The organism is Kitasatospora sp. NPDC001603 (assembly GCF_040298365.1).
Classification (GTDB): domain Bacteria; phylum Actinomycetota; class Actinomycetes; order Streptomycetales; family Streptomycetaceae; genus Kitasatospora.
Genome location: NZ_JBEPAA010000019.1, coordinates 1 through 54,753 on the forward strand (window position 1 = coordinate 1; position 54,753 = coordinate 54,753).

55 protein-coding genes are annotated in these 54,753 nt (G+C 75.1%); 33 read left to right on the forward strand and 22 right to left on the reverse strand.

Annotated elements, in window-relative coordinates:
• Positions 1-166: 166 nt before the first annotated feature.
• Positions 167-421: a hypothetical protein gene (locus ABT263_RS14750; RefSeq protein ID WP_352290862.1), complete on the reverse strand. Its 255-nt coding sequence runs from the start codon at positions 419-421 to the stop codon at positions 167-169.
• Between the two features lie 122 nt (positions 422-543).
• Between ABT263_RS14750 and ABT263_RS14755 the strand changes: the two genes are divergently transcribed.
• The 4 genes from ABT263_RS14755 to ABT263_RS14770 all read left to right on the forward strand — a co-directional run bounded on the left by ABT263_RS14755 (position 544) and on the right by ABT263_RS14770 (position 2,311).
• Positions 544-1,485, forward strand: a complete 942-nt coding sequence (locus ABT263_RS14755; RefSeq protein ID WP_352290863.1) for a helix-turn-helix domain-containing protein — start codon at positions 544-546, stop codon at positions 1,483-1,485.
• Positions 1,448-1,582: a DUF397 domain-containing protein gene (locus ABT263_RS14760; protein WP_352290864.1), complete on the forward strand. Its 135-nt coding sequence runs from the start codon at positions 1,448-1,450 to the stop codon at positions 1,580-1,582. Before ABT263_RS14755 ends, ABT263_RS14760 begins: the two co-directional genes overlap by 38 nt.
• Positions 1,583-1,691: 109 nt before the next feature.
• Entirely contained in the window at positions 1,692-1,904 is a 213-nt protein-coding gene (locus ABT263_RS14765; protein WP_352290865.1) for a DUF397 domain-containing protein, read from the forward strand.
• 23 nt (positions 1,905-1,927) lie between these two features.
• Positions 1,928-2,311 (forward strand): hypothetical protein, encoded by a 384-nt coding sequence (locus tag ABT263_RS14770; protein ID WP_352290866.1) that lies wholly within the window; start codon positions 1,928-1,930, stop codon positions 2,309-2,311.
• Positions 2,312-2,330: 19 nt separating this feature from the next.
• On the opposite strand, the gene ABT263_RS14775 is transcribed toward ABT263_RS14770, so the two are convergent.
• Positions 2,331-4,031, reverse strand: a complete 1,701-nt coding sequence (locus ABT263_RS14775) for an FAD-dependent monooxygenase (protein ID WP_352290867.1) — start codon at positions 4,029-4,031, stop codon at positions 2,331-2,333.
• A gap of 322 nt (positions 4,032-4,353) precedes the next feature.
• Here ABT263_RS14775 and ABT263_RS14780 point away from each other — a divergent pair, with 322 nt between their 5' ends.
• Positions 4,354-6,003, forward strand: a complete 1,650-nt coding sequence (locus ABT263_RS14780) for a YVTN family beta-propeller repeat protein (RefSeq protein ID WP_352290868.1) — start codon at positions 4,354-4,356, stop codon at positions 6,001-6,003.
• Positions 6,004-6,069: 66 nt separating this feature from the next.
• Here the strand turns inward: ABT263_RS14780 and rox are convergent, their stop codons facing one another.
• Entirely contained in the window at positions 6,070-7,506 is a 1,437-nt protein-coding gene (gene rox, locus ABT263_RS14785; RefSeq protein ID WP_352290869.1) for a rifampin monooxygenase, read from the reverse strand.
• A 499-nt stretch (positions 7,507-8,005) separates the two neighbouring features.
• Here rox and ABT263_RS14790 point away from each other — a divergent pair, with 499 nt between their 5' ends.
• Positions 8,006-8,722 carry a helix-turn-helix transcriptional regulator gene (locus ABT263_RS14790; protein ID WP_352290870.1) on the forward strand — a complete coding sequence of 239 codons (717 nt, stop codon included), beginning with the start codon at positions 8,006-8,008 and terminating at the stop codon, positions 8,720-8,722.
• Positions 8,723-8,780: 58 nt separating this feature from the next.
• Positions 8,781-9,914 carry an aminotransferase class I/II-fold pyridoxal phosphate-dependent enzyme gene (locus ABT263_RS14795; protein ID WP_352290871.1) on the forward strand — a complete coding sequence of 378 codons (1,134 nt, stop codon included), beginning with the start codon at positions 8,781-8,783 and terminating at the stop codon, positions 9,912-9,914.
• An 18-nt stretch (positions 9,915-9,932) separates the two neighbouring features.
• Here ABT263_RS14795 and ABT263_RS14800 read toward each other — a convergent pair whose 3' ends face one another.
• The 3 genes from ABT263_RS14800 to ABT263_RS14810 form a co-directional block, all read right to left on the reverse strand.
• Entirely contained in the window at positions 9,933-11,036 is a 1,104-nt protein-coding gene (locus tag ABT263_RS14800) for a GNAT family N-acetyltransferase (RefSeq protein ID WP_352290872.1), read from the reverse strand.
• 22 nt (positions 11,037-11,058) lie between these two features.
• Positions 11,059-12,126, reverse strand: coding sequence for a polysaccharide deacetylase family protein (locus ABT263_RS14805; protein WP_352290873.1), 1,068 nt, complete (start codon positions 12,124-12,126; stop codon positions 11,059-11,061).
• Positions 12,127-12,619: 493 nt separating this feature from the next.
• Positions 12,620-13,030, reverse strand: a complete 411-nt coding sequence (locus ABT263_RS14810) for a hypothetical protein (RefSeq protein WP_352290874.1) — start codon at positions 13,028-13,030, stop codon at positions 12,620-12,622.
• 391 nt (positions 13,031-13,421) lie between these two features.
• On the opposite strand from ABT263_RS14810, the gene ABT263_RS14815 reads away from it, so the two are divergent.
• The 10 genes from ABT263_RS14815 to ABT263_RS14860 all read left to right on the forward strand — a co-directional run bounded on the left by ABT263_RS14815 (position 13,422) and on the right by ABT263_RS14860 (position 22,838).
• On the forward strand, positions 13,422-14,249 hold the full coding sequence (locus tag ABT263_RS14815) for a serine/threonine protein kinase (protein ID WP_502885805.1): 828 nt from the start codon (positions 13,422-13,424) through the stop codon (positions 14,247-14,249).
• 6 nt (positions 14,250-14,255) lie between these two features.
• The gene (locus ABT263_RS14820) at positions 14,256-15,893 is read left to right on the forward strand and encodes a serine/threonine-protein kinase (RefSeq protein WP_352290875.1); all 1,638 of its coding nucleotides are present in this window, start codon (positions 14,256-14,258) and stop codon (positions 15,891-15,893) included.
• Between the two features lie 105 nt (positions 15,894-15,998).
• Positions 15,999-17,099 carry a calcium:cation antiporter gene (locus tag ABT263_RS14825; protein WP_352290876.1) on the forward strand — a complete coding sequence of 367 codons (1,101 nt, stop codon included), beginning with the start codon at positions 15,999-16,001 and terminating at the stop codon, positions 17,097-17,099.
• 314 nt (positions 17,100-17,413) lie between these two features.
• Entirely contained in the window at positions 17,414-18,391 is a 978-nt protein-coding gene (locus ABT263_RS14830) for an ABC transporter substrate-binding protein (protein WP_352290877.1), read from the forward strand.
• A gap of 157 nt (positions 18,392-18,548) precedes the next feature.
• Positions 18,549-19,868: a geranylgeranyl reductase family protein gene (locus ABT263_RS14835; RefSeq protein WP_352290878.1), complete on the forward strand. Its 1,320-nt coding sequence runs from the start codon at positions 18,549-18,551 to the stop codon at positions 19,866-19,868.
• Between the two features lie 215 nt (positions 19,869-20,083).
• Positions 20,084-20,743 carry a TNT domain-containing protein gene (locus ABT263_RS14840; RefSeq protein ID WP_352290879.1) on the forward strand — a complete coding sequence of 220 codons (660 nt, stop codon included), beginning with the start codon at positions 20,084-20,086 and terminating at the stop codon, positions 20,741-20,743.
• A 98-nt stretch (positions 20,744-20,841) separates the two neighbouring features.
• Positions 20,842-21,447 carry a GNAT family N-acetyltransferase gene (locus ABT263_RS14845; RefSeq protein WP_352290880.1) on the forward strand — a complete coding sequence of 202 codons (606 nt, stop codon included), beginning with the start codon at positions 20,842-20,844 and terminating at the stop codon, positions 21,445-21,447.
• A 111-nt stretch (positions 21,448-21,558) separates the two neighbouring features.
• Positions 21,559-22,011, forward strand: a complete 453-nt coding sequence (locus tag ABT263_RS14850) for an HAD family hydrolase (RefSeq protein ID WP_352290881.1) — start codon at positions 21,559-21,561, stop codon at positions 22,009-22,011.
• A gap of 69 nt (positions 22,012-22,080) precedes the next feature.
• A complete protein-coding gene (locus ABT263_RS14855; protein ID WP_352290882.1) occupies positions 22,081-22,524 on the forward strand; it encodes a hypothetical protein in 444 nt (147 codons plus the stop codon).
• Between the two features lie 5 nt (positions 22,525-22,529).
• Positions 22,530-22,838, forward strand: coding sequence for a hypothetical protein (locus ABT263_RS14860; RefSeq protein WP_352290883.1), 309 nt, complete (start codon positions 22,530-22,532; stop codon positions 22,836-22,838).
• A 21-nt stretch (positions 22,839-22,859) separates the two neighbouring features.
• Here the strand turns inward: ABT263_RS14860 and ligD are convergent, their stop codons facing one another.
• From ligD to ABT263_RS14890, 6 genes are all read right to left on the reverse strand, one after another.
• Entirely contained in the window at positions 22,860-24,752 is a 1,893-nt protein-coding gene (gene ligD / locus ABT263_RS14865) for a non-homologous end-joining DNA ligase (protein ID WP_352290884.1), read from the reverse strand.
• Between the two features lie 73 nt (positions 24,753-24,825).
• Positions 24,826-25,455 (reverse strand): TetR family transcriptional regulator, encoded by a 630-nt coding sequence (locus tag ABT263_RS14870; protein ID WP_352290885.1) that lies wholly within the window; start codon positions 25,453-25,455, stop codon positions 24,826-24,828.
• Positions 25,452-26,573, reverse strand: coding sequence for a saccharopine dehydrogenase family protein (locus tag ABT263_RS14875; RefSeq protein WP_352290886.1), 1,122 nt, complete (start codon positions 26,571-26,573; stop codon positions 25,452-25,454). Before ABT263_RS14875 ends, ABT263_RS14870 begins: the two co-directional genes overlap by 4 nt.
• A 43-nt stretch (positions 26,574-26,616) precedes the next feature.
• On the reverse strand, positions 26,617-26,964 hold the full coding sequence (locus tag ABT263_RS14880; RefSeq protein WP_352290887.1) for an MmcQ/YjbR family DNA-binding protein: 348 nt from the start codon (positions 26,962-26,964) through the stop codon (positions 26,617-26,619).
• A gap of 49 nt (positions 26,965-27,013) precedes the next feature.
• Positions 27,014-27,436 (reverse strand): VOC family protein, encoded by a 423-nt coding sequence (locus tag ABT263_RS14885; protein ID WP_352290888.1) that lies wholly within the window; start codon positions 27,434-27,436, stop codon positions 27,014-27,016.
• Between the two features lie 35 nt (positions 27,437-27,471).
• Complete coding sequence (locus ABT263_RS14890; RefSeq protein ID WP_352290889.1) at positions 27,472-28,356, reverse strand: helix-turn-helix domain-containing protein; 885 nt, start codon at positions 28,354-28,356, stop codon at positions 27,472-27,474.
• 139 nt (positions 28,357-28,495) lie between these two features.
• Between ABT263_RS14890 and ABT263_RS14895 the strand changes: the two genes are divergently transcribed.
• Positions 28,496-28,930 (forward strand): CBS domain-containing protein, encoded by a 435-nt coding sequence (locus tag ABT263_RS14895; RefSeq protein WP_329491208.1) that lies wholly within the window; start codon positions 28,496-28,498, stop codon positions 28,928-28,930.
• A gap of 178 nt (positions 28,931-29,108) precedes the next feature.
• On the opposite strand, the gene ABT263_RS14900 is transcribed toward ABT263_RS14895, so the two are convergent.
• Positions 29,109-29,501 carry a transglycosylase family protein gene (locus ABT263_RS14900; RefSeq protein WP_502885806.1) on the reverse strand — a complete coding sequence of 131 codons (393 nt, stop codon included), beginning with the start codon at positions 29,499-29,501 and terminating at the stop codon, positions 29,109-29,111.
• Between the two features lie 461 nt (positions 29,502-29,962).
• Between ABT263_RS14900 and ABT263_RS14905 the strand changes: the two genes are divergently transcribed.
• The gene (locus ABT263_RS14905) at positions 29,963-30,475 is read left to right on the forward strand and encodes a universal stress protein (RefSeq protein WP_352290890.1); all 513 of its coding nucleotides are present in this window, start codon (positions 29,963-29,965) and stop codon (positions 30,473-30,475) included.
• Positions 30,476-30,576: 101 nt separating this feature from the next.
• On the opposite strand, the gene ABT263_RS14910 is transcribed toward ABT263_RS14905, so the two are convergent.
• The gene (locus ABT263_RS14910; protein ID WP_352290891.1) at positions 30,577-30,852 is read right to left on the reverse strand and encodes a chaplin family protein; all 276 of its coding nucleotides are present in this window, start codon (positions 30,850-30,852) and stop codon (positions 30,577-30,579) included.
• Between the two features lie 329 nt (positions 30,853-31,181).
• On the opposite strand from ABT263_RS14910, the gene ABT263_RS14915 reads away from it, so the two are divergent.
• From ABT263_RS14915 to yidD, 9 genes are all read left to right on the forward strand, one after another.
• Complete coding sequence (locus ABT263_RS14915; protein WP_352290892.1) at positions 31,182-31,469, forward strand: hypothetical protein; 288 nt, start codon at positions 31,182-31,184, stop codon at positions 31,467-31,469.
• A gap of 102 nt (positions 31,470-31,571) precedes the next feature.
• On the forward strand, positions 31,572-33,116 hold the full coding sequence (gene pdxR / locus ABT263_RS14920; protein ID WP_442906900.1) for a MocR-like pyridoxine biosynthesis transcription factor PdxR: 1,545 nt from the start codon (positions 31,572-31,574) through the stop codon (positions 33,114-33,116).
• Positions 33,117-33,334: 218 nt separating this feature from the next.
• Positions 33,335-33,844 carry a hypothetical protein gene (locus ABT263_RS14925; protein WP_352290893.1) on the forward strand — a complete coding sequence of 170 codons (510 nt, stop codon included), beginning with the start codon at positions 33,335-33,337 and terminating at the stop codon, positions 33,842-33,844.
• 130 nt (positions 33,845-33,974) lie between these two features.
• Positions 33,975-34,862, forward strand: coding sequence for a DUF1963 domain-containing protein (locus ABT263_RS14930; RefSeq protein WP_352290894.1), 888 nt, complete (start codon positions 33,975-33,977; stop codon positions 34,860-34,862).
• Positions 34,863-35,023: 161 nt separating this feature from the next.
• The gene (locus ABT263_RS14935) at positions 35,024-35,989 is read left to right on the forward strand and encodes a hypothetical protein (RefSeq protein ID WP_352290895.1); all 966 of its coding nucleotides are present in this window, start codon (positions 35,024-35,026) and stop codon (positions 35,987-35,989) included.
• A gap of 429 nt (positions 35,990-36,418) precedes the next feature.
• Entirely contained in the window at positions 36,419-37,828 is a 1,410-nt protein-coding gene (locus ABT263_RS14940; RefSeq protein WP_352290942.1) for a family 2B encapsulin nanocompartment shell protein, read from the forward strand.
• Positions 37,829-38,082: 254 nt separating this feature from the next.
• Positions 38,083-38,922 (forward strand): hypothetical protein, encoded by an 840-nt coding sequence (locus tag ABT263_RS14945; RefSeq protein ID WP_352290896.1) that lies wholly within the window; start codon positions 38,083-38,085, stop codon positions 38,920-38,922.
• A gap of 126 nt (positions 38,923-39,048) precedes the next feature.
• On the forward strand, positions 39,049-39,819 hold the full coding sequence (locus ABT263_RS14950; RefSeq protein WP_329491217.1) for a bestrophin-like domain: 771 nt from the start codon (positions 39,049-39,051) through the stop codon (positions 39,817-39,819).
• 86 nt (positions 39,820-39,905) lie between these two features.
• Complete coding sequence (gene yidD / locus ABT263_RS14955; RefSeq protein WP_352290897.1) at positions 39,906-40,442, forward strand: membrane protein insertion efficiency factor YidD; 537 nt, start codon at positions 39,906-39,908, stop codon at positions 40,440-40,442.
• Positions 40,443-40,517: 75 nt separating this feature from the next.
• On the opposite strand, the gene ABT263_RS14960 is transcribed toward yidD, so the two are convergent.
• Positions 40,518-42,881, reverse strand: coding sequence for a glycosyl hydrolase family 18 protein (locus ABT263_RS14960; RefSeq protein WP_352290898.1), 2,364 nt, complete (start codon positions 42,879-42,881; stop codon positions 40,518-40,520).
• Positions 42,882-43,156: 275 nt separating this feature from the next.
• Between ABT263_RS14960 and ABT263_RS14965 the strand changes: the two genes are divergently transcribed.
• From ABT263_RS14965 to ABT263_RS14975, 3 genes are all read left to right on the forward strand, one after another.
• Positions 43,157-43,807: a class I SAM-dependent methyltransferase gene (locus ABT263_RS14965; RefSeq protein ID WP_352290899.1), complete on the forward strand. Its 651-nt coding sequence runs from the start codon at positions 43,157-43,159 to the stop codon at positions 43,805-43,807.
• 230 nt (positions 43,808-44,037) lie between these two features.
• Positions 44,038-44,622 (forward strand): TerD family protein, encoded by a 585-nt coding sequence (locus ABT263_RS14970; protein WP_329491221.1) that lies wholly within the window; start codon positions 44,038-44,040, stop codon positions 44,620-44,622.
• 230 nt (positions 44,623-44,852) lie between these two features.
• Positions 44,853-45,905 carry a DUF5954 family protein gene (locus ABT263_RS14975; protein WP_352290900.1) on the forward strand — a complete coding sequence of 351 codons (1,053 nt, stop codon included), beginning with the start codon at positions 44,853-44,855 and terminating at the stop codon, positions 45,903-45,905.
• A 102-nt stretch (positions 45,906-46,007) separates the two neighbouring features.
• On the opposite strand, the gene ABT263_RS14980 is transcribed toward ABT263_RS14975, so the two are convergent.
• The 7 genes from ABT263_RS14980 to ABT263_RS15010 all read right to left on the reverse strand — a co-directional run bounded on the left by ABT263_RS14980 (position 46,008) and on the right by ABT263_RS15010 (position 53,642).
• Entirely contained in the window at positions 46,008-47,411 is a 1,404-nt protein-coding gene (locus ABT263_RS14980; RefSeq protein WP_352290901.1) for a lytic transglycosylase domain-containing protein, read from the reverse strand.
• 224 nt (positions 47,412-47,635) lie between these two features.
• Positions 47,636-48,625, reverse strand: a complete 990-nt coding sequence (gene pqqB, locus ABT263_RS14985; RefSeq protein WP_352290943.1) for a pyrroloquinoline quinone biosynthesis protein PqqB — start codon at positions 48,623-48,625, stop codon at positions 47,636-47,638.
• Entirely contained in the window at positions 48,541-49,941 is a 1,401-nt protein-coding gene (pqqE, locus tag ABT263_RS14990) for a pyrroloquinoline quinone biosynthesis protein PqqE (RefSeq protein ID WP_352290902.1), read from the reverse strand. The genes pqqB and pqqE overlap by 85 nt, the downstream gene beginning before the upstream one ends.
• The gene (locus tag ABT263_RS14995) at positions 49,938-50,687 is read right to left on the reverse strand and encodes a thiaminase II/PqqC family protein (protein ID WP_352290903.1); all 750 of its coding nucleotides are present in this window, start codon (positions 50,685-50,687) and stop codon (positions 49,938-49,940) included. The genes pqqE and ABT263_RS14995 overlap by 4 nt, the downstream gene beginning before the upstream one ends.
• Positions 50,672-50,839 (reverse strand): pyrroloquinoline quinone precursor peptide PqqA, encoded by a 168-nt coding sequence (gene pqqA, locus ABT263_RS15000; RefSeq protein ID WP_352290904.1) that lies wholly within the window; start codon positions 50,837-50,839, stop codon positions 50,672-50,674. The genes ABT263_RS14995 and pqqA overlap by 16 nt, the downstream gene beginning before the upstream one ends.
• 280 nt (positions 50,840-51,119) lie before the next feature.
• Positions 51,120-52,688: an outer membrane protein assembly factor BamB family protein gene (locus tag ABT263_RS15005; protein ID WP_352290905.1), complete on the reverse strand. Its 1,569-nt coding sequence runs from the start codon at positions 52,686-52,688 to the stop codon at positions 51,120-51,122.
• Positions 52,689-52,973: 285 nt separating this feature from the next.
• Positions 52,974-53,642, reverse strand: coding sequence for a hypothetical protein (locus tag ABT263_RS15010; protein WP_352290906.1), 669 nt, complete (start codon positions 53,640-53,642; stop codon positions 52,974-52,976).
• Positions 53,643-54,062: 420 nt separating this feature from the next.
• Here ABT263_RS15010 and ABT263_RS15015 point away from each other — a divergent pair, with 420 nt between their 5' ends.
• Together ABT263_RS15015 and ABT263_RS15020 are read left to right on the forward strand one after the other, a co-directional pair.
• Positions 54,063-54,443 (forward strand): hypothetical protein, encoded by a 381-nt coding sequence (locus ABT263_RS15015; protein ID WP_329491226.1) that lies wholly within the window; start codon positions 54,063-54,065, stop codon positions 54,441-54,443.
• Between the two features lie 20 nt (positions 54,444-54,463).
• Positions 54,464-54,727, forward strand: coding sequence for a hypothetical protein (locus ABT263_RS15020; RefSeq protein ID WP_352290907.1), 264 nt, complete (start codon positions 54,464-54,466; stop codon positions 54,725-54,727).
• Positions 54,728-54,753 lie beyond the last annotated feature (26 nt).

Consider the following 54,753-nt stretch of genomic DNA (forward strand, 5'->3'; position numbering starts at 1 on the left):
TAGGCGGTGGGGAGTCCGGCGACGACGCCGGTGGTGAGGATGAGGCCGAAGACGAGGAGTCGGGGTGTGAGCGGCCCGTCGCGGATCGGCCGGCAGGCGAGGGCGGCCGCTCCGGCGCTGAGCGCGGGGATCGTGAGGGTGACCGCGAGGAGCCTGGACGCCGGGCTCACGCCGCGCTGTTCGCGCGGGGCGGGCTCGGGTGCTGGACGGGGAGGAAGCGGGGTCGGTCGAGCCGCTGGAGGTCCTCGGGCCGGGTGGTCCACTCGCAGCCGCCGGCTTCGGGCCGGAGGTAGGCGGCGCCGCCGAGGGTGTCCATGTAGACCCCTTCGGCGGGCTGCCCGTTGGGGGAGCGGTGGGCCCGGTCGCGGACGACTTCGCCGATCCGGGGCTGGTACGCGGGCGTGCGGGGGCGGCTGGGCATGCGGGCTCCTTGGTAGCTCTGTGCGTCGAGTCCCTTACGGCTCGTGTTTATGATGACCCTCGTTGGTGCAGGATCAGCCCGAGATCTGAATTTGATGCTGATGATCCACAAGTTGGTGGGACATGGTTAACCGCAGGCAACTTGACCCGACATCAGGGCCGTGGGCGCCCTTCGGTGTGCAACTGCGCAGGTCGCGAGAGGTGAAGGGGCTTACGCAGGCCCAGCTGGCGAAGAAGGTCGGATTCGACCCGTCCTATGTCTCCTACGCTGAACTTGCAACGCGCGAGCCTCCGAGTGAGAAGTTCGCTCGTAGGGCCGACGAGGCGCTGGAGACCGGAGGAACGCTGCTGCTGATGTGGCTGCAGAACAAGCACTCGGCGCTCCTGGAGGGCTTCCCCGAGTATGCGAGCCACGAAGCTAAGGCTGCCGAGATACGGATCTTCGAATCAGGTGTCGTTCCTGGACTGTTCCAGACCGAGGCCTATGCAACTGCCCTGGCCATGGCCGATGTTCGTCGTGGAGCGATCACTCAAAGGCAAGCGGACGAGCGAGTCACCTTCCTGCTCACTCGTCAGCAGTTGCTGCGGCGGAGCAGCCCTCCCCTCGTGCATGCCGTCCTCGACGAGAGCTGCTTGCGGCGGCCGATCGGGGGGTGGGGCGTGATGGATGAGCAACTCGGTTTCTTGGAGCAGCAGTTCGACGTGAGTCACGTCATTCTTCAGGTTGCCCCGTTTGCCATGGCTGAGCACAGGCCGTTCGCCCTGCCGATGGTGCTCCTTACGCTCTCTGATCACTCGTTTCTAGGGTATTCGGAGTCGGAGGGGCGCAGTCATCTTGAGCGCAATTCTGGCGCGCTGACAGCGTGGAAGAGACAGTACGATCGACTGCAGGTGGGAGCGCTGGCCGAGACGGCGACTCTCGAATGGATTCGCGCTGCTCGGGAAGGAACACATGTCCGACATCAACTTGACTCGCGCCGCGTGGGTGAAGTCCAGCTACAGCCAGCAGGGTGGCAACTGCATCGAGGTGGCGCCCGGATTCCCTGGTGCCATGCCTGTTCGTGACTCCAAGGACTCCGACGGTCCTGCGCTCGTCTTCGCAGCTGATGCCTGGCGGTCGTTCGTCGCCGCCGTGCAGGCGGGCGAGTTCGGCGCCGTCTGATCGACTGTCGCCCGAGCCCTCCGATCGCATCCGATCGGAGGGCGCTTCGCTTGGGTGGCCTCAAGGTGATGGGTGGTGATCCCGTGCTTGAGGAAGGGCTTCGACTGCGATGCTCGTCGATCTGAGTGGTGCCCAGCGGCGGAAGAGTAGCTACAGCAATGGCGGTGGTGGCTGCGTGGAGGTGGCGGACGGCTACGGCGGGGTCGTGCCCGTCCGTGACTCCAAGGATCCCGGCGGGCCCGTGCTCGTCTTCGCGGCCGATGCCTGGTGGGCGTTCGTCGCAGGCGTTCAAGGTGGGGAGTTTCGGTTGTCGTCAGAGTGACGAATAGTCGCTACTCTGGCCCCATGCGAATCACTCTCACGCGTGCCAGTGTTGCCATGGGGGACGACGTGGACGCGCCCCACGAAGCCCACCTGGAGTCCGACGGGGCCACCACGCTCGGCGAGTTCGTGCGCCAGGTCGCCCTCTCGGGGTACTTCCCGCAGATGGCCTGCTGGGTGGTGTTCGACGGCCGGCGGAAGCCGGCGCCCGCGCCGATCGCGATGCTCTCCGCTCCCTGGGAGCAGCCGCGGTTCCTGGACGACGCGCTGCGGCACCGGTCGCTCGACTCGCTCGCGGGCAAGGACGGTGAACTCGGTGAACTCGGTGAGAACGGCGAGTTGAGCCTCTTCTTCGACTACCGGGCGACCATCGCGCCGGACGTCCTGTGGCAGCGCCTCAGCGGCTGACCGGCGCCCCGACGCCCCCTCACCCCGTGCCGAACGTCCGGCGCAGGCAGGTCGCCAGCCGGTCCGGGGTGGGCGGGTGGAAGCGTCCGGCGAGGTAGCCGTCGGGGCGGATCAGGAAGGCCTCGCCGGGGCGGGCCCCGTAGGCGCTGCGGAACTCGCCGCCGGTGTCCCGGGCGGTCGGCAGCCGCCACAGGGGCGCGGGCGCGTCCGGTGCGAGCACCGCGTAGACGTCCAGCAGCCCGTGCGCCGTGGAGAGGGCGGCGACCGCACAGGTGGTGACCGGCTCCTCGGGCGTCGCCGCGTCGAGGTGGAACAGCAGGGTGTGGCGCGGGCCGCGCAGCAGGTCGAACAGCCGGACGGGGTAGTGCGCGAGGTCGCGCGCCAATCCCCGGCTGTCCGGGGCCCGTTCGCCGGAGCCGGGCCCGTGCCCGGGCCGATGCCCGTGCCCGGGCCGATGCCCGTGCCCGGCCGGTCCGCCGTCGCCCTCCGGCTCGACCAGTGGGCTGTCCGGGTAGCCGACCAGCAGCTGGGCCTCCCGCCGCAGCACCGCGTCGAGGATGTCGGGCGAGCCGGGGTCGGCCTGGACGCCGGTCCGGGAGTGGCGCACCGTCCGGCCGACCACCTCGACGCCCACCGGGTGCCGTTCGGCGTGGTAGCTGTCGAGCAGGCCGTCGGCGCCGACGCCCCGGACGGCGAGCGCCAGCTTCCACGCGAGGTTGTAGGCGTCCTGGATGCCGGTGTTCATGCCCTGCGCGCCGGTGGGCGGGTGGATGTGGGCGGCGTCGCCGGCCAGGAAGAGCCGCCCGGCCCGGTAGCGGTCCACCAGCCGGTGGCTGATCCGGAAGGTGGAGGACCAGCGCAGCGCCGAGGCGTGCGTCGGCTGCGGCGAGAGGCGGTCGAGCACGGCCTGGATGTGCCGCAGTTCGGGGGCCGCTCCGCTCTCCAGCCCGTGCGCGACGCCGTCCTGGGCCCCGGCGCCGGCCAGTTCGTCCGGGACCAGCATCGACACCCGGTAGCGCTTGCGGCCGGGGAGCGGGATGCAGACCAGCAGGTCGTCGACCCGGCCTTCGGCGTCGTGGTGGGTGGCGCGGACGCCGTACCCGGCGGGGAGGTCCCAGTCGACCTCGACGTCGCCCAGCATGTACTGCTCGGGGAAGGCGTCGCCCTCGAACCGCAGGCCCGCCGCCTTCCGGACCAGGCTGTGCGCGCCGTCGCAGCCGATCACGTAGCGCGCCCGGACCTCCCGCGGCCCGGACGGCGTCGCGAGCACGGCGAGGACCCGGCCGTCGGGCCCGTCGGCGCCGCCGGTGCCCGCCTCGGCCTCCTGATCGAGGGCGAGCAGCTCGGTGCCGCGCTCGACCCGCGTGCCGTACCCGGCGAGGTGCTCGGTGAGCAGCCGTTCCGTCGTGTACTGGGGGAGCGCGGCGAAGCCGTAGGGGATGTCGGGCGGCATCGTGAGCTCGATCCGCGGGCCGGGGCGCCCGTCCACGAAGGGCAGCTGGCCGTGCATCGGGACGGCCTCGTTCAGCGCCGCGCCGACCAGGCCCATGGCGTCCCACACCTCCATGGTGCGCGGCTGGACGCCGACGGCCTTGGCGTAGTGCTGGGGGACGGCCAGCCGGTCGACGATCCGGCAGTCGACCCCGTGGCGGCGCAGCTCGGCCGCGGCCGTCAGCCCGACCGGGCCCGCGCCCACCACCAGTACGTCGATCTCGTCCATGACCGCTCCAGGGGACGTCCTGAACGCCTCCCTCCAGGCTGTGCCCGACCGGCACCGGTCCGCCACCGGTACCGGAGAGCCCGGCCACCGCCGCGACCCCGGCCGCCGGTGCCGGAGCGAGCCCCGGCCACCGCCGCCGCGGTGGCCTCCCGGGCCGGCGACGGAGGGCAACCAATTCCAAACACTTGGCGACAATCCCGGCCAACTCATGACGGTCCGTCAATCAGCCTTCTACGCTTCGTCCGGCCTCGGTGCGGTGGCGGAGCCGCCGCCGCACCCGGTCGCTTCCCCCGATGTACTGACGAGTCTGGAGCAGACCCCCGTGAGAATAAGCCGTTCCCCGAGCCGCACCTGGACGGCCGTGGTCGCCACCGGCGCGGCCACGGCCGCGCTGTTGGTGCAGCCCGCCACCGCCTGGGCCGCGGCGCCCGCGCCCGTCGTGACGACCACCGTCGCCGTGGCGCCCTACCCGGCGGGCGTCGCACTCGCGCCGGACGGCAGCCGGGCGTACGTGACCAGCCAGAGCAGCGGCACCGTCACCGTGCTCGACGCCGCCACCGGCGCGGTCTCCGGCACCTTCACGGCCGGCAGCGGCTCGTACGCCGCGGCCTGGTCCCCCGACGGGCGGCACGCCTACCTGACCCACCAGCTCGACGACGCGGTCAGCGTCGTCGACACCGCGAGCAACACGGTGGCGGCCACCGTCGCGGTCGGCGCCGAGCCCTTCGGGGTGGCCGTCTCCCCGGACGGCGCCCGCGCGTACGTCAGCAGCGCCGGCGCGGCGACCGTGAGCGTCATCGACACCGCGAGCAACACCGTGACCGCGACCGTCCCGGTCGGCGCCGAGCCGCACGGCGTGGCCGTCTCGCCCGACGGGGCGCACGTCTACGTCGCCGCCTCGGGCGCGCAGGCGGTGGACGTCATCGACACCGCGAGCAACACGGTGAGCGCGGACGTCCCCGTCGGCCACGGAGTCTTCGGCCTGGCGCTGAGCGCCGACGGCTCCCGCCTCTGGACGGGCAACGGCGGCGACGACACCGTCAGCGTGCTGGACACGGCGGGCCGCACCGTCGTGGGCACGGTGACGGTCGGGGCCAACCCGTTCTCGGTCGCGCTCTCGCCCGACGGCAAGTCGGCGTACGCCTCCAACTACGGTGACGGCACGCTGAGCGTGATCGCCACCGCGGACCGCAAGGTCACCTCGACGGTGCCGGTCGGCACCAGCCCGTACGCGCTCGCCGTCACCCCGGACGGGCGGCGCGGCTACCTGGCCGACTTCGCCGCGAACGCCGTGACGGTGCTCGGCTTCCCGCTGCCGGTGCCGGTCGTCACCGGGGTCAGCCCGGCGAGCGGACCGCAGGCGGGCGGGACGAAGGTCACCATCACCGGGACCGACCTGAACGGCGCCACCGCCGTGAGCTTCGGCGCGGCCGGGAACGCCACCGCCGTCTCGTGCACGGAGACCGGCTGCACCGCCACCGCTCCCGCCGCCGCCGCGGCCGGCGTCGTCGACGTCCGGGTCACCACGGCCGGCGGTACCAGTGCCGTCGTCCCGGCCGGGCGCTTCACCTACACCGCGCCCACCGCCGACCTCGCGGTCTCGCTCGCCGCCACCCCGGTGGGCGGCCTGTTCTCCGGGCGGGTCGACTACACCCTCACGGTGGCCAACCAGGGCCCGGAGACGGTGACCTCGGCGACGATCTCGGCCGACCTGCCGGCCGGCTTCACCGCCTCCTCGACCGACTGCACGATCGCGGCGGGCAAGCTGACCTGCGCGGTCGCCGGTCCGCTCGCGAAGGGGGCGAGCGTCACCCGGCACGTGACGGTCCACGTCGGCCTGCTCAACCTCGGCCGGACCTTCACCGTCACGGCCGCTCGCACCGCGAGCGCGCCCACCGACCCGGTGGCGGCGAACGACCGCGCGTCCCGCACCTGCTCGGCCACGCTCGCGCTGCTGATCAGCTGCAAGTGAGTCCGGCGCCGCCGGCGCTCCCCTTCGGGAGGGCGTCGGCGGCGCCGCCGTGCACCGCTTCGGCGCTCAGCCGACGGGTGCGCCGAACCACTCGGCGAGCCGGTCGAGCAACTCGCCCTGGTCCTCGCCGACCCACGCCACGTGGCCGTCCGGCCGCACCAGCGCCGCGGGCACGTCCAGCTGCGCGCCGGCGTCGGCGACCCGGTCGACCCGGTCCGCCCAGCCCGCCACCGAGAGCCGCCCGGTCCGGTCGAGCAGCAGGCCCCGGCCCTCGTGCATCAGCCCGTAGAGCCGGCCCTCCGCCAGCCGGACGTCCCGCAGCCGCCGGCCGACCAGGTCGTGGCCCCCGCCGAGGTCGTAGCGGACCTCGACCGCCGTGATCATCCCGGTCAACTGGCGGTTCACCTCCTCGATGTCCATCAGCCTGGACAGCAGGCTCCGCAGCGCGGTCGCGCCCGGGGAGGTCCCCAGCAGCGTGATCTGCGCCCGGGTGTTGTCCAGCACGGCGGCGCCCACCGGGTGGCGCTCGGCGTGGTAGCTGTCCAGCAGCCCCTCCGGTGCCCAGCCGTTGACCGTGGCGGCCAGCTTCCAGCCGAGGTTGAACGCGTCCTGGATACCGGTGTTCAGGCCCTGGCCGCCGGTCGGCGGATGGATGTGCGCGGCGTCGCCGGCCAGCAGCGCCCGGCCGACCCGGTAGCGCTCGGCCTGCCGGGTGGCGTCGCCGACCCGGGAGAGCCAACGCGGCGAGTGCACACCGAAGTCGGTGCCCGCGAAGGCCCGCAGCTGCTGCTTGAACTCGTCCAGGGTCGGCGGGACCGACCGGTCCTCGGCCACCCCGGCGGCGGGCACGATGATGCGGAACACGCCCTGCTGCCCGTCGACGTCGGGGGCCACGCCGAACCGCGGCTGGGTCGCGCGGACCTGCTCGACGACGGCCGCGATGGTCGCCCGGTCCTCGGCCGCCCCCATGTCGCCCAGCAGCGTATCGACGGTGGTCGGCTCGCCGGGGAAGGCGACGCCGAGCAGCTTGCGCACCGTACTGCGGCCGCCGTCGCAGCCCACGAGGTAGCGCGAGCGCAGCCGCGTTCCGTCCGCCAGCTCGACGCCGACCCCGTCCTCGTCCTGGCTCAGCCCGACCACCTCGTGGCCGCGCCGGATCTCGGCCCCGAGTTCGTGGGCGCGCTCGGCGAGCAGCAGTTCCGTCGCCGTCTGGGAGACGGCGAGTCCGTACGGGTGGGCGGTGTCCAGCGTCTCCGGCCACGCCTTGTGGACGCCGCCGAAGAAGCCGCCGATCCGGAACTTCTCGCCGGCGGCGAGGAACCGGTCCAGGAGACCGCGCTGGTCCATCATCTCGACGCTGCGCGTGTGCAGGCCGCGCCCGCGCGACCGGGCGTCCGGCTCCGTCGCCCGCTCCAGCACCACCACCCCCACTCCGGCCAGCCGCAATTCGGTCGCCAGCATCAGGCCGGTCGGTCCGCCGCCGACCACGATCACGTCAATCATCAGAACGCCCGTTCAACGAGAGTGGATTTCCGGACGGTCGGCCGCCGCCCGTCCGGTGGTGCGTACACCCCGGCCCGTGCCGGATTTCGGTGTCCGCGAGCTGCGCCGGGAGTTCCGGCCGTCGTGCGGCCCCCGCGCCGGGAACGGCGGACAGGCGCCGATCCGTCAGGGCCGCAGGTCCCGGCCCAGGTCGACCATTGTGCGGCGGCCCCGGGGTCTTGCCGCAAGGCCGGGGGTGCGCTATATCTTGGTAGCGGCGAGGAGTGGATTCACCTCCTCGCCTTCGTCATTTCCCCGCCCGCGGCTTCCTCCCGAATCGGTGCCGCCGTCCGGACGGAATTGTTCCGGGCACGGTGAACCCCCGGGCCCTTTCGAGCGCGCGCCCATTCTGCGGCCATTCCCCCGGAGTTTCGGCGCGCCGCGCCCGGCGCGCCCGTGCGGTGGCAGCCCTGCGAAGTCGCTCTGGACGGAACGTCCGGGCTGGACGTACAGTCCAGATATGACCGCGGAGACCCCCGACCCACGCGTCCGGACCTGGGCGCCCGTCTGCCAGGCGGTGGCCCTGCTGCTCGGGCCGTACGCCGAGGTGGTGCTGCACGACGCCGTTCGGGACGAGGTGCTCGCCATCTGGCACCCGATGAGCGGCCGCGCCCCCGGCGACCCCTCGCTGCTCGGCGAGCTGGACGACCTGGCCCCTGCCCTGCCCGACGTCTACGGGGCCGATGTCCTCGGGCCGTACGAGAAGCTGCTGCCCGACGGTCGGCGCCTCTCCTCGGTCAGCGCCGTCCTGCGCGACGACGACGGCCGGGCCTCGGCGGTGCTCTGCGTCAACCTCGACCGCGGGCCGCTGGAGCAGGCCGCCGCCCTGCTGGCCGGCTTCGCCGCACCCACCGCGCCGCGGCCCGAGCCGCTCTTCGAGCGCGACTGGACGGAGCGGATGAACGACGTCATCGGCGGCTACGTCCGCGCCCACGGCCGCCCGCCGGACCGGCTGGGCCGCGAGGACCGGCTCGCCGTCCTGCGTGAACTCGACCGGGCCGGGGTGCTCGCGGTGCGCCGGGCGGTGCCGGCCGTGGCGACCGCGCTCAAGGTCTCGCGCTCCACCGTCTACGCCCTTCTCGCCGAACTCCGGGCCGAGCCCGAGCCCATGGCCGAACCCGAAGGCCCGGCCGGGCCCGCACCCGGGGCCGAACCCGAACACCCGGCCGAGCCGTAGCCCGGTCCGGGACCGGACTACGGGCACCGGAGCCCACCGCACCGCAGAGGAACCAGTGATGACCACGCTCCCCGACTTCCGGCTCGAAACCTACTTCTCCCGCTGGGAGTTCACCGCCCGCCACCACCTCACCGCCTCCGACGCGCAGACCATGACGATGTCCGAACTCCTCGCCCTGGCGGACCAGGAGGAGCGGCAGGCCTGGGACACCCTGGCCCTCGGCTACACCGAGACCTTCGGTGACCCGGCCCTGCGCCGGGCGGTCGCCGGGATGTACGAGCAGGTCGGCGCCGACGACGTGATCTGCTTCGGCGGCGCCCAGGAGGCGCTCAACCTCGCCATGCAGGTGCTGCTTGGCCCCGACGACCACGCCGTCGTGCTGACCCCCAACTACCAGTCCGCCGAGACGATCCCGCTCTCCCTCTGCGAGGTCACCGGCGTCGCGCTGGACCCGGCACGCGACTGGGCACTGGACCTCGACGAGCTGGTGGCCGCGCTGCGCCCGAACACCCGGGTCGTCTCGGTGAACTTCCCCAACAACCCGACCGGCAAGGTCATCGGGGCCGACGACTTCACCCGCCTGGTCCGGCTCTGCGACGAGCGCGGCATCCGGCTCTTCAGCGACGAGGTCTACCGCGGCCTGGAGCGCGACCCGGGCCGCACCCTGCCGCAGGCCGCCGACCTCTCCGAGCGCGCCCTGTCGCTGAACGTCACCTCCAAGTCGCTCGGCCTGCCCGGCCTGCGGATCGGCTGGATCGCCTGCCGCGACCGGGAGTTGCGCTCCCGGCTGGAGCGCGCCAAGCACTACACCACCATCTGCAACTCGGCCCCCGGTGAGATCCTGGCCCGGATCGCGATCCGGAACCGGGAGCACATCCTGGCCCGCAACCGCGCGATCATCGACGCGAACCTGCCGCTCTTCGACGCCTTCTTCGCCGAGCACGCCGAACTGTTCGACTGGCGGGCCCCGGACGGCGGCTGCGTCGCGTACCCGCGCTACCTCGGACCGGACGGCGTCGAGGCGTTCTGCACCGCGCTGGTCGAGCAGGCCGGTGTCCTGCTGCTGCCGGCGAGCATCTACCGTTCCGAGCTCACCCCGACGCCGACCGACCGGTTCCGGGTCGGCATCGGCCGCCGTGACCCGGCCCCGGCCCTGGAGGCCCTCGCCGACTGGCTGAAGGGTCGGCGGTAGGGCGGCACGTTGCCGAGGTCAGCCCTGCCGGGCCTCCTTGGCCCGGTACTTGAGACCGAACAGCGCGCCGGAGAGACCGTGCGGCACCAGCCAGGACACGTCCTCGCGGTCCTCAGCTCCGAAGCGGTACTTGTAGGGCTCGGTGCCGCGCAGGAAGTCGAAGGTGGTCAGGCCCTGTCCGGCGGCCGCCCGGACGGCCTCGGCGATCACCGCCGTGCCGAGCCGCAGCGGCGCCCAGGCCTGGTCCCAACCGATCTGGTAGTAGGCGAAGGTGTCCCGCCAGCGGAACCCGTAGAGGGCGCCGACCACCTCCCCGGCGCGCTCGGCGACCAGGAAGGCCGGGCCCTCGCCGCGACCGGTGGCGGCCGAGCGCTCGATCAGGCGCACGTGCAGCGGTGCGCGGGCCTCGTCGAAGGTGGTCGGCAGGCCGAGAGCGGACCGGCGCAGCCGGTGCAGGCGGAGCACGGTGTGCAACAGGGCGATACGCTCGGCGAGTTCGCCGCTCCCCACGGCCGGCGCCACCCAGCGGAAGGTGATCCCCCCGGCGGCGAGCTTGCGGCCGTAGCGGCGCAGGTCGGCACGGAACTGGCGGGAGCCGAGCGCGTCCGCACCCGGGGTGAGGTCGACCCGCGGGCACGGGGTGCGGCCGACCTCGACCGCACCGGCGGGCAGAAACCCGCTCTGGCCGGGGTCGAGATCGGTGAGCAGCAGGGTCGCCCGCCGGGCGCGCCGGGCGAGCCAGGCGGCCACCTCGGCCCGTCGCTCGGGTGCGGCGGTGACGCCGCAGTGGTCGGCGGCGCCGGGGCCGGAGCCCAGCACCGTCAGACAGGGGACGGTCAGCGGCGCCCGCGGGTGCAGCCGCCGCCGGGTGCGCAGCAGCGGTACGACGGCGCTCACCCGGCCGTCCGGCTCGCGCCAGACGGTGACCTCGCCGCCGCCCTGCCGCGCGCCCAGCGTCTCCCACCAGGAGAGCGCCCACTCCGGCGTGGTGAACCAGGAGCCACCCGGATCGGCGGCCGCCAGCTCCCGCCAGCCGTCCAGCACCCGCGCCGGCAGCGCGGCCGTCCGGTACCGGACCGGTCCGGACGCCGCACCGGCCGCACTGTTCGCCGTGATCTCCAACGCCCCGCCCCCCAGGTGGTGTTCAGGCGCCGCCGCGCAACCGGTGCACGGCCGGGTGCAGCCCCGAGAGAATGGTGTCGAACCTGTCCCGGCTCGTGGTGGAGTTCACCCGGAGCCGGCTGATCCGCAGCGGGCGTCCGGGCAGCAGCCGGTCGTGCCGGTGGTCGAACAGGAAGCCGACCCGGTAGCCGAGCCGGCGCAGCACGGGCTCGGCGCGCTGGTCGAGGTTGCCGTTGGGGTACGCGAAGGCGGTGGGTTCCTCGCCGTCGAGCCAGCCGGTGAGCGCGTGGTGGGCGGTGGTGATCTCGTCCCGGAGGGTGTCGTCCTCGCACTGGTCGAGGCAGGGGTGGCCGACGGTGTGGTTGCCGATCGACACCCCGGAGCGGTGGAGCGTCAGCAGGTCGTGCCGGGTGAGCTGCTCCTGCCGGGGCGCGCGGGCCCGGGCGCTCTCGCGCAGTTCGGCGAGGGCGGTGCGGCGGTCGCGGTCGGGCAGGGTCTTCAACCGGCGCACCACCGCGCCGGGCGGGCAGCCGGCCAGGCTGCGCGCGGTGCCGCCGCGGGAGGCCAGGAACGCGGCCTCGGACCACCAGAACGGCCGGTCGCCGTCGATGAGTTCGGTGACCACGAAGGCGGCGGCCGGGATCCGGAGCCGGGTCAGCACGGGCAGGGCCTCGGTGAGCACCGTCCGGTCGCCGTCGTCGAAGGTGACCAGCACGCTGCGGGGCGGCAGCGGACGGCCGGAGCGGACGGCCTGCTCGACCCGGGGCAGCGAGATCGGGCGGGCGATCCGGACCAGGCGGGCCATCTGGAGCGCGAAGGTCCTGGGGTCGTCCACGCCGTGGTAGGCGAGGACGGCGAGACGGCGGGTGGCGGCGAGCCGGAACAGCGGCTGCAGCGGGGAGTTGCGCAGCGCGGCGTCGACGCTGCTCCGGCGCCCGGCGAGCCGGCCGGGCGGGGGAGCGGCGGCTCCGGCCCCGCCGGTCGGGCCGGCCGCCCCGACCGGCGGCGGCGCGGCCCCGGTCGTCGGGCCGGCGCCTCTGCTGCTCGGACCGTCACCGGCCCCGGTCGCACGCGTGGTCCCCTCGGGCATCGACACGCTCCCCCTTCTCCCCGTGAGCACTGCCGTGAGCGACTGCCATCGGCGCTGCGGCGGCGGGAGTCGGGCATGGCACACGGGCAGGGTCCGCCCGCACGGGCGCACCTCTGCCGGGTGGGCGGCCCGCCCCGCTCCCCGAATTGCCAAGATAGTGCAAAATCCCATGCTCCGAGGAGGGTTGTGCACAGCGGGCGGGTTTCGGGGGGCAGGTTGGCGCATTGTCGGCGCGCGCCTGGCCCGAGTGCGGGCCGGGAGTCTCCTGGGTGGCTACCGGTGGTGCCGGGGGAGCGGGTGGAGCCGGTCCACCGGGGTGCGGGCGCGCCGCGCGGGGTGGGCCGGCCGCCGGTTGCGGACCCGGCGGCCGGCCCCGGAGAGGGGCCCGACGGCCCCGGCTCACGGATCCCCCGTACTCCCCGTACTCCCCGCACTCCCCGGCGACCGGCGTCCCGGCGACGTGTGGCGGGGCATCGCGGGGTTCTCCGGTGGATCAGAAGGGGGCGGTGCAGGTGGTCACCTGGTGCTCGGCCTCCAGGGCCGGGCCGCCGACCGCGCAGATCATCTTGAGATCCCCGGTGACCACGCGCGGCGTCACGGCCTTGGCGTACCCCTTGGTGACGGTGGTCGCGGACGCGACGGTGACCCAGGGGCTGCCCCAGGCCCGCTGCGTCCTGACCTCGACCTGAACCACCGTCAGCTGTGTCGAGGAGGCCGGCGAGACGTGCGCCACCCCGACGACTCCTCCGCCGTCCTTCTCCAGCCATACGCAGGGCCGGTTGGCGGCGGCGATACACGCCACCTCACCGGTCCCGTTCGTCGTCGACGCCGCCGAGGCCGGGGTGGCCATCGACGCCGTGATCCCTGCCACCGCGACCATCAGGGCTGCGATCCGAGCGCGCATGATATGAACCTCCTTGGAAATCAAGGGAATCTCACTCCGTGGGATGAGTCTTGCACATTTCATGGGCATGCCATATGTGTGCTGCGTCACACTCAAGGTGACCGTTCAACTACGCACCGCAACCGGCGGATCGGCCTCCGGTCGTGAGCGACCCCCGCCGGCGGGGCGAACCGGCCCGGAGGGCGCCCCGCGCGGCGCGTCGGTGACCGGCCCGGCCGACCCCGTCGTGAGCCGGTCCGCGGGCTCGCCAAGTCGACTTCGCGACAGTCCGGTTGACGCCCCAACGGGCCCGGCCGCCCCGCGCCGCCCCGGCGTTCACTCGTACGGGTGGCGGACCGGCGCGAAGCCGTTCGGACGGCTACGATCGACGCGACCTACGGAGGTGGCCTGCGTGGACACGGTCATCGTGCAACTGCCCGAACCCCGCCCGAAAGCCCCGCCCGGCGGGCGGCCCGCACCGATCGGCGCACGGCCCGGCCCGCCCGGTGGGCGCTCCGCACCGCCCGGCAGGCCCGCGCTGCTGCACCTGGGCCCGGGCGAGGTCGCGGAGTTCGGGCGCGGCGAGCCCGGCCGCCTGCCCGCCATCCCCCTCACCGACCAGGGCGTCTCGCGCCGCGCCGGCGAGGTCACGGCCGCCGAGGACTACTGGCGGCTCTCCAACTTCAGCACCTCCGCGACGTACGTGGTGGAGAACCTCGAAGGGGCGGGCGAGCACGTCAAGGTGGCTCCCGGCCGGCTCGGCGCACCGGTGCCCTTCGAGTTCTCCCGGGTGCTCCTGCCGGGCCTCGGCGAGCCGGTCGCCTTCAAGGTGTTCGCACCCCAGCACGCCTACCTGGAGGGCGAACCGGCACCGTCCGAGGGCGAGATGACGGTCAGTCCGTTCGCCCTCGACCCGACGTCCAAGTACTTCCTCGTCCTGCTCGCCCTCTGTGAGCCGCGACTGCGCTCGCCGTCCGCCGCCGTCGTCCCCGGGGTCACCGACGTGCTGGCCCGGCTGCGTTCGCTGCCCTCCTGCCGGGGGCTCACCCGATCCGCCGTCAACTACCACATCGACTACCTGGTGGCCACCAAGCTGCGGCTGCGCGAGACGCCGGACGAGGCGCCGGACGACGCCGCCCGGGCCGGTGGCAAGCGGGAGGAGCTCGTCGCGCTGGCCCTGCGGTTCGACCTCGTCCGGGAGGAGCACCTGGCCCTGCTCCCGCCCCGGCGGGGCGGCTGATCCGCCGTGCCCGCGCCCGCCCGGCCCGGCCCGCCGCACCTCGACGTCCCGGCCGGCTACACGGTGGCCGGGTACCGCATCGCCGAGCCGCTCGGCGCCGGTGCCTGGGGCAGCGTCTACGCCGCCCACCGGCCGGGCGGCGGACCGGCCGACCTCGCGGTCAAGTTCCTCTGCCCGGCCCGGCTCAGCCCCGGCCAGCGCCGCACCATGGCGCAGCTCGCGCGCAGCGAGATGCGGTTCAGCCGACGCGCGGACCACCCGAACCTGATCCGCACGCTCGCCGTCCTCACCGTCGCCGACCCCGCGCACCCGGGGCTCGACGGCGCACTGGCGCTGGTGATGGAACGCGCCGAGCGCAGCCTCCAGGACGTCCTCGCCGCCGCACGGCCGCACACGCCCGTCCCCGACGCCGAGCGGATCCTGGCCGGGGTCTGCGCCGGGCTCACCCACATGCACACCGCGGGCTGGGTGCACGGCGACCTCAAGCCCGGCAACATCCTGCTGATGCCGGACGGCACCGCCCGGCTCGCCGACTTCGGCCTCACCGCCGAACTGGAGGGCACCCACGCCTACGCCCCGCCGCTCGGCTCGCCCGACCACGTGCCGCCCGAGTGGTGGTCCCAGCGCACCGGCGCGCGCGGTGTCGCGGTGCGGCCGAGCGCCGACGTCTGGGCCTTCGGCGTGCTCGCCCACCAGCTGCTTACCGGCGGGCTGCACCCGTTCCTCGGGGCGACCGCCCGGGCCCGCGCGCTCACCGCGCAGGCCTACGCGCGCGGCGTGGCGCCGCTGCGGCTGGACGACGCGCTGCCCGCGCGCTGGCGCCCGGCCGTCGCCGCCTGCCTGACCGCGGACCGGGCGGAGCGGGGCCGGGTGGACCTCGCCGCCCTGCGGGTCGCGCTGCTCGCGGCGGCGGCGCCCGGGCCCGCCGGTGCGCCGGGGGCGCGCGGCCCGGTACGGGCGCCGCGCCCGGAGCGCGCTCGCCGGCTGCTCGCCGGGGCCGGTCCGGCCGCGCTGGTCGCCGCCGTGCTGCTGCTCGCGGGCGGCCCGGAGCAGTCCGGCCGGGCGTCCGACCGGGCGCCGGCCGGATTGGCGCCGGGCGCACCGACCGCGCCGGCGTCCGGTGGCCCGCCCTCCGGGGGAGCGGCGCAGGCGCCACCCTCGGCGACCGCCGCCCTGGCCCCGGCCGGGGGGATCCCGGCGGGGTCCGACATCCCCGAGGCGCTGCGCGGCCCGATCCAGGACGCCGCCCGGCGCTGCCCCGAGCCCGAGATCACCCCCGCCCTGCTGGCGGCCATGCTCAAGGCCGAGAGCGGCTTCGACCCGGAGGCCGCCCGCCCGGAGACCGGCGAGTACGGCGTCGCGATGTGGACGCCCACCGTCTTCAACGCCTGGGCGCAGGACGGCGACCACGACGGCACCAAGGACTACATGGACCCGGCCGACGCGATCGTCTCGATGGGCAACTACGTCTGCTGGCTCGACCAGCAGCTCAAGCGCCGCGGCTACACCCGGGACCTCCCGGCCCTGATCACCGCCGGCTACCGGACCAGCGACAAGACCGTCGCCGACGCGGGCGGCGTCCCCGACCGGGTGAAGCCGCACGTCGCGAGGGTGCTCGGCTACCTCGCGGAGTACGGGGGCTGAGCGGCCCGGAACGGTTCCGACACGGTATGACCCCGACCACATCCGTGCCGCCCCACCGGCGGGGTTGCCCGGCTACCGGGCCCCGGCAATGCGATGCTCGGCCGCATGATCACGAAGCTCCGCGCGGCCACCACGCGGTGGACCGTCGTCGTCCCGGTGGTGTCGTTCGTCGTCCTTGTCCTCACCTGGCACCGCGACCTGCCCGGCTGGGTGGTGGGCGTGATGGCCTGCTTCCTGGCCGGCGCGGTGCTCGCCGCGGTGCACCACGCCGAGGTGGTGGCGCACCGGGTGGGGGAGCCGTTCGGCTCGCTGGTGCTGGCGGTCGCGGTCACCGTCATCGAGGTGGCGCTGATCGTGACCCTGATGGCGGACGGCGGGGACAAGGCCGCGACGCTCGCCCGGGACACCGTGTTCGCCGCCGTGATGATCACCTGCAACGGCATCCTCGGCCTCTCCATCCTGGTGGCCGCGATCAAGTACCGGGTGGCGGTGTTCAACGCCGAGGGCACCGGCGCGGCGCTGGCCACCATCGGCACCCTCGCCACGCTCAGCCTGGTGCTGCCGACCTTCACCACCAGCTCGCCGGGACCGCAGTTCGCGCCCGCCCAGCTGGCCTTCGCGGCGGCCGCCTCGCTGGTGCTGTACGGGCTGTTCGTGGCCACCCTGACCTTCCGCCACCGGGACTACTTCCTGCCGGTCACCCCCGAGGGAAAGGTGCTCGACGAGGAGGACCACGCCGATCCGCCGACCATGCGCGCGACCCGGGTCAGCCTGGCCCTGCTGGCGGTGGCGCTGATCTCGGTGGTGGGCCTGGCCAAGGGCGTCTCGCCGACCATCGAGTCCGCCGTCTACTCGGCCGGGCTGCCGTCCTCCGTGGTGGGTGTGGTGATCGCCCTGCTGGTGCTGCTGCCGGAGACCATCGCGGCGCTGCGCTCGGCCCTGCGCAACCGGGTGCAGACCAGCCTCAACCTGGCGCTCGGCTCGGCGCTGGCGAGCATCGGCCTGACCATCCCGGCCGTCGCGATCGCCTCCGCCTGGCTCCCGGGGCCGCTGGAGCTGGGCCTCGGGCCGACGCACCTGGTGCTGCTCGTGCTGACCGTCGCGGTCGGCACGCTCACCGTCATCCCGCGCCGCGCGACGCCGCTGCAGGGTGCCGTCCACCTCTCGGTGCTGGCGGCGTACGTGGTGCTCGCGATCAATCCCTGAGCGGGCGGGGACCGGGCGGGAGCGGGCCGAAGCGGGCGGAACCGGCGGTCCGGCGACGAAGGGCGTCGCCGGGCCGCCGTCTGCACGTCCGCCGGGCCGCCGTCCGCCCACCCGCCGCCCGGGCCCGCCGGGGCGGCGTGCGAGGATGGCCCGGACCGCCCCCGACGGCGGACCTCCGCCGACCGGCCACCCCCTCACCCCAGGGTGGCCCGACTGGGCACACGGCGACGAGGTCCGCGCTCCGTACCCCGGCAGCCATTCCGGCGCGGCGTCTCCCTGCCTGCTCCCCTCACCTGCGAAGAAGACGCACCGCGATGCACCGCACCCGTTTCGCCGTACCCCCGTCCGGACCGAACCCCACCTCCCCGACCACCCGCTCCCGCACCCGCTCCCGGGTACCGCTGCGCGCCGCCGCGCTCGGCGCGGGCGGGCTGCTGCTCTCCGGCTGCGGCAGCGCCCCCGTCGCCCAGCCCGGCAGCCAGCAGGACCTCCGCGCCCGCCTCCCCAAGGCCGTCAGGGACGCCGGAGTGCTCAAGATCGGCTCGTACCTGACCTACCCGCCGGTCGACTTCAAGGACCCGGCCGGCGAGCCCGCCGGGCTGGACCCGGAGCTCGCCAGGGCGATCGGCTCCCACCTCGGCCTCCGGGTCGAATTCACCGACATGCCGTTCGACAAGCTCATCCCGGCCGTCCAGGCCAAGCAGCTCGACCTGGCGATGTCGGCCGTCATCGACACCAAGCAGCGCCAGCTCGGCGCCGCCGACGACGGGCACCAGGCCGACCCCGGCGTGGACTTCGTCGACTACTTCGCCACCGGAACCTCGATGGTGGTCAAGGCCGGCAACCAGCTGAACCTCACCACGCTGGACAGCCTCTGCGGCCGGACCGTCGCCGTCCAGCGCGGCACCGTCCAGGACGAACTGGCCGGCCGGCAGACCGCGGCCTGCCTGCGGATCGGCAAGCCCCTGCAGATCCACCGCTTCGACACCGACGAGCAGGCGCTCGCCGAGGTGGCCTCCGGCGCCGCGGTCGCCGATCTGAACGACTACCCGGTGGCCCAGTACAACACCACCCAGCCGGGCCGGGCCGGGGTGTTCCAGCTGGCCAACACGCATTTCCTGCAGTCCGGCCCCTACGGCATCACCGTCGCCAAGGACGACACCGCCCTGCGGGACGCCGTCGCCAAGGCGCTGGACCAGGTGATCCGCGGCGGCGAGTACGACAAGATCCTCGACAAGTGGAACGTCCGCTTCGGCGCGGTCTCCAGCGCGGTGGTCAACGGCGGCCTCTGACGCGGTGGCGCCGACCCCGCCCCGATGGCCGCAACGACCGGCGATCGGGGCGGGGCCCGCGTGTCGGGGCGCGGCACGGTGGCCGCTGTCCCTATCGTCTGAGTCCGCTGAGTCCGCTGAGTCCGCAGCCGATCCGATGACCACGTGGGAGTGCGAGATGCCAGGCCCAGAGCAGCAGTTGTCCGCCGCCGGTGCCACCGGCCGCCCGGAGGACGGCGCCGACGTGATCGTGGTCGGCGCCGGCCCGGCGGGCTCCACCGCCGCCTACCACCTCGCGCGGACCGGGCTCGACGTGCTGCTGCTGGAGAAGTCCTCCTTCCCCCGGGAGAAGGTCTGCGGCGACGGCCTGACACCCCGTGCCACCAAGCAGCTGGTCGACCTCGGCATCGACGTCTCGGAGGAGGCCGGCTGGCTGCACAACCGGGGGCTGCGCCTGGTCTCCGGCCGGCGCACGCTGGAGCTGGACTGGCCGCAGCTGTCGGCCTTCCCCTCCTTCGGACTCGTGCGGCGGCGGGCGGACTTCGACGAGCTGCTCGCCCGCCGGGCCGCCTCGGCGGGTGCCCGGCTGGTCGAACGCGCCAATGTGGCGGGCCCGTTGGTCGACGAGAGGACCGGCCGGATCACCGGTGTGACCGCCCGGCTGGGGGAGGACCGGCGGCCCGTCGACTACCGCGCGCCGCTGGTGGTCGCCGCCGACGGGAACTCCACCAGGCTCTCCCTCGCCATGAAGCGCTACCGCCGCACCGACCGCGCGATGGGCGTCGCCTACCGGACGTACTTCACCACCCCGCGGCACCAGGACCGCTACCTGGAGGCGTGGCTCGACCTGCGCGACCCGAAGGACCCGGCGCGACGCCTGCTGCCGGGCTACGCCTGGGTGTTCGGGATGGGCGACGGCACCGCCAACGTCGGCCTCGGCGTGCTGGACACCGCCGCGGTGGCCGGCGAACTCGACTGGCGCGACCTGCTGCGGCGCTGGTGCGCCGCGCTGCCGCCCGAGTACGGCTACACCCCCGAGGGCGTCACCGAGCCCGTCCGGGGCTCCGCCCTCCCGATGGGCCTCAACCGCCAACCCCACTACGCCGACGGCCTGTTGCTGGTCGGCGACGCGGGCGGGACGGTCAGCCCGGCGACCGGCGAGGGCATCGCCTACGCGATGGAGTCCGGCCGGTACGCCGCCGAGACGGTCGTCCAGGCGCTGGCCCGGCGCACCGACCGCGGCCGCGAACTCGCCCTGCGCGGCTACCCGCAGGCACTGCGCTCCGCCTACGACGGCTACTTCGCGCTCGGCCGGCTCGTCGCCGACGTGCTCGGCCGCCCCCGGCTGCTCGGCGCCGCCGGTGCGCTCGGCCTCGGCCACCCGGCCCTGCTGAAGGTGGCCTTCCGGCTGATGGTCAACCTCACCGAGCCGAACTCCCGCGACGCCCTCGACCGGGTGGTGCACGCCCTCGGCAGGCTGGCACCCAGCAGCCGCTGACCGCCGGCCGGTCGCCCCGGGGGCGTGACCCTCCAGTCTGCGCGCCCCCAGGGCCGGGCGGGCGCCGGTTGGCCGGATCCGGTGGGACGGGTGGTGTCGCGAGCCGTTCCGGTTGACGGGGGGTCAGGTGGTCCGTTTGTCTGGGTGGCGACACGGACACGGAGGGTGACCGACCATCCTCCGGTCCGCACCGACGCCGATCCGACGGAGACACCGTGCACCTTCGCCTTCGCCTGCTCCTCGCGCCGCTCACCGCGGTAGTGGCCCTGCTCGCCCCCGCCGTTCCGGCGTCCGCCGCCGACCCGGCCGAAGCCACCCCCTCCGACGCGTGCTCGGCGGCCGACCACCACGGCGACCCCCGCCTCGGCCCCGAGGACCTGCCGCGCACCGGCCCGGTCGGCCGCGAGCTGATCGGCTACCGGCGCACTGGCGGCCTCCCCGAGGACACGTTCCTCGCCACCTACTACGGCGCCACCGCGAACAACGGCGGCCCGGGCTGGATCTACCCGCCGGCCGACGGCTACCTCACCCTCCCCGACGGCACCCCGGTCGAGGTCGAGGTCACCCTGTACCCGAACCAGAACATCGACCGCTACGGCAGCGAGTACGGCGCCTTCCTCGCCCCCGAGGGCCTGCCCTACGCCAGCCGCTCGATCCCCCCGCAGAGCCTCGACAGCACCCCGGCGCCGAGCTGCAACTACCACGACTACAAGGTGCTCAAGCCGTTCAAGGTGCACGCCGGCCCGATCGCGCCGTGGTTCGGCCAGCCCGGTCTCGGCCTCCAGTACCAGCTCGACGCCGGGCTCGTGCCGGACGGGCCGGCCCGGCTGAACGTGCTCTGGCTCGTCGACCACGGGTACCTCGCCCGGATCTGACGCCCGCCGGACCCGCCCGCCGGGCCTCCGCCGCCGGGAGGCCCGGCCGGGCGCGAAATTCGTTGGCGCGCCCACCCGGTCCGGGATAGGAAGGCCCGATGAGTACCGCTGAGACCACCCCCGACCGGCGCGGCTTTACCGCCGTGATCCTCGACCTGGGCGACATCCAGCTCCACCCCTGGGGCCGGCTGACCGACGTCCGGGGCGGGGTGGTGCCCGGGCTGCTGGCCGCCGCCGCCGATCCGGAGATCGCCCGGTGGAACCCGCTCCGCGTCACCGACCCGGCCGGGGCCGAGGCCTACCTGGACCGCTGCGACGCGGGCTGGGCCGACGGCGCCACGGCCGCCTTCGCGGTGGTCGGCGCCGCCGGCGGCACGCTGCTCGGCAACTGCGCGCTCCGCTGGGTCGACCGCGCCGACGGGCTCGCGATGATCGGCTACTGGCTCCTCCCGGCCGCCCGCGGGCGCGGCGTCGCGACCCGGGCCGTCCGGGCCGTCACCGGCTGGGGCATCGCCACGGCCGGCACCCGCCGGATCGAGATCGCCCACGCGGTCGGCAACGACACCTCCTGCCGGGTGGCCGAGCGCTGCGGCTACCCCGCCGAGGGCACCCTGCGCGCCTCCCACCACTACGGCGACGGCGGCTACCAGGACGAGCACCTGCACGCCCGCCTCGCCACCGATCCCGAGCCGCCGCTGCGCTGACCGGTCCTCCCGGTCCGGCCCCGGCGCAACCGTGCCCGGGCGCGCGGCGGGGGTACGGGCCTAGTCTGGAAGGGCGCGTCCGTGCGCGGTGCGGAACGGGGACGGTGGGCCATGACGGTCATCTCGGCGGCACTCTTCGGTACCGATTGGCGCGCCGCGTCACCCGGCTCCGAAGCGTTGCTGCACGAGTGCGCGGCGCGAGGCTGGACGGTCCTGGTGATGGGGCCCGGGCCGGCCGAGGTACCGGTCCTGGCCCTGGCGGCCCCGGGTGACGAGCCCGTCCGGGCGGCCCTCGGCCTGGTCGACGGCAGGCCCGAGCACGCGGTGGTGGTCGCCGCGAGCCTGCGCGAGGTGCTGATGGCGCGTCGCGCACGGGTCCCGTGCGTCGCCGTGGCGGGCGACGCCGGACCGCGGTCCGAGCTGCGGGCGGCCGGCGCGGTCGAGGTGCACCGCGACGCCGCCGCCCTGTTGCGCGTGTTGGACGACAGCCTGTTGGCCCGGCCCCGGGCCTTCGGCGACTGCCGCCCGACGGCTCCGGCCGCACCGGCCGGCCGGAGCGGTTGACGTACACCCCGACCGGGCATCCGCCCGGAGACGAGGACGGCGTCACCGGAAGCGTCGGAGGTGACCGAGATGGACGGACCCGCGTTGAGCGGACGGGAGCGGCGTCTCCTGGAGGAGATCGAGAGCGATCTGCGCCAGGACGCCCGCCTGAACCGGCGGTTGAGCACGATGGGGGTCAAACGGCCGGGGCGGGTCCGGGGCGGGCTGAGTCGCCTGTGGCACCGGCTGCCCGCCGGGGTGGTGATGACGGCGCTGGTGATGTCCGCGATCTGCCTGAGCATCGGCGTGCGCACCCCGACCGTGCCCGTACTGACCGCCGTGGTACTGGTCTGGACGGTCAGCGTGGCCGTCGCGGCCGTGGTGGCGCTGCTGCTGCGGCGGCGCCGCCGCGCGGCCGGGATCCCCCCGGAGGGCCTGCTGGGCGGCGACCGCCCCGACGGGCGGGAACGCCCGGACGGCCGGGACCGGCCCGAGGGCCGCGAGCGCCGGCCGTGGGACCGGCCGGAGGCGTGAGCACCATGACCACCGAACTGCGGGAGTACCGCCCGGGCTCCCACCATGCCGCCGACCAGACCCTGGTCGGCTACGAGGTCGAGGGCACCGACGGCCCGCTCGGGCGGGTCGAGCGGGACACCGGCGACCGGCTGCTGGTCGATGCCGGGGCGTGGGTGCCGGGCTTCCGGGTCCCGGTGCCGGTCGCCCTGGTGGCCCGGATCGACCATCTGGAGCTGGTGGTCCACCTGGACTGCCCCCGGGCGCACGTCCGCGCCCTCCCCCCGCCCGCCGTCGTCGAGGCGCGTGGGGGCGGCCGGCCGGGCCCGGGGTGATCCCGGCCCCGGGCACGCGGATCAGTCGCCCCGCAGCCGCACGAAGGTGGCCGCCGGCGGCCGGCCGGTGACGGTCACCTCCGCCCGCAGCGGGCCGGTCAGCGGCCGCAGGCTGCCGTGGTCCGGGTCGCGCACCGGTGCGCCCAGCAGTCCGTCCACCGCCTCCGCCACCTGCCGCGCCTGCACCGCGGTGAGCCGGGGCGTGGAGAGCAGCACCGGGCCGTCGTCCAGCTCCAGGACCAGCGCCTGCGGCCGGGCGGCCGTTCCGACGACCGCCCGGACGGTCGCGTCGACGGTGTCGCTGCGCCGGTACTTGACCCAGAGCCGGCCGGCGCCGCGCGCCCGGTAGGCCGAGCCGGCGGCCTTGCAGACCAGCCCTTCGACGCCGGTGTCGGCCAGCTGCTCCATCCAGTTCAGCGCCTCCGTCCGGTCGGTGGTGGCCAGCACCGGCTGGACCGGCGGCGGGACGCCGTCGAGCGCGGCCAGCAGCAGCCGGCGCCGGTCGGTGAGCGGCAGTCGGCGGACGTCGCGCCCGGGCAGCGCGAGCAGGTCGAAGGCGACCAGCCCGAGCGCCACCCCGTCCGACGCCCGGCCCTCCCGGGTGCGCAGCAGTTCCTCGAAGGCGAACCTGCCGTCCCGCCAGGCGACCAGCTCCGCGTCCAGCACCAGCCCGGCGGGCAGCCGGGCCACGGCGGCGGCGATCGGGGGGAACTCCGCGCCGAGGTCCCGCCCGGACCGGGACTGCAGGAACGCCGGGCGCTCGCCGCGGGCGAAGGCCACACAGCGGAAGCCGTCCAGTTTCAGCTCGTACTGCACGCCGGAGCCGCCGAGACCGTCGGACGGCGGGACGGCGGTCACAGCGGCCGGGCGCATCACCTCGACAGGCGGCTCCAGGACCACCGGGGAGCCGGTGCCGCTATCGCTGTCGGTGCCGCTACCGGTGGCGGTGCGGGTGCGCGTGCGGGTGCTGCTGCGCGGCGGGTCGCTGCGGCCGGCCGGTGGCTCGTCCGGCGACGACGGCGCCGACGCCGGCGGGGGGAGCGGGCGGGCCCGCCCGCTGTCCAGGAGCGGCGCGAGCAGGTCCCCGAACTCCGCCAGCCGGTCCGGGAGTTCGGCGAGGTCGAAGGTCAGGTCCGCCGTCGAGCCGGCCGCCTCCAGCTCCGCCCAGGAGACCGGCGTGGACACCGTGGGCCGGGGCCGGGCCCGCAGGGTGTAGGGCGCGGCGGTGGTCTTCTTGGCGTTGTTCTGCGACCAGTCCACCAGGACCCGCCCGGCCCGGCGCGCCTTGGCCATGGTGTGCACCACCAGGTCCGGATGGGCCCTCTCCAGCGCGGCCGCGAGGGCCTTGGCGTAGGCGGAGACCTTGCTGCTGGGCGTCGGCTCCAGCGGCACCAGCAGGTGCAGCCCCTTGGAACCGGAGGTCTTCACCCAGCAGTCGAGGCCGTCCGCCGCCAGCCGCTCGCGCAGCAGCCCGGCCACCGTCCGGCAGGTCAGCACCGACGCGCCCTCGCCCGGGTCGAGGTCCAGCACCAGCCGGTCCGCCAGCCCGGGCGCGGCGGCGTGCCACTGCGGCACGTGCAGCTCCAGACAGCCCAGGTTGGCCGCCCAGAGCAGCGCCGCACCGTCGTCCAGCACCACCTGACGGAGGTCCCCGGAGCTGCTCGGCACCTCCACGGTGCGGACCCAGCGAGGTGTCCCGGCGGGCGGGTTCTTGGCGATGAACGCCTCGCCCTCGACCCCCTCCGGACAGCGCAGGAAGGAGACCGGACGGTCCCGCAGATGGGGCAGCAGCACGGTGTGCACGGCCGCGTAGTAGCGCAGCACGTCCCCCTTCAGGGTGCCGGTGCGCGGGTAGTACACCTTGTCCAGGTGCGAGAGGGCGATCGAGCGCCCGTCCACCACCATCTGCGGCATGGCCGCCTCCGAGCTGCGCCGGGACCGCGCGCCCGTTCGCCGGGCCCGCGCAGCCAGTCTGCCCGCCCGCCCGCTACGGCGCGAGCAGGCTACGGGCCGTCCGGAGCAGCTCCTCGTCGGCGGCCGGCTCGCGCACCCCGGCGAGGCCGGAGCGGAACAGCGAGGCGCCCTCGACCAGCATCAGGAACACCTGGGCGCGGCCCTGGACGACGGCCTCCGGCAGGTCGGGCCGGCGGTCGGCGAGGAAGGCCGCGATCCGGGCCCGGTAGTCGGCGTAGAAGGCGCGGACGGCGTCCGCCACCGCCTCGTCCCGGGCGGCGAAGGCCCAGACCTCGGCGAACAGCCGCACCAGCCGGGCGTCCTCCTGCTCGGCCAGCAGGGCGCTGATCAGTGCCTGTGCCGTCCGGTCGGCGGCCTCGGCCGCCCCGGCGCCCGCCGGGTCCGCCGTCGCCGCCGGGCCCGTCGCCGGGTCCGCCGGGGCGAGCAGGGGCGCCAGCCGCTCGGCGGACCGGGTGAGCACCCGCCCCAGGACGGCCGCCACCAGCGCGGCATGCGTCGGGAAGTAGTACTGCAGATGCCCCAGCCGGACCCCGGCCGCCGCCGCGACCGCCCGCATCGACAGCTCGGTGCCGCCCGCGGTCACCAGCAGGTCCTCGGCCGCGTCCAGGAGTTCCGCGCGCCGCTGCTCGCCCTTGCCGCTCACGCCGCCACCGCCGCCCGCTCGCTCCGGACGTCGACCGTGACGCCCAGGGCCGCGAGGTCGGCCAGGACCCGCCCCGGGCGGGGCGTCTGCTCCGGGAACGCCACCCCGGCCGGAGCCGGCGCGCCGTCCGTCCCGAGCACCCGTCGCAGGCCCAGCAGGGCGCCGACCGCCGTCAGGTGCGCCTGCCCGGAGCGGTCCTCGACCACCGCGCCCAGCCCGGCCCCGCCGTGCCCGACGTCGATCCGCAGCCGGGCCACGCCGCCCTCGCCGGGCGAGTACAGCAGGGCGCGCCGGGCCGGCTCCCAGCGGTCGCCCCGGCCCCAGCGGAAGAGTCCGGTGTGCTTGGCGGCCAGCAGCGCCGCGGTGCTGAGCGGGGAGCTGAAGCCGATCCGGGTGGTGGCGGTGGTCGTACCGAGCGTGAGCGGGAGGGTGAACTGCTCCGGTGTGTCGATCCCGGCGACCTTGGTGGCGTCGTCACCGATCCGTACGGTGCGCGGCCCGCTGAGCGGGGCCACCGACCGGCGGCGGCCGTCCCGGACCACCTCGTAGTCCAGGCCGAGCCGGTCCATGAACTCCACCGAGTCGGCGCCGGCCCGGTCCGCGAGGTCCCAGCGGATCGCGGTCTCGACCCGCTCGGCGCCGCCGAGCCGCTCCGCCAGGGCGGCCGCGACCAGGCTGGTGACCCCGCCCATCCAGGCGGAGGAGAGCAGCACGGGGCTGCTCGGGCGCAGCAGCGCCGCCACCGTGGCGGCCCGCTGGAGCCGGGCCGTCCAGCGGGTCACGTCCACGAACGGCACGCCGGCCCGGACGGCGGCCCGCAGCACGCGGTCGTCCGGGTCGTTGACCACCCCCACCACGGCGCGGACGGCGGCGTCGAAGGGCGCCGGGTCGGCGAGGTCCCAGCGGCGGACGGTGACGGCGGGGGTGCCGGCCGGCTGCCCGAGCTCCTGGGCGAGCGCGGCCCCGCGCTGCTCGGAGCGGCCGGTGAGCAGCAGGGGCCAGTCGGGCGCCGCCAGCCGGGCCAGCTCGGCGCCGACGGTGCCGTAGCCGCCGACCAGCAGGACGGGACCCTCGGGATCGTGGGTCAGGTGGTCGTGGACGTCCGGGGAGAGGTTCATGGGAAAAGAATAGGTCAGTCGACCTAAAAGTTCTGTGAGCCCGTCAACGGAGCCCCGTCACCAGCGCGTACGCGTCCCCGACGTGGTCCTCGATCCGGGCCCAGTCGACCGGCGGTCCGTCGAGACGCACCCCGACCCAGCCGCGGTGGCCCACGTACGGAGGCCGGAAGTACCGCTCCGGCGCCTCGGCGACCAGGAACTCCTGGGCGCCCGCCGGAGCCGGGCACCAGAAGGCGAGGCGGTCGTCGTGGTGGTGGTCGGCGAGCATCACGAACACCCGGGCCCGCCGCCCGGCCCCGGCGAACCGGGTCGGCTCCCCGTGGCTGATCCGCTCGGACACCTCCGGCAGCGCCAGGCAGAGCTCCCGCAGCCGGTCGACGGGGCCCGCCACCCCCGTAGGGGGCCCCGCCGGCCCCGCGGCCGTCACCGGGGCCACCGCCTCAGCCGGCCGACGGGCGCGGCGAGCCCGGGTAGGTGCCGAAGTACCACTGGTTGCCCTCCGGGTCGGCGGCCGCGAAGTCCCGCGAGCCGTACTCGGTCCCGTGCAGCTCCTTGGTGATCCGGGCCCCGGCAGCCACGGCCCGCGCGTGCAGGGCGTCCGGCTCCGCCGTGACCACGTACGCGCTGAAGGCGCCCGGCTGCCCGGGGCAGGGCTCGCCGCCCTCGGCCTCGGGCCGGTCGGAGCCCAGCATCACGCCGCCGCCCTCCGGCCAGGCCAGCTCGGCGTGCGCGACGAACTCGCCCTCGCCGTACGCGACGACCTCCTCGAAGCCGAAGGCCTCCACCAGGAAGCGGATCAGGGCACGGGCGTCGCGGGCGCGCAGGCTGGGCCACACCTGCGGGGCGGGAGTCTTGTCGTTCATGGGGATCTGCCTCCTCGGGGCGGTCCGGGTTCCTCTCACGACCCCCACTCTGGCGCCGCCGCCCCCGGACCGCCTTGGACGTTTCGGAACTTCGCCGCGTCCGGGCCCTCCTCGGCCAGCCAGAGGCTGGGCGCGCACCCGGCCAGCGCGCGGAACTCGCGGGCCAGGTGGGCCTGGTCGAAGTAGCCGCAGCGGGCCGCCAGCTCCGCCAGCCGGGGCGCCGGGCCCGCAGCGGCCAGCAGGTGCCGGGCGCGGTCGAACCGGATCACCCGGGCGGCGGCCTTCGGGGTCAGCCCGGTCTCGTGGCGGAACCGGTTCCGCAGGTGCCGGCTGCTCCATCCGGTCTCCCGCGCCAGCGCCGACACCGGGAGCGACCCGCCACTGCGCCGCAGCTCGGACCAGGCGCGGACGACCTCGGGCGGCACCCGCCCGGAGGGACGGGCGGCCCGCAGCAGCGCGCCGTCCAGGACGGCGAACCGCTCCGGCCAGCCGGCGGCCAGTTGGAGCTCCTCCTGGAGCCGCCCGCTCGCCCGCCCCAGCACGGCCTCCGCGGGCACGTCCACGCCCGCCAACTCCCCGGCCGGCAGGCCGAGCAGGGCCCGGGCGGCCAGCGGGTGGACGGCGATCTGGACGCCGGACTGCCGCCCGTCGTGGGTGATCAGGGCGGGCGAGGTGTGCAGCCCGCCGAGCAGGGTGGCGTAGTCGCCGCCGGGCTGGGCCGGATCCGGGTGCCCGGCGACGGTCAGCGGCTCGTCCAGGGTGAGGATGAAGGTGAGGTACGGGGACGGCAGGCCCCGGTGCGCGGCGGGTGCCAGGCCGCGCTGGCGGTAGCCGGAGTACCAGGCCACGTACGGCCGCAGCGCGCCGGCGGGCCGGGCCCGTACGGACTCGTCGACCGGGTCGGGGAGGTCCTGCGTCACGCCCCCAGTATCGGTCCCGGTGCCGGTCCCGGCGGGCCGGGGGCGCCGCCGTGCTGGCTCGCGGGTGCCCGGGGTGTTGCTTATGGTGAGCGCACCGGAACACCCGGTGCTCGGGGGGAAGACCTGCGAAGGAGTCCCAGTGACCACTGCCCGAGAGATCATGCACACCGGTGCCCAGTGCATCCGCGCCGACCAGACGCTCGCCGAAGCCGCCATGATGATGCGGGACATGAACGTCGGTGCTCTCCCGATCTGCGGCGACGACCAGAAGCTGAAGGGCATCATCACCGACCGCGACATCGTGGTCCGATGTATCGCCGAGGGCAAGGAGCCGGCGGACATGACCGCCATGGAGCTGGCCGGGCACCTGCACTGCGTCCGCGCCGACGACTCCATGGAGGCGGTGCTGAAGAAGATGGAGCAGCACCAGATCCGGCGCATCCCGGTGATCGACGGCGACCGGCTGGTGGGCATGATCAGCGAGGCCGACCTGGCCATGGGCCACCGCGACGGCCACCGGCTGACGGACCAGCAGATCATCGAATTCATGGACAGCGTCTACATGATGCGGTGATCGCGCGGCGCCGGGCCCGGTGCGGGAGCGCCCCGGGCCGACTCGGCCGGTGCCCCTCCGCGTGAGCGGTTCGGCGCCGTCCGGGTGTGCCACGACGCCGCTGGACCGGACCGGGTGGTCGGGTGCAGCGGCGTTGTCGTGCCCGGGTGGGCGGGTGTGGCGGGTGGTGCTGGGGGTGTTACTTGGTGAGGCCGGCCTTGACGGAGCAGACGGGCCAGGCGCCGGGGCCCTGGGCGGCGAGGACCTTCTCGCCGATGGCGATCTGCTGGGCCTTGGTGGCCTGGTGGGCCTGGGGGGCGTAGCTGGTGCCGCCGAAGGCTGCCCAGGTGCTGGAGGTGAACTGGAGGCCGCCGTAGAAGCCGTTGCCGGAGTTGATGGCCCAGTTGCCGGTGGCTTCGCAGGCGGCGACCTTGTCCCAGACGTTGGCGGGGGCGGCGGAGGCGGTGTTGGCCGTGACGAGGCCGGCCACGGGCAGGGCGGTGAGGGCGCCGGCCATGAGTGCCGTGCGGACGCGGTTGCGGCGCTTGGTGGCGGTGGTGGTGGCGGCGGTGGTCTCGTTACGGAGGGTCATGCGGGTCCTTTCGGGGGGGTGTGCGAGCGTGCGGAACCAGGCCCTGGGGTGGGTGGTTTCGTGTCGCGGGGGGTGGGGGCACCGGGTGCGGTGCGGGGTGGTGGGCCCTGCGGTGCGTGGTGGTCGGTGCAACGGGTTCGAAGTTACGGGGGTGGGGTGGGGGTTTCAAGGATTCGTAGGTTTGGGCTGGTGGGTGGGTGGTTACCGGGGGTATGGATCTAGGGATTGGGCTGTTTTGAAGGTGTTTGCCCCGTTTTTCAAGATCGTTTGGGGGGTGGGAGTGGTCCGGGCCACAGGTTTGGGGGTGTGAGGCCGGGCACATCGTCGACGGTGGGTGACGGGGTGTCGGCGGGGGGTGCGGATCGTGGGGGGTGGGGGTCCGGGGTCGGGTGGCGCGCACCACAGCCCTCACCCGACGTGCCCCGTCCGCTCACCCGGCGTGTCCGCCATAGCCTCTGGGCATGAGCAACGAGAGCGATGCAGAGGCCGTCGGCGGCGCCGAGGAGCCGGGGGCGGCGGTCGCGCCCGCCGGGTTCGAGCTGGGGACCGACGGGCCCAAGGTGATCCTGGCGGGGCTGGACGGCTCGGAGTCCTCGTGGCGGGCGACCGCCTACGCGGCCGGGCTCGCCCGGCGGCAGCACGCGACCCTCGCGGTGGCGTACGTCCAGCCCGTCCTCGGGGCGGCCACCGCGCTCGCGGGCGCGGCCGTCGGGGAGACCACGCAGGAGATCGCCGACGAGCTGCTGGCGGCGCTGCGCGAGGCGGAGCGGCGGCTGAGCGACGTCTGGCGGCTGGACTGGCGCTTCCTGACCCTCCGGGGCGACCCGTTCGCGGGCCTCGCGCGGATGGCGGACGAGCTGCGGGCGGACGCCGTGGTGGTCGGCGGCTCCGAGCAGGCCGGGCACCGGGTGATCGGCTCGGTCGCGGTCCGGCTGGTGAAGGCGGGCCGCTGGCCGGTGACCGTGGTGCCGTAAGGGGGAGGGGCGGGGGCCGGCGGACGGCGGACTTGGACGTGCGGAAGGGCTGCGATCCGGGTGGGACCGGACCGCAGCCCTTCCGGCTGTCGGGAGGTCGCTCAGCCGAGGATGCTGACGCTGTTGCCGCAGATGTTGATCGGGATGCTGATCGGGATCTGGATCTGGTTGCCGGAGAGGACCCCCGGCGAACCGGTGACGACGCCGCTGGCGTAGGCACCGCCGGTGTTGACGCAGGTGGTGCCGGAGGACAACTCGGCGGCGGCGGCGCTGTGCCCGACCCCGTCGCAGTCCCCCGCGAAGGCGGGGCCGGTGGATATGACGGCCAGCGCGGCGGTGAGACCGGCGGCGAGCAGGTACTTCCTGGTGTTGGTCATGCCGGTAGGAATAGCCAGCCGACACGCTGAACCGGACACGATCCGACCGGAGTGCCACCCGATCGGCGCTGCGATCCGACTCGGATGCAGGAACCGGGCCGGCCGGCCGTCACCCGAACGGCGGGCATCGGGCGCGAGCACCGCCGGGCCGCCGGTCCCGGTCCGGGGCGGGGCGCTGTCCCGGTCCGCGGTCGGGGCCGCGATGGGCCGCCGGTCCCGTGCGTCCGGGACGTCCGCCGTCCGATGCTCGATGCGCGGGGCCGGTACGACGGCCCCGGGGCGTACCGCCCGACGACCCGCTACGGCTCACGCCACGCAAGGGAGACCGCATGTTCGCGCACTGGGGTACCTTCACCAAGAACGACACCCTCGGAGACTGTCTCGGCGTGGCCCAGAGCGCGCTGCAGCGCCAGGGCTTCCAGGTCTGGGACCTCGCCGGCGACGGCGACTACCAGGTGATCGGCGGCAACTCCGCCGTGATCGCCCACATCGTCTGCGTCCCGCAGTCCGGGAACATCTGGATCACGGTCAGCGCCTACTCCACCGACTCGGCGCTCGCCGAGCGGACCCGGAACGACGTCCGCACCTACATCGTCAACTCGGTCCGGATCGACTGAGACCGGCCGGCTCCGGCCGGGCCCCGGCGCGAGCCGGTCCGCGGGGCGGTGCCACCCGCCCGCCCTCGGGCCGGTTCGTACCCGGCGATAGGGTTCGGGACCATGACGGACACCCCGGTCGCACACCCCCGGAAGCCCGCCCGCCCGACGGCCGGGCCGAGACCCCGCCCGGCGGCGGCAGCGACGGCTGCGGCACCGGCGACGGCGACGCTCGTGGCCGGCCCGCCCGACGGCCCGGCCGGCAGTGACCTGCACCTCGAACTGCCCGCCACCGGCGGCCGCCGCGCCGCGCTGATGGCCGCCCTGCGCGAGGCGATCCGCAGCGGCCGGCTCGCCCCCGGCACCCGGCTGCCGCCGTACCGCTCGCTCGCCGCCGACCTCGGCATCGCCCGCAACACCGCCGCCGACGCCTACGCCGAGCTGGCCGCCGAGGGCTGGCTGACCGCCCGTCAGGGCTCCGGCACCACCGTCGCCGACCGGGCCGAGCCGGTCGCCGCGACCCGGGCCCGCCGGACGTCCCCGTCGCGCCGGCCCGCCCACGACCTGATCCAGGGCCGCCCCGACGCCTCCGCCTTCCCCCGCGCCGACTGGCTCGCCGCCGGCCGCCGGGCGCTCACCTCCGCGCCCAACGAGGCCTTCGGCCCGGGTGACCCGCAGGGCCGCCGCGAGCTGCGGGTCGCCCTCGCCGACTACCTGGCCCGCGCCCGGGGCGTGCGCACCGACCCCGAGCGGATCGTGGTCTGCTCCGGCTTCGCCCACGCGCTGCGGCTGCTGTTCGACGGCGCGGGCGCGGTGCTGGGCGGCCCCGCCGCCGGTCCGCTGGCCGTCGAGGCCTACGGGCTGGGCTTCCACCGGGCGCTGCTGGCCAGGGCGGGGGTGACGACGCTGCCGCTGCCGCTGGACGAGGACGGCGCGCGGATCGACGCGCTCGCGGAGCACCCGACGGTGCGCACGGCGCTGCTCACCCCGGCCCACCAGTTCCCGACCGGCGGCCCGCTGCACGCCGCCCGGCGCGCGGCGGTGATCGACTGGGCGCGCGGGAGCGGCGCGCTGGTACTGGAGGACGACTACGACGGCGAGTTCCGCTACGACCGCCGGCCGGTCGGCGCGGTGCAGGGGCTCGACCCGGAACGGGTGATCTACCTGGGCAGCGTCAGCAAGAGCCTGTCGCCCGCGCTGCGGCTCGGCTGGATGGTGCTGCCCGAGCAGCTGGTGGACCGGGTGCTGGCCGTCAAGGGCGAGCGGGAGGCCTGGGCGAGCGCGCTCGACCAGCTGACGCTCGCGGAGTTCATCGAGTCGGGCGGCTACGACCGGCACGTGCGGCGGATGCGCCGGCGCTACCGGGACCGCCGGGACCACCTGCTGGCCGAACTGGCCGTGCGGGCGCCGCACATCGAGGTGTCCGGGATCGCGGCCGGCCTGCACGCCGTGCTCCGGCTCGCGCCCGGCACCGAGCGGTCCGTGCTCAAGGCGGCGGCCTACCGGGGGCTGGCCCTGGACGGGCTGGCGGACTACCGGCACCCGCTGATCGGGCCGGACGCGATGCCCGTGGCGGATGGTCTGGTGGTCGGCTACGCCACGCCGGCCGACCACGCCTACCAGGCGGCCGTCGCCGCGCTCTGCGACGTCCTGCCCGCCCCGCTCTGACCGGGGCCGCCGGCCCGCACGCTCCGGCCCGCACGCTCCGGCCCGCACGCTCCGGCCCCGGGCGGGCGGTGCGGGCCGGAGGGTAAGGGGAAGGGCCGTAGCCGGAGGTGTCGTGGCGTAGTCAATGGCCCGCCGCGTCCGCTCCGCTGTCATATGCCAGTACGGGCCCGGGCGGAGGCCGGTGCCACGACCGGTGGCGCCGCCTAGGCTCACTGGTCATGCGCAGAACACATGTGAGCCGTCTCGGAATCGCTGCGATCCTGGCCCTCGTCGTCGGTCTGCTCCTCTCGGCCGCTCCCGCCCAGGCGGACACGCCGCTGCTCACGGTCGCCTCCGACCGGGCGACGGCGACCCCGGGCTCCGCGGTCACCCTGACGTTGACGCTGACCAACCCGCACGACACCCCCGTGCGGTTCGTCTACCAGTCCGTCCAGCCGACCTACCAGACCAGCCAGGTCCCCGGTCTGGCGTACGCCTTCTCGTCCTGCGGCGGGGCGGTCAGCGCGTGCGACACCGGCGGCACCAGCGGCCTGGTCCACCACACCGTGCCCGTCGCGGCGGGGGCCTCCACCACCGTGACGCTGACCTACGACATCGCGGCCGGCTCGGCCTGCGGCGCCGGCACGCGGATCGACTTCTACACGTACCTCTACTACGAGTACCAGTCCGGCGCGGCCTCCGACTCCGGCATCTTCGACATCCCCGGCAACGAGGTCGTCTGCTCCTGACCCCGGCCGGTCCGGCCCGCTCGCGCGGACACCCGTCCCACAGTCCCCCGTCAGGTGCCGGCCGCCCCCGTACCGGCACCTGACGGGCCTTTCGCGTGCGCTGTCGGACCCTCGTGACAGGCTTGCGCGCATGGCCGAACCGCTGACCGACGCGACCGACCGCACCGCCGCGAGCGCGCCCGCGGGCCTCCCCGCGCGCATGACCGCAGCCGCGAGCACGACCGCCAGCTCCCCGGGCCGGTCCGCCGCCCACCCGGGGGAGCCGGGCCCGCGCGGGCTGCCCGTCCCGCCCGGTGTCGCCGAGGCGATCCGGGCCCGGGCCGACGAGCGGACGGCTCCGCTGGTCCACGGCCTGATGCGGCCCTCGCTGGCGCTCGCCGCAGGGGGCGACGGTCCGCCGGCCGGGGTGCTCGGCGGGCTGCCCGCCCTGCCGGCCGGCACCGGGTGGCCGGAGTTCGCCGGGCGCCCGATGCAGCTGCTGGCCCAGCTCGACTGCGCCGGCCTGGCGGAGGCCTTCCGCACCACCGGCCGGGGCGGTGACTGGCCGCTGCCGACCGCCGGGCTGCTCCTCTTCTTCCACGACGAGTGGCTCTCCGACTTCACCGGCCGTGGCTGCCGCGTCCTGCACGTGCCCGTGGGCGCACCGCCCGGACCGGCCCCGGCCGACGGCCCGGGCACCCCCGCCGTCCCGGCCGTCGAGGTCCGGGCGGAGTGGCGGCTCTCCGCGCCCTCCTACCAGGACCGCGAGCTGGAGAACGTCTTCCCCGACGACTTCATGATCGCCCTCGACCTCGCCGCCGACTTCCGCGACCACCTCACCGCCCCCGGCGTGCGGGTGCTCGGCTGGTGCGACACCGACACCGGCCGCCCGGCGGGGCACCGGCCGCTGCTGCAGATCGGGAGCCGCGCCCTCGCGGTGGACTGGGGCGAGTGCGTCAACGTGTCGTTCTGGATCACCGACGAGGACTTGGCGGCGGGCCGCTTCGACCGCGTCCGGCACGGCTTCGAGGTCGCCTGAGCGGGCCGGCGAACGCCGCCCGGAGCGGGCCCGCCACCGCTGCCCGGGCGGGGCCGCCCGGCCGCCACTAGGCTGCTGGAAGAGGTGGGGGCACCCGCCCGCGACCGCCGGTCCGCCCGGCCGAGCGGTCGGACCCCGATCGCCGAACCGGTGGGACGGACGTGGCAGCAGAGGGATCGGCGGCATTCGACGCGGCGGCGCCCGACGGCCCGGAGCCCCCGGTCGGCGAGCTGCTGCGCTCGGTCCGGGCCCACCCCTCGCTGCTGCCCGAGACCCTCGCCGTCTTCGCGGTCCGCCACCGCGGCCCCCGGGCCGCCCGCCGGGTCGCCGCGCTGCGGGCGGCCCACCCGGAGGCGACGCCGCAGGAGCTGGCCGGACTGGCGGTGACGCACGCCCGGCGGGTGAGTCAGAGCGAGGGCGCCTTCGTCGGCGGGCCGTTCATGGTGCTCATCCCCTTCGCGTTCTGCACCGCGCTGCTGGCCCAGGCCCAGCTGTTCCTCGAACTCGCCGCCCTGGCCGGGAGGGACCCGGCCGCCCGGCCCCGGGCCGCCGAGGTCCTGGTGCTCCAGGGCGCCTACCCCGATGTCGTCGCCGCCGGGCGCGCCCTGGACACCGCGCCCCGGCCCTCGGCCGGGCGGCGGCGCGGGCTCTGGTCGCTGCTCCGGCGGATGGCCCGGCTGCTCGGGCTGACCAGTGAGGGGGCCGATCCGCCGCCCTCCCGCTGGCGGACGGCCGGCGGCTGGCTGCTGGTCCTGCTGGTCTTCCTGATCGGGCTGGTCGCGCCGCTGGTCTGGCTGCCCTACATGGGCTTCTCCTACGCCCGGGCGACCGACCGGGTCGGCAGCCGGGCCGTCGACTTCTACTTCGGCGGCGACGTCGCCGGGGCCGCGCTGCGGCGGCGCCGGCGCCGCGCCGACCCGGCGACCGTCGCGGCCACCATCAGGGCGGGGATCTCGCTGGTCCTGCCGGTGGGGGCGGTGATCGTGCTGCTGCTCGCCGACATCCGGGTCGCGGGCAGCCGGTGGCCGCTGATGTCGATCATCCTGCTCGTGCTGTCCGTCCTGGTCGGCGAGGTCTGGTACCGCCGCCACCGCCGCCACCGGCGGGCCGCGGCGCAGGGCGGGTGACGGGCCGCCGCCCGGGCGTCCGAGCGGCCGCCACCCGGCGCTTGGCCAGGTGTTCGACACGGGAACGCCTGTGCCATCCGCTCGTGCGCCGCCCGGTGGCCCGCGGGCCCGCACGTCGCTCCGTTCGGGTGGAGGGGATCGTTCCGGTGGGCGGGCGATTCGCATGCACAGCAAGTCCGGGATCGGTGGGAGGAACGCACGGGATTCCAACCGCCAGGCGCATCAGATTCACCCTATCGAGGGGTGCTTTGGGGCCGTACGGCTTTGGCCGGGCGCGGGTGATCTAGGGTTCCCGGTGGGTCGCCCCGAGTGGGCGGACACGATCGCTCTCTTTCGCCAACACCCCTTCCCGTACGCGTATCTGATGATCCGTCCCCGGACTCCGGGGCGGGTCGGCGTGACCTTGACCAGATGAAGGAGACCCTGCCGATGCCGGTGGACACGAACCCGGAGACGCAGCAGGTACCGCAGCAGTCGAGCCTGACGACGGCCGCTGCCCGCAACCTCGCCACCACCACCAAGTCCGCGCCGCAGATGCAGGAGATCACCTCCCGCTGGCTGCTCAAGGTGCTCCCCTGGGTCCAGGCCGCCGGTGGCGCCTACCGGGTGAACCGCCGGCTCACCTACACCGTCGGCGACGGCCGGGTGGAGTTCATCAAGACCGGCTCGGAGGTCCGGGTCATCCCCCGTGAGCTCGGGGAGCTCGCCCTGCTGCGCGGCTTCGACGACGACGGGGTGCTGACGGCCCTCGCCGACCGCTGCGAGCAGCGCGACTTCGGCCCCGGCGAGGTGCTGGCCGAGCGGGGCACCGAGGCGGACCGCATCTACCTGATCGCCCACGGCAAGATCAACCAGATCGGCACCGGCAAGTACGGCGACGAGACGGTGGTCGGCGTGCTCGGCGACGGCGACCGCTTCGGCGAGCACGCCGTGCTCGACCCGGACGCCGTCTGGGAGTTCACCGCCACCACGGTGACCGCCGGCACCGTGCTCTCGCTGCCGAGGCGCGAGTTCCAGGCCATCCGGGACGGCTCGCCCGCGCTCCAGCGGCACCTGGAGGAGTTCCTGGCCCTGCCGCTCCAGCGCCAGAACGAGCGCGGCGAGGCCGAGATCGCCATGTCGGCGGGCCACCACGGCGAGTACGAGCTGCCCGGCGCCTTCGTGGACTACGAGCTGAAGCCGCGCGAGTACGAGCTGAGCGTCGCCCAGACGGTGCTGAAGGTGCACAGCCGGGTCGCCGACCTCTACAACCAGCCGATGAACCAGACCGAGCACCAGCTCCGGTTGACCATCGAGGCGCTGCGCGAGCGCCAGGAGTACGAGCTGGTCAACAACCCGGAGTTCGGCCTGCTCAACAACGCCGACTTCTCGCAGCGGATCCAGACCCACTCGGGCCCGCCCACCCCGGACGACCTCGACGAGCTCCTGAGCCGCCGCCGCGACCCCGACTACCTGCTCGCCCACCCGCGCGCGATCGCGGCGATCGGCCGCGAGCTGAACTCCCGCGGGCTCTACCCCCACCATGTCGACCTCGGCGGGCAGCAGGTGCCGGCCTGGCGCGGGGTACCGATCCTGCCGTGCAGCAAGATCCCGATCACCAAGGAGAACACCAGCTCGATCCTGGTGATCCGGACGGGCGAGGACAACCAGGGCGTCATCGGCCTGCACCAGACCGGCATCCCGGACGAGTACCAGCCGAGCCTCTCGGTGCGCTTCATGGGCATCAGCGAGAAGGCGATCATCTCGTACCTGGTCAGCGCCTACTACTCGGCCGCGATCCTGGTGCCGGACGCGGTCGGCGTCCTGGAGAACGTCGAGATCGCGCACGGCCGCCACTGAACAACGGCCCGATCGGGCGCGGGCGGGCCGTAACCGGCCCACCGCAAGATCGTTTCACCTGACGTCGGACGGCCCGCCCCTCAAAGGCGGGCCGTCCGATGTCGCCCCTCCCGGCGCCGACCGGGCTCCAGGACGGGGCCGACTCCCGACGAGGACAACTCCCGACGAACGCGGACCTCCTGACGATGCGAGAGATACATGGAGCCCCTGGCGCAGCCCCGGCGGGCACGGCGGATACCGGTGGACGGGCCGTCGTGACCGCTGACCTGATCGTCGTGAGCAAGGGCGCTTCCGGGCGCCGGGCCCGGCTGGCCGGCGCGGCGGCCGGGGTGGCCGCCCTCTGCGCGCTGCTGAGCGGCGCGGCCGGTGCCGCCCGGACCTCCGAGCACCACGGCGGGGGCGACCCGCACGGGCCGGTCGTCGAGACCTGTGTCTCCACCGGCACGGACGTCTCGGTGTCGGCCGGCCGCGGTGGCGTGGGCGTCGATGTCGACGTCGACGTGGAGGTGGGCCTCTCGGTCGACCTCTCCGGAGTGCTGCACCACCCCGGTCCGCACCCGAAGCCCAGCCACCCGCCCTGGCACCACCACCACCACCCGTGCCCGAGCCCCACCCCGACGCCCAAGCCGAGTCCGACGCCGACTCCCACCCCGACGCCGACTCCCACCCCCACCCCGACGCCGACGCCGATCCACCCGCCGACGCCGGAGCCGAAGCCCACCCCGACGCCGACCCCCGCGCCGGTGCCGCCGCCCGCCCCGACGCCGAGGCCCACGCCGCCGCCCGCGTCGACCAGGCCCGTGCCGAAGCCCACGCCGAAGCCGACCGCGGCACCGGTCGTGCCACCGGCCCCCGCGCCCGAGCCGCCCTCGCCGACCGCCACGCCGAGCCCGGCGGCCGTCGAAGCGAAGCCGCGGCCCGTGGTCAAGCCCGTCCGGGTGCCGCTGGCGGCCCCGCCGGTGCCCGCTCCGGAGCGCCACCACGGCAGCTCGCCGACCCGGACGATGCTGCTCGTCACCGTGCCCGCCGTGCTCGCCGCGGCGGCCCTGCGCCCGCGCGGCCGGTCCGGCCGGGGCGGCTCCGGCCGCTCCTGAGGCGCCCGGCCCCCGAGGCGACCCGGCCCGGCCGGCCGCCTTCGACCGCCCGGTCGTCCGGCCGTTCGGTGAACGGGTGACGGCCGGGCCCGATACAGAGAACCCGAGCTGAAGAAGGGAGTTCCCATGTCCGAGTGGTTGGCGCTGGCCATCGCCATGTCGGCGGCCTGCGCCGTCGTGGTGGCGGTGGTGCTGCTGAGGCACCGCAGGGTCAGTGAGGAGGAGGACACCGACGAGACGCCCGACGTCATCGAGTACATGACGATGATGATCGGCGTGGTCTACGCGATCGTGCTCGGCCTGGCCATCGCCGGCGTCTGGGAGGCGCGCGGCGCCGCCCAGGACGACGTGGCGCGCGAGGCGCAGTCGCTGCACGAGGTGAGCGAGCGCGCCCAGATCTATCCGGTCGAGTTCCGCGACAAGGTCCGCGCCGATGTGGACGCCTACGTCTCCTACGTGGTCGACACCGAGTGGACGTACATGCGCGAGCACGGCGAGATCTCCGAGCGCGGCACCGAGTTACTCGACAAGCTCCGCACGGACGTCGCCACCCGCACGCCGGCCAGCGATCTGGAGGCCCAGGCCTACCAGCCGATCATGGACCGGATCAGCACCGTCGACGACGCCCGCAGCGCCCGCGGCCAGAACGCCGGGCCGACCATGCCGGGCGTGGTCTGGTTCGGCCTGATCGTCGGAGCCGTGGTGACCGTCGGCATGGTGTTCGCGCTGCAGATCCGGCGCTCGCCGCGGGAGTTGCTGCTGGCGGGGGCGTTCAGCGCGCTGATCGCCTTCCTGCTCTTCCTGATCTGGGACTTCGACGATCCGTTCGGCCGGAGCGTCTCGGTGACCACCCAGACGTTCACCGATCTGTTCCCGACCCTGGGCGGTGGCGACTGAGCGTCACGCGGACCGGCGTTCCTTCGATAATCTGATCCGGCCGTCGGGGGTCGGTCCCGTCGGGCGCATCGAGAGGATCGTCAGTCGTGACCTACCCGCCGCCCCAGCAGGGCGCGCCCTACCCGCCCCGACGCCCCCAGGTCGCCTGGTGGTGGCTGCCCGAGAAGGAGCGCCGCCGGCGCCGCAAGCAGCGCGAGGAGTGGCGGGCGTACCAGCGGCAGAAGGGCAAGAAGAACGACAACGACTGCTCGGACGCCTGCGACTGCTGCGACCTCGGGGACCCGTGCCTGATCGCGCTCGTCCCGGTGATGATGGCCGCGGGCCTGCGGTTCGCCCTCGGTGGCGGCCGCGGACGGCGCGGCGCGGCCGCCGATCCGTCGGCGCCCGCCCCGGCCGGCTTCGCGGCGGGCGTGCTGTACGGGGCGGTGCGGTACTACCGGAGCGAGATCAGCCCCCGGCGACCGGCCTGCTGCCCGTACACGCCGTCCTGTTCGACCTATGCCGTCCAGGCGCTGCACCGGCACGGCGCGGTGCGCGGGGCGCGGCTGACCGCCGGCCGGCTGCTCCGCTGCCGCCCGGGCACGGCGCGCCGCGGCGGGGCGGACCCGGTGCCGGGACGGTAGGGCCCGTCGCGAGGAGCGGTGGCGCAGGGGCCGCGCGGATCACGCTGATCCGCGCGGCCCCTGCCCGGTGGTGCGTCAGCGCAGGCTGCTGTCGATCGCGTTCAGCAGGGTGCCGGAGGCGTCGTCGTTCTCCAGGGAGAAGGCGAACATCCCGGCCAGGCCCTTGCTCTTGGCGTACGCCCCACGGGCCTGGATGGCCTGCGGGGTGTCACCCGTCCAGAAGTTGGTCCCGTCGTAGACCCAGGAGGCCTCCGTCACCGGGTCCCAGTGGGTGTTCGCCGCAGTGGCGTTGAGCTCCTTCCAGGCGGCCAGGCCGGCCTCGGCGCTCAGCGGCTTGGCCGGGGTCGGACCGGTCGCGCTCTGGTACAGGCCGTAGTTCGAGCCGGCCGGTACGCCCGTCCAGCCGCGCCAGTAGAACGGGATGCCCAGCACCAGCTTGTTGGTCGGGAAGCCGCCCGCGATGCCGTACTCCGGCAGGCCGGTGGTGTACGCGGCGAGGGTGGTGTCCACGTTGTACTTCCGGGTGCCCGGAGTGATCGGCGTGGTCGGGTCGGCCGGGCTGTCGTGCAGCGGGTCCTGGTGGTTGGTCGGGCCCTTGGCGTCCCAGGCGCCGTGCATGTCGTAGGTCATGACGTCGGCGTAGTCCAGGTAGGCGCCGATCTTGTCGGTCTCCAGCTGCGCGATCTTGTCCTGGCCGCTGGGCAGTGCGGCGGTCAGCAGGAACCGCTTGCCCTGGGCGTTGCCGAGGGCGTCCAGCTGGGTGCGGAACTCCTTCAGCAGCAGGGTGAAGTTCTGCTTGTCGGCGGCGGAGTAGTGGTTGCCGGTGTGGCCGCCGGCCGAGCCCGGGTACTCCCAGTCGAGGTCCACGCCGTCGAAGAGTCCGGCCGCCGAGGCCTGGCCGCCCGAGGCGTCACCGGCCACGCCGGTCGGCAGGTTGCCCTTGAGGAACATGTCCACGCAGGAGGAGACGAAGGCCTTGCGGGAGGCGTCCGTCGCGGCCGCGTCCGAGAAGTACTTGGAGTACGTCCAGCCGCCGATCGAGATGGTGAACCGCAGGTTCGGGTACTTGGCCTTCAGCTGGCGCAGCTGGTTGAAGTTGCCCTTGAGCGGCTGCTCCCAGGTGTCGCTGCTGCCGTCCACGCTGGCCGCGCCGTTGTAGTCGGCCTGGTAGTCGGCGTAGGCGTCCCCGGCGCCGTCCCCGGCGTTGGGGTTGGACTCGTTGGCCGAGTCGGAGGCCTTCACGGCCTGGAAGCAGGTGTGCGTGGTGGGGTGGATGTTGGCGAAGGCGTAGGTGATCACGTCCAGCTTGCCCGCCGCGCCGCTGGTGTCCACGTTCTTCGCGTGGTACGCGTTCTCGTAGACGCCCCACTGGTCGAAGTAGGCCGAGCGGAACGGGCTCGCGGCCGGGGCGGGCGCGGTGGTGGTGCCCACCGGCGCGGACTGCGCGGAGGCGTGGCTGCCCGAGTAGCCCTGGACGGTGAACCGGTAGTTGGTGCTCGGCAGCAGCGAGCTGACGGCCACCGAGGTGCCCATCGAGGTCGCGACCAGCTGGCTGCCCGAGTAGACCTTGTAGGCGACCGGGCCGTCGCCGCCGGTCAGCGTGGACGGCTGCCAGCTGAGCACCACGGCGTTGCCGGTGACCTTGCCGACGGTGAGCCCGCCGGGCACGGTGACCTTGCCGTCCCCGGCCGGGCCGGTGCCCGTCGCCGTGGCGGTGGCCGTCGCGGTGGGGCTGGTGGTCGCCGTCGGGCTGTTCGAGGCCGTCGGGCCGGTGGTCGCGGTGGGGCTGTTCGAGGCGGTCGGGCTGGTGCTCGCCGTCGGACTGCTGGTCGCGGTCGGGCTGCTGGTCGCCGTGGGGCTGCCGGTCGCGGTCGGGCTGCTGCTGCTGGTCGGCCCGGCCGGGCCGGTCAGGCTGAGGTCGTCCGCCCGGTAGGTGCCGGTGCCGTACCAGCCGTGCGTGAACACCGTCACCGAGGTGGTGGCGGCGCCGGTGGTGAAGGTGCTGCTCAGCTGCGTCCAGCCGGTCGCGTTGGGCGTCCAGGAGGAGGAGTTGACCCCGGTCCCGGTCGCGCCCAGGTAGACGTAGCTGCCCTGGACCCAGCCCGACAGGGTGTACTGGGTGTTGGGCAGCACGGTCACGGTCTGCTGGCACTGCGCGGTGTCGGAGGCCGAGGCCGCCCCGCTGAGCGCGTAGCTCCCGCCGTGCACCGGCGTGGTGACGACGGATCCGTTGACGCAGGTCCAGCCGGCCAGCGAGCCGGTCTCCAGACCGGCGTTGGCGAGCAGGTTGACGGGCGCCGCGGAGGCCGTGTTCAGGGAGAGCGCGAGGGCGGCGGTGCCGGTGGTGAGCGTGGCCGCCAGGGCCAGCGCGGTGGCTCGCCGGCGTGGTGCGGCGGCCCGGCGCTCGGCGGGGCGCGCGGGCGTGACTCGGTCGTGCATGCGGTGTCCTCCGGATGAGTGGGGGTTCCGGCGGTGCGGTGGCCCGGGTGGGCCGAAGGGAGCCGAGCCGAGCGCTGTGGGGGCGCGCGGGCGGGGTGGCACATGCTTCGGTACGACGCGTCGACACCGTCGGGCCGGGCCCGTACGCATCGACGACATCACAGATTGGACTGGACCAATATTCGCCGTCAAGGGTGTCCGCCCGCTGGACGGTCGGCGGCCCCCGCGCCGGTACGGTGGCGTACGGAGCAGCCCCGCCGAACGGAGGACGAGCCATGGACAGCCAGGACTGGAACGACCGCTACGCCGCGAGCGAGCTGGTCTGGGGCGCCGAGCCCAACCGCTGGGTGGTCGGCGAGCTGACCGGCCGCACTCCCGGCCGCGCCCTGGACGTCGCGGCCGGCGAGGGGCGCAACAGCATCTGGCTCGCCCGGCAGGGCTGGTGGGTGACCGGCCTCGACTTCTCCGCCGTCGCCCTGGAGCGCGCCGAGCGGCTCACCGCGGACCTGCCCGACGAGGTCGCCGGCCGGCTCACCTGGCGCCACGACGACGCCCGCGGCTTCCCGCTCCCGACCGAGGGCTACGACCTGGTGCTGGTCGCCTACCTCCAGCTCCCCGCCGCCGACCGCCGCACCGCGCTGCGCCGGGCCGCCGCCGCGCTCGCCCCCGGCGCCACCCTGCTGGTGGTCGGCCACGACAGCAGCAACCTCATCGAAGGGGTCGGCGGCCCGCAGGACCCGCGCGTCCTCTTCACCCCGGACGACGTGCTCGCCGACCTCGCCGACGCCGGGCTGCGGACCGTCCGCGCCGAGCGGGTGCTCCGCCCGGTGGCCGCGGAGGCCGGCCACCGCGACGGGGCTACCGGCGGGCGCGCTGCCGCGGTCGACGCCCTGGTGCGGCTGGAGCGGCCGTTGGAGCGGCCGTAGCAGGAGTTCGTCGGCGCCGCCGGGCGCCGCGTGCGGGACCGGCGCCGGAGCCCGCGTGCGGAATTGCGGCCGGGACGCCGGTGGGTCGTCGCGAATCCCTCCGTGTCCGGATGATGTGGTGTTGACCGTCGGAGCGGGGTACGGGGATTCCCAGGACCGACCCTGCGCACCCGGGAATCTCTACAGTGCTGTAGATTCAGGACGCAGGGCGGAGCAACGAGGAGGACGCGATGAGCGTTTCGCTGGCCAAGGGGCAGAAGCTGAGCCTGGAGAAGCCGGGCGGGGGGCAGCTGGGCGTGGTGCGGATGGGCCTCGGCTGGCGGGCCGCCCAGCGGAAGGGGTTCTTCGCCAAGCTGTTGGCCTCGCAGGAGATCGACCTGGACGCCTCGGCGGTGCTGTTCGCCGCCGGCAAGCCGGTGGACGTGGTCTTCTTCCAGCACCTCACCAGCAACGACGGTTCGGTGCGGCACAGCGGGGACAACCTGACCGGCGGCGCCGGCGACGCCACCGACGACGAGTCGATCACGGTGGACCTCACCAGGGTGCCGAGCGAGGTCGACCAGATCCTGTTCACCGTCAACTCCTTCACCGGGCAGACCTTCCAGGAGGTCGAGAACGCCTTCTGCCGGCTGGTCGACGAGCAGACCGGCGCCGAGCTGGCCCGGTACACGCTCACCGGCGGCGGCCCGTACACCGCCCAGATCATGGCCAAGGTGCAGCGCACGGCCGGTGGTTGGCAGATGGCCGCGATCGGCCAGCCGGCCAGCGGGCGGACCTTCCAGGACCTGATGCCGGAGCTGGCCAAGCACCTCTGACGGTGCGCCGCGGGCCTGCCCGCGCCGCGCCGCCCGCGACCGGCCCTCCGGCCGGTCCGTCGACCGGCGGTGCGGGGGCCGTCCGATCTCCCCCCGGACGGGCCCCGCGCCCGCTGTCCCCGTCCCGCGCGGTCACGCGGACGGCCCTCCGGTCCGCCGCCGTTGCCCGGTCGGGTGCACTTCCCCGATATCCCTGCGGCCCACTCGCCGCGTCCGCTAACACTGGCCGCATGGACGATGACGCTGCGCAGCTGCCGGGGCACCTCACCATCCGGGTCGCGCACACCGACGACCCGGTCGCGGCCGTGGCCGGTCTGGAGGCGTGGGCCTCCCGGGAGCGGTATCCGAGCCTGATGATGATGGCGCCCGCCTTCGGCAGCCTGGAGCGCACCCCCGAGGGGACCTGGCGGATCCTCGGCTACCGCGCGACCACCCCGCAGATGGCCCGCGACGACCTCGGCCACCAGTTCCGCTGCTGGGCGCGGGCCGAGCGCGGCGCCCGGTTCGCCGCCACCTGGGACATCACCGACGAGGAGCGGGCCGCCTACACGGCGGCGTACCGGCGGATGGAGTGGGAGGCGCTCGACGAGATCACCGTCGCCGGGCGGGAGTACCGGATCTTCCGGGCCGAACAGGTGCTGCGCTCGGGCCCCGAGGGCATCGAACCGCCGCGCCCCACCGACCCGGACCCGGCCGCCGTCGGCCAGGCCTACCGGCTGCCGTCCCGGGTCGACGGCTTCGTCGTCGACCCGGGTGCCGACGTCACCCTGGTCGACGGGATCCTGCGGCTGGACATGATGACGCTGGTGCCGGTCGGCCGGGGCATCCCCGAGAACGTCCGCGCCGACGCCCGGCACGCCTCCAGCCGCTACCCCAAGGTGTTCGTGCTCCCGGTGCACTGCGCCGTCGCCGAGTACGAGGACGGCCACTGGGGCCCGATGACCGGGGCCTACGAGACCCCGCAGGCCGCCCGCGACAGCCTCGCCGCCTACCTGCGCGACTTCGCCCCGCGGCTGCTGCCGGACCTCGGCGAGGACGAGCGCGCCCGGTACGCCGCCGCCGCCGACCGGCTGGACGCCGAGCGCGGACACGAACTCCGGGCGGCCGACCGGCGGTTCCGGCTGGTGCGGGTCGAGCCGGTGCTCCGTCTCGGCCCCGACGGGCCCGAACGGCCGCGGCCCTCCGACTGGGACCCGGACCTCCCGGTCAAGGCCCAGGAGGAGCAGGACCGGGCGGCCGGCCGTTACCCGGACGACGAGGACGACGAGGACGACGAGGACTGAACGGCCGCCGGCCCGGTGCGCCCGCTGATCGGGGCGCCCGGGCCGGGGCCACGCGTGCTCCGTGCGTGCTCGGTTCGTGCTCGGTTCGTACTCGGCGCGTGGTCAGTGCGCCGAGGGCGAGGGGGAGGCCGACGGGGAGGCGGCGGCCGAGGACGAGCCACTCGGGGTGGCGGTGGCCGACGGGGTGCCGGTCGGCGTCGGGCAGCCGGGCGCCGGGGGCGTCGCGGTGGCGGTGGCCGACGGGGTGGCCGTCGGGCTCGCGCCGTCGGTGGGCGTCGCCGTCGCCGTGGGGGTGGCACAGGTGGTGGGCGTGGCGGTGGGGGTGGCCGTCGGCGTCCCGGTGGGGGTGGCCGTCGGGGTGGTGCTGGGCGTACCGGTCGGCGAGGTGCTCGGCGTACCGGTCGGGGTGGCACTGGGTGTGGCACTCGGCGTGGCGCTCGGGCTCGGGCCGGCCGAGGGCGAGGCCGACGCGGTGGGCGTGGGCGCCCCCGTCGGCGTCCCGCTCGGGCCACCGGTCGGCGTGCCGGTCGACGGCGCCGGGGATGCCGGGGGCGTGGGCGTCGTGGGGCCGGTCGCCGGTGCGGGCACGGTCGGCGACGGTGACGGCGCGGTCGGCGCGCCGGCCGGGGCGGGCCGGTCCGGCGTCGTGGTCGCCGTCCCGCTGCCGAAGTGCGCCATCCAGTTCTTGACGGTCCGCAGGTACTCGCCCGAGTTGTTGTAGCCGAGGATCGCCCGGTCCAGCTGGGCCGGATTGCCGAGGTCGCGGCCGCCCGCGCAGAGGTAGCGGCCGGCCGACTCGGCGGCGTCGAAGACGTTGTTGGGGTCCGCCTGGCCGTCGCCGTTGGCGTCGACCCCCCAGTAGGCCCAGGTGGAGGGGATGAACTGCATCGGTCCGACGGCCCGGTCCCAGAGCCGGTCGCCGTCGTAGCGGCCACCGTCGGTGTCGGAGATCGCGGCGAAACCGTTGCCGTTGAGCGCCGGGCCGAGGATCGGCCGGTACGTCGTCCCCGCGGCGTCCACCCCGCCCCGGTTGGCCTGGCCGGACTCGACCTCGCCGATCGCGGCCAGCAGCTGCCACGGCAGGTGACAGCCGGGCGAGCGGACGGCCAGCGCGGCCTCGGCCTTGCGGTAGGCGGCGAAGACCGTCGCCGGCAGGGCGGGCCCGGTCCGGAACGGTCCGGCGGACGGGTCGCCCGGCAGGGTCGTGGGCGGCTGCGGCAGCGGGACGGCGCCCCCGCCGTCGACCGGCACGGTCGGCCCGTCGGCGGGCGACGGCAGCTCGGAGCCGGGCAGCGCGGTGCCGGGAGCGGTGGCGACCACGGAGGTGGTCGGGTCGATCACGGGCGGCACCGGCTCGGCTGCCGCGACACCGGAGAGGCCGAGTCCCGTCACCTGAGAGCCGGTCAGGGCCGCGAGCGCGGTGAACGCGGCGGCCGTCCCGGTCACCCGCTTGCCCAGCCGTATCCGGCGCCCCGTCTGTCGTCCGCTGTCGACCCGTGCCTTCATGCCGTGCCCTCCCCGTCACCGTCCGGACCCCGGGGGAACGGACGGGCTGTCACCATCGTGCCTGCCAGTGCATGACAGTTCGTGTTACCGGAATGATTAGTATCACGATGATCTGACCGGACCCGGGTGAGCAGCGGCTGTCCCGGGCCCCACCGTCCGGTGAACGGGCAGGTGGCGAGGGTGCGCCCGGCGGTACCCGGCGGGCCGGGGAGCGGCGCCGGGGCTCAGAACTCGACGAGCTGACCGTCCTCGGCGACGGCCGCGCCCGCCGCCGCCAGGGCCGGTGCGAGGGCGGCGGCGCCGGGGGAGCCCGGGTGGGCCAGCGGGTTGGTGTTGTTGAGGTGGGTGTAGAGGTAGCGCGGGCCGGGGTGGCGGCCCAGGTGGGCCAGCGAGTCCCGGACCGCCAGGTGGCCCATGCCGCGGGAGGAGCGCGAGCCGCCGGTGCGCTCGGCGAGTTCGTCGTCGGTGGCGAAGGTGCCGTCGAGGATCACCACGGCCGCACCGGCCACCGCCCGGTCGAGCTCCGGCGTCCAGGCGGCCAGTCCGGGCGCGTACACCGCGCTCGACCGGCACCCGGCGGCGGTGAAGCGGTAGCCGGTCACCCAGTCCGCCCGGCCGTCCCAGGCCTCGCCGGGCAGGTCGGCGGCGTACCGCGGCCGCTTGCCGCCCAGCGCCAGCGGCTCGACGCGCAGCCCGCCGGCCAGGTCGAAGGCGGTGCCCGGCGCGACGGACTGCCAGCGGGCCTTGGTGTAGGGCGCGAGCAGCGGGCCGACCGGGAAGGCGCCGTGCAGCGCGGCACGGACCGGTTCGGTGGCGTGCACGCTCAGCCCGGCGGCCTCCCGCAGGGTCAACAGGCCGAGGGTGTGGTCGAGCTCGCCGCTGGTGAGCAGGACGCCGCGCAGCGGGGTGTCCCGGGTGCCGGCGGCCGGCGCTAGCTCCGGGGCGGCCAGCAGCTGGCTCCGCAGGTCGGGCGAGGCGTTGACCAGGTACCAGGCGACGCCGTCCGCGCTGACCGCCAGGCAGTCCTGGCTGCGGGCGGCGCCGGTGCGGCGGGCGGTGGAGCAGCCCTCGCAGCCGCAGTTCCACTGGGGCAGTCCGCCACCGGCGGCCGTGCCCAGGATCCGGATCTTCAGCGCGTCCTCCGGGGCACGGGGGCCGGGGTGGTCACCGGGACCGGCCCGGTGACCAGGTGGTGGTCGGGGGAGAGGCGGCAGGCCGGGTCGGTGGCGCCGGCGTCCCCGGTGAACTGGAAGGCCTGGCAGCGGCAGCCGCCGTGGTCGACCTCGCGCAGCGCGCAGCCGCGACAGGGCTCCGGCATCCAGTCGGTGCCCCGGTACCGGTTGAACAGGGGCGAGTCGTGCCAGATCGCGGCGAGCCCGTCGGTCACCGCGTTCGGCAGCGCCGGACCGGGCAGCTGCGCGGCGGCCAGGCAGGGCAGCACGTCACCGGTGGGCGCGACCACCAGCTGCCGGCGGCCCCAGCCGTCCATGCAGGGCTTCACGGCGCCGCCGTGGTGGTCGGCCGCGACGTGCACGATCTCGATCCGCCCGCCGTGGCGCTCCCGGGCGGCGGCCACGTCCAGCTCGGCCTGGCGGACCTGGGCCTCGCTCGGCGCCAGGTGCGCCCGGTTCTGCCAGGCCCAGCCGTAGAACTGGGTGTGCGCCAGCTCGACCCGGTCGGCGCCGAGCGCCACGGCCAGGTCGGCGAGGGCGCCGAGCCGGGCCAGATTGCCCCGGTGCAGCACGGCGTTGACGGTCAGCGGCAGCCCGGCGCCGGTCAGCAGCGCCGCGGCGGCGAGCTTGCGCTCGTGCGCGGCGAGGCCGGCCACGGCGTCCGCGCGGCGCAGGTCGGCGTCCTGGAGGGAGAGCTGGACGTGGTCCAGGCCCGCCCCGGCGAGCGTGGCGGCACGCGGCTCGTCCAGCGGGAGCCCGCTGGTGACCAGGTTGGTGTAGAGGCCCAGGTCGTGCGCGTGGGCGACGATCCGGGCGAGGTCGCGGCGGAGCAGCGGCTCGCCGCCGGTGAGGTGGACCTGGAGGACGCCGAGCCCGCGGGCCTGGTCGAGCACGCGCAGCCACTGGTCGGTGTCCAGTTCATCCCGGTAGCGGGCGAGTTCGACGGGGTTGGCGCAGTAGGTGCACTGGAGCGGGCAGCGGTAGGTGAGTTCGGCGATCAGGCCGAACGGCGCCGGTGCCCGGACGGCCGCGCCCGGCAGGCCGGTGGCCGGGTACGGCAGCGCGGGTGCGCCGGAGCCGTCCAGGGTGAGCAGCCGGCGCTCGGCGAGGTCGGCGAGCAGCTCGCGGACCTGCCCTTCGTCCACCCCGTCGTACTCCGCGGCGAGCCCGGCGGTGATCAGCGCGGTGTCGCGCCGGCCGTCGCAGTGGCGCAGTACGGCGGCCGCGGTGTCGTTGAGCAGCAGGACGCCCTCGGGGTAGAGCAGGGCGGCCCGGTCGCGGACCGGGTCGTGCACCAGCCGCACCCCGCGCCGCAGCCCGGGCACCTGGGCGGCGGGGGCGGCCTGAGCGGTCGTCACCGGTCGGCCCCGTAGTCGACGGCGTCCAGCATGGCCCGCAGCACCTCGCACTTGAAGGCCAGCGCGTCGAGGGCGGCCTGCTGCTGGTGGGCGGTGACGCAGTGGTCCAGTACGAGCTCCAGGGTGCGGGCGCTGTCCTTGCGGGCGGTGGGGATGCGGTGCTCGAAGTAGGCGTACCCCGCCGGGTCGATCCAGTCGTAGTGGGTGCGCCAGGCGGTCACCCGCTGGGCCATGTGGTCGGGCGAGAACATCTCGGTGAGGGCCGCCGCGACGCCCTCCGTCCACGCTCTGGTCTGGCAGAAGTGCAGGTAGCCGTCGACGGCGAAGCGGACCCCGCGGGTGACGTGCCGTTCGTCGGTGACCTCCGCGCGGTCCAGGCCGACCGCCTCGGCGAGGACCAGCCAGTCGGCGAGGCCGCCCTCGGCGGGTGCGGTGGCGTCCGGTGCGCCCCCGGCCGGTGCGCCGCGCTCGGGGCAGGGTAGGGGCGCGGCCGGTCCGTCCTGGTAGGCGAGCCGCTCGGCCCAGGTCCGGCGGACCTCCGGGAGCGGGCAGTTGGCGATGATCGCGGCGTTCTTGCGGGTCAGGCAGAGCTGGTAGTACCAGCGGTTGGCGACCCAGCGCCGCAACTCCGGTGGCGTGCAGCCACCGGAGTGCAGGCGCAGATGGAACGGGTGGCTGTCCCAGTAGCGCTCCCGCAGGTCGTACAGCCTGGCCGCGAACCGCTCGCGGGTCAGCGGCTGAGCCACTGGGCGGCCCGTCCGGCGTAGGCGGTGACCTCGGCGCCGGTGCGGTGGCACTCGACCGCCGGTGCGGACCAGGCGGGCTTCGGGGTGGCGTCGGCCGGGCGCTCGGGCGGTGCGGCGGCGGGGGTGGGCAGCGGAGCGACGGTGCGGTTCATCGGGATTCCTCCTCGGGAGAGGGCGGGTGGGAGGAGCGCACGCGCCCGGTGGGCCGCGCGGCCCCGTGGGTCAGGACGCTACGAGCCGCCGGGCCCGGCCGCCGGTCCAACCCGCGCGATGTGCGGACAATCGCGCTCGAACGGGTGACGGGCCGGGGCCGGGGGTTTGACCGGCCACCGGGCGGTACGGCCGGAGCGCTGTCGGGGAGGCGACGCCGTCGGGAGGCGGCACGGTCGGGCCGGCGCGGCATCCGGGGCGGCGCGCCGGGTTGGAACCGTGTCAGGCGGCGGCGCGGCCGAAGGCGACCAGGTGGCCGTCCTTGGTGCCCACGAACACCCGCCCGCCGTCCGTGGCGGGCACGGCGAACCTGCTCACCGTGCCGAGCGCGAAGCTGCGGCGCAGCTTGAGCACGCCGTTGACCGGCAGCGGGTCGTACACCCGCAGCTCGCCGTTCTGGCCGCCCGGACCGCTGCCGGAGTAGACGGTCCAGACGAGCGCCGAACCGGAGGCCGTCCCGTTGGAGGTGACCACGGGGGAGCCGGACGCGTAGCCGAAGCCCTCGGCGCTGGTGCCCGCGCTGGTCAGCTGGGGGTTCCCGGCGCTGTTCACCGAGTACTTGAGCGCGCGCAGCGAGCCGTAGTTCTCGACCAGGTAGACATAGCCGCCGTCCCCGCCCCAGACCCCCGGGTGGCCCCAGACGCCCTTGAACGGGCCGGTCGTGCCGACCGCGGCGTCGGTGCCGTTCGGGCCCTGGCCCATGCCGCCCAGCCGGTCACGGTCCAGCAGGAAGATCCGGCCGTCCTTGCCGACCTGCACCAGCAGGTGCGGATGGGCGGTCGTGCCGAAGCCGGACGGCAGGGCGGCCGGCCCGCCGGAGCCGAGGTCCACGTCGCCGTGGTCCATGTCCCGGTTGTCGGTCGGGCTGAAGAAGTCCTTCGGGGTGAGGCTGCCGTCGGCGTTCACACCCAGCCGCACGACGGACTCGGCGAAGTGGCCCTGCGGCTTGTCGCCGGGGCCCTTCGGCGGGGAGGAGCCCGTGCCCGCGCCGTTGCCGGTGGCGAGGAGGATCCGCCCGGCGCCGTCCGAGACCAGGCCGCCGCCGCTCATCCAGACGCCCGCGTTCTGCGAGGCCGAGCCGGACTGGGTGGACCAGAGCGTCAGCTTGCGGGTCCCGGTGTGGACGCCCGCGACGTGGCCCACGTACGTCCCGACGCCGCAGTCCGAGGCGAAGCCGAAGTAGACCGCCCCGTCCAGCAGCAGGAGTCCGGCGCGCTGCGCCGAGGTGCCCGGGTTGAACGGGACCCCGGGGCTGTTCACCGGCGAGCCCTGGACGGTGACCGGCCAGTCGCCGCGCTCGGCGCCCGAGGTGACGTCCAGCGCGTGCACCGAGAAGTGGGCGCCCCCCTCGGTGGACTTCGCCACCAGGTAGACCGTGCCGGTCGACTTGTCGTACACGGGTGTCGAGGTGATGCCGGTGCCGGGGGAGAGGCAGGCGGTGGACGACGGGACCGGTGTGCCGAGCGCGCGCTGCCACAGGATCCGGCCGTCGGTCGCGCCGATGCCGTAGACGTGGTTCGTCTCGGTGGCGACCACCACGGTCGAACCGGCGACCAGGGGCTGGGCGAGGACGGCGCCGTCGACGGCGGTGGACCAGCGCCGGCCGAAGTCCGAGCCGGAGACCTGCGCCGGGCCCAGGCCGGGCTCGGCCGCGTCCCAGCCGGTGCGCAGGCTGTTCACCGAGACGGTGGGGTTGTCGGCGTGCGCGGGTATCGGGGTGACCAGCGAACCGGCCAGGGCCGGGGCGAGCAGCGCCAGTCCGCCCAGCAGGGCGGTGGCGGTGTGTGACACCGGCGTTCGGCCCCCCGGAGGCGTGTCGCGCGGGCGGTCCGGGGGCGTGGGTGGGTGGAGTCGGTTCATGCGGTCCGCCTTGGCTTTCGGGGGAGTGCCGGGTGCGGCACGGTGGCGTCATTCTGTGAACGCCCGTGCCGTACCCGCATCCGCCCGCAGGCCCCCGCCCGGCGCCGTTCACGCCCCGGAGGGAACCGGCTGCGCCGCCCGGCGTCCCCCCGGCGGCCGGTCCGGGGGCCGCTGGTTGGGGGCCCGCCGGTTGAGACCCGCCGGTTCGCCGTGGGCTCAGCCGCCGAGCGACTTGGCCAGCACCATCGCCAGCCCGCTCTCGGCGAGCGCCTCCGCCGGGGCGTTGACGCCGTCGCCCGGGCCGCGGTCCTTCACCACCTCGACGGCGTAGACGCGTCCGCCGGCCACGAAGAGGGCCCTCGGGTGGGTGCCGTCCTTGCGCTGGGTCAGCACCGCCTCCTGGCCGACCCCCGGCAGGGTGGTGACCTGGAGCTGGCCGTCCGCCTTGGCCGAGGCCAGCGCGGTCGGGGTGGTCTCGCGGACCGAGGCGTAGGAGTCGGGCGAGCCCCAGGTGCAGCCCCAGACCGGGCTGCCGTCGCTCGCCGGGTCGGGGTGGGTGCCGCGGAACGGGCCCGAGGTGCCCACCGCCGCGACGACCTGGGGGGACTGCAGCAGCGTGCAGGCGTCCGCCGGCCGCCCGGCGCACGCGGCGGTGGGTGCTCCGGTGCTCGCGGGGGCGGGCGCGGAGGCGCTGGATCCGGGTGTCGTCGCCGCCGTGGGCGCGGGCGCGCCGGGCGTCGACGCGGCCGCGGCGGGTGTGGTGGGCGGAGGCGCGGCCGTCGCCCCGCCGGAGGACGAGCAGCCGGCCACGGCGACGCCCGCGAGGGCCAACGCGGGCAGCCAGAGCTGCCGACGCCCGTACCGGACCGCTGACTTGAGCTGCATGGGACCCCCTCGTCCGGCGCCCGCCGGTGCGGCGGACTGTGGTGCTCCAGGGATCCTAGTGGCCGGGCCGGTCCGGTATTTCCCGTTCCCGAAACGGGAGTTGCACAGCTGCGTCACGAGCCCGACCCGGCGCGTCCGGCGGTCGGACCGGCGGTCCGGGGTGCGGGGGTGGTACGCGCACGTGCGGCCGGGCTCCCGGCGGCGCCCGGGACGGGAGGGTCTGACCAGGACCGATGCGAGGCAAGTCCTTTACCAGTACCGGGCGGTCGGTGTCGAGCTCTCCTTCCTCAGCTCCCCGGACGGGTGATGTTCTGGTGAAAGTGGTCATGCCAGGAATGGCGGCCCGGCATCCTTGGGCCGGTGACCAGGCGGATCCCGCAATCGGCGGATCCCGAGACCAGGCGGATGGAGGCCCAGACGGTGAGCACGAACCTGCCGGAGACCGTGGCGGAGGGGCCGGTCCTCCCGGCGCCGCCCCGGGTCGTGGACGACCTGGCCCGTGACCTGACCCATGCCGCCGCCGCCGTCCGGGCGGTCTCGCGGGCGGGGCGCAGCGGCGGCGACGTCGCCGTCGCGGCGTACACCGCCGTGGTGTGCACCGGCCGTTCGGCGGCCCGGGCGCTGGAGGAGGCGGCCGCGTGGTGCCGCCAGGCACCCGAGGCGGAGGTGCACTCGCTGGCCTGGGCCCGGGTGCCGGGGCACCGCGACGACGTCTACGAGTACCGCGTCACGCTGGCCGTGAGCTTCCCCGACCACGAGACCGGCGAGCACAGCGGCGACACCCACCACGCCCCGCGCTGAGCCGGATTATGATCGCTCCCATGGATGATGGGGGCACGAACGAGGTACGGGCGACCACGGCCGGGGAGACCGAACTCTCCACCGGCGCGGCGGTGGTGGTGACCGTCCTGGCGGCGCTGGGGGCGGTGGCGGTCCTGCTGGCCGTCCTCCACTGGCTGGGCTGGACCGCCCCCGGGATCGGCTGGCTGCTCGCCAAGGGCGCCGTCAAACTCTGCGCCGGCGGCGCGGTCGGCCTGATCGGTGCCCTGGCCTGGCTCCGCCAACGGCAGGCCTCGCGCGGGTAGTTCCGCCGTCGTCCGCACGCCGACGC

Bases quoted from the DNA above. Each gene is read 5' to 3' on its own strand.
- ABT263_RS14750 (WP_352290862.1), bottom strand. From the start codon at position 421: ATGCCCAGCCGCCCCCGCACGCCCGCGTACCAGCCCCGGATCGGCGAA.
- ABT263_RS14755 (WP_352290863.1), top strand. From the start codon at position 544: ATGGTTAACCGCAGGCAACTTGACCCGACATCAGGGCCGTGGGCGCCC.
- ABT263_RS14765 (WP_352290865.1), top strand. From the start codon at position 1,692: ATGCTCGTCGATCTGAGTGGTGCCCAGCGGCGGAAGAGTAGCTACAGC.
- ABT263_RS14770 (WP_352290866.1), top strand. From the start codon at position 1,928: ATGCGAATCACTCTCACGCGTGCCAGTGTTGCCATGGGGGACGACGTG.
- ABT263_RS14775 (WP_352290867.1), bottom strand. From the start codon at position 4,031: ATGGACGAGATCGACGTACTGGTGGTGGGCGCGGGCCCGGTCGGGCTG.
- rox (WP_352290869.1), bottom strand. From the start codon at position 7,506: ATGATTGACGTGATCGTGGTCGGCGGCGGACCGACCGGCCTGATGCTG.
- ABT263_RS14790 (WP_352290870.1), top strand. From the start codon at position 8,006: ATGACCGCGGAGACCCCCGACCCACGCGTCCGGACCTGGGCGCCCGTC.
- ABT263_RS14795 (WP_352290871.1), top strand. From the start codon at position 8,781: ATGACCACGCTCCCCGACTTCCGGCTCGAAACCTACTTCTCCCGCTGG.
- ABT263_RS14805 (WP_352290873.1), bottom strand. From the start codon at position 12,126: ATGCCCGAGGGGACCACGCGTGCGACCGGGGCCGGTGACGGTCCGAGC.
- ABT263_RS14810 (WP_352290874.1), bottom strand. From the start codon at position 13,030: ATGCGCGCTCGGATCGCAGCCCTGATGGTCGCGGTGGCAGGGATCACG.
- ABT263_RS14825 (WP_352290876.1), top strand. From the start codon at position 15,999: ATGATCACGAAGCTCCGCGCGGCCACCACGCGGTGGACCGTCGTCGTC.
- ABT263_RS14830 (WP_352290877.1), top strand. From the start codon at position 17,414: ATGCACCGCACCCGTTTCGCCGTACCCCCGTCCGGACCGAACCCCACC.
- ABT263_RS14835 (WP_352290878.1), top strand. From the start codon at position 18,549: ATGCCAGGCCCAGAGCAGCAGTTGTCCGCCGCCGGTGCCACCGGCCGC.
- ABT263_RS14845 (WP_352290880.1), top strand. From the start codon at position 20,842: ATGAGTACCGCTGAGACCACCCCCGACCGGCGCGGCTTTACCGCCGTG.
- ABT263_RS14850 (WP_352290881.1), top strand. From the start codon at position 21,559: ATGACGGTCATCTCGGCGGCACTCTTCGGTACCGATTGGCGCGCCGCG.
- ABT263_RS14855 (WP_352290882.1), top strand. From the start codon at position 22,081: ATGGACGGACCCGCGTTGAGCGGACGGGAGCGGCGTCTCCTGGAGGAG.
- ABT263_RS14860 (WP_352290883.1), top strand. From the start codon at position 22,530: ATGACCACCGAACTGCGGGAGTACCGCCCGGGCTCCCACCATGCCGCC.
- ligD (WP_352290884.1), bottom strand. From the start codon at position 24,752: ATGCCGCAGATGGTGGTGGACGGGCGCTCGATCGCCCTCTCGCACCTG.
- ABT263_RS14875 (WP_352290886.1), bottom strand. From the start codon at position 26,573: ATGAACCTCTCCCCGGACGTCCACGACCACCTGACCCACGATCCCGAG.
- ABT263_RS14885 (WP_352290888.1), bottom strand. From the start codon at position 27,436: ATGAACGACAAGACTCCCGCCCCGCAGGTGTGGCCCAGCCTGCGCGCC.
- ABT263_RS14900 (WP_502885806.1), bottom strand. From the start codon at position 29,501: ATGACCCTCCGTAACGAGACCACCGCCGCCACCACCACCGCCACCAAG.
- ABT263_RS14905 (WP_352290890.1), top strand. From the start codon at position 29,963: ATGAGCAACGAGAGCGATGCAGAGGCCGTCGGCGGCGCCGAGGAGCCG.
- ABT263_RS14910 (WP_352290891.1), bottom strand. From the start codon at position 30,852: ATGACCAACACCAGGAAGTACCTGCTCGCCGCCGGTCTCACCGCCGCG.
- ABT263_RS14915 (WP_352290892.1), top strand. From the start codon at position 31,182: ATGTTCGCGCACTGGGGTACCTTCACCAAGAACGACACCCTCGGAGAC.
- pdxR (WP_442906900.1), top strand. From the start codon at position 31,572: ATGACGGACACCCCGGTCGCACACCCCCGGAAGCCCGCCCGCCCGACG.
- ABT263_RS14925 (WP_352290893.1), top strand. From the start codon at position 33,335: ATGCGCAGAACACATGTGAGCCGTCTCGGAATCGCTGCGATCCTGGCC.
- ABT263_RS14930 (WP_352290894.1), top strand. From the start codon at position 33,975: ATGGCCGAACCGCTGACCGACGCGACCGACCGCACCGCCGCGAGCGCG.
- ABT263_RS14940 (WP_352290942.1), top strand. From the start codon at position 36,419: ATGCCGGTGGACACGAACCCGGAGACGCAGCAGGTACCGCAGCAGTCG.
- ABT263_RS14950 (WP_329491217.1), top strand. From the start codon at position 39,049: ATGTCCGAGTGGTTGGCGCTGGCCATCGCCATGTCGGCGGCCTGCGCC.
- ABT263_RS14960 (WP_352290898.1), bottom strand. From the start codon at position 42,881: ATGCACGACCGAGTCACGCCCGCGCGCCCCGCCGAGCGCCGGGCCGCC.
- ABT263_RS14965 (WP_352290899.1), top strand. From the start codon at position 43,157: ATGGACAGCCAGGACTGGAACGACCGCTACGCCGCGAGCGAGCTGGTC.
- ABT263_RS14970 (WP_329491221.1), top strand. From the start codon at position 44,038: ATGAGCGTTTCGCTGGCCAAGGGGCAGAAGCTGAGCCTGGAGAAGCCG.
- ABT263_RS14975 (WP_352290900.1), top strand. From the start codon at position 44,853: ATGGACGATGACGCTGCGCAGCTGCCGGGGCACCTCACCATCCGGGTC.
- ABT263_RS14980 (WP_352290901.1), bottom strand. From the start codon at position 47,411: ATGAAGGCACGGGTCGACAGCGGACGACAGACGGGGCGCCGGATACGG.
- pqqA (WP_352290904.1), bottom strand. From the start codon at position 50,839: ATGAACCGCACCGTCGCTCCGCTGCCCACCCCCGCCGCCGCACCGCCC.
- ABT263_RS15010 (WP_352290906.1), bottom strand. From the start codon at position 53,642: ATGCAGCTCAAGTCAGCGGTCCGGTACGGGCGTCGGCAGCTCTGGCTG.
- ABT263_RS15020 (WP_352290907.1), top strand. From the start codon at position 54,464: ATGGATGATGGGGGCACGAACGAGGTACGGGCGACCACGGCCGGGGAG.